The following is a 55,578-nucleotide window of genomic DNA, read 5'->3' as shown; positions in this document are numbered from 1 at the left end:
CGCATGTCAGAGGCGCTGGAAGCGTTCGATGCCGCCTCGGCGGAACAGGGTCTGGCGATCTTTGGCGACTATCACAAGGCGCTGGCCCTTGCCGCCGTCGGTGATTTCGAAAGCGCCGATGCGATCTTTTCAAGCGAAACCGGGCAAGCCCTGCGCACGACCCGGCGCGGCGTTCTGGCCAACATTGGCGTTCTTAGCCAGCTAGAGCGTAACCAAGACGCGATCGACCTGATCGCAGAGGTGTTCGGCCCCGACCTTGACCCCGGCATGAGCGACCTGCGCACCCGCCTTGAAGCGGGCGAGGCTCTTCCATTCGATACGATCCGTAATGCGTCGGACGGCGCGGCAGAGGTGTTTTACACCGTTGCTGACGCCCTGAACGGCGAAGCGAACGACACCTACACGCTGCTTTATTCCCGCGTCGCGCAATACCTGCGCCCTGACCATGTCGATGCGATGTTGCTGACGGCAGAGCTGCTTGAAGTGCAGGAACGTTATGAGCTTGCGACGGCGGCTTACCTTCAGGTTCCCGCCGATGCGCCCGCGTTCTATGCCGCCGAATTGGGTCGCGCGAAGACGTTGGAAAAAGCTGGCAAGACCGAAGCCGCGATTGAGGTGATGACACAGCTTACCAAATCGCATGCCGACCTGCCCATCGTTCACGTTTCGCTTGGTGATATGTTCAGCCGGATGGAACGTTACGGCGATGCGACCAAGGCTTATGACCGCGCGATTGCGCTTTTCTCTGGCCCCGACCGGATGCAGTGGATCGTATATTACGCCCGCGGCATGGCGCATGAACGTGAAAAACAGTGGGATTTGGCCGAGGCAGACTTGCGCAAAGCGTTGGAGTTGGAGCCAGACCAGCCCCGCGTGCTGAACTATCTTGGCTATTCCTATGTTGAATTGCAGACCAATCTGGATGAAGCGCTAGATATGATTGAACGCGCGGTTGCAGGTCGACCCAACGATGGGTTTATCACCGATAGCCTTGGCTGGGTGCTGTACCGGTTGGGCCGCTATGACGAAGCGGTGCCGCATATGGAACGCGCTGCTGAACTTGAACCCGTGGACCCGGTCATCAACGACCATTTGGGCGATGTGTTCTGGGCGGTCGGCCGCAAGATCGAAGCAAAATTCCAATGGCGCCGCGCGCTGTCATTTGACCCCGAAGAGGTTGACGCAGAACGTATTCGCCGGAAATTGGAAGTCGGCCTTGATAAGGTTCTGATGGAAGAGGGCAAAGAGCCCATTTCGGTCGCCAATGGCGATTGAGGTCTTCGCTCCGGCCAAGGTCAATCTCTGCCTGCACGTAACCGGACAACGCGACGATGGCTATCACCTGTTGGATAGCTTGGTGGCGTTCGCCCCGGTTGGCGACAGTCTGAAGATTACAGACGGCAAATCCCTTTCCCTGACCGTTGATGGCCCCGAGGCCGCAGGCGTTCCAGTGGATGAAAGCAACCTTGTAATGAAAGCCGCCGCGCTGATGGGCGAAGGGCAGGGGGCGGCGATGACGCTGACCAAGAACCTGCCAGCCGCGTCCGGCATTGGCGGCGGGTCGTCCGATGCAGCGGCTGCGCTGCGCGGACTTTTGCGGCATTGGGACCGTGAAGATCTAGCAGACATGCCGCAAAGCAGATTTGCAGAAATTGCCGACAAAGCCCTTGGCCTTGGTGCCGATCTGCCAATGTGCCTGATGTGCCGCCCGGCGCGTGTGCGTGGGATTGGAGAGCGGATTGATTTTACCAATCTTGGCCCGATCCCAACAGTTCTGGTGAACCCACGAATCGAGGTCAGCACGCCAAAGATATTCGCAGCGTTAGCATCCCGCGAAAACGCACCGCTGCCCGATGAACTGCCCGCCTTCAGCGATGTGAACGCATTTGCCGAATGGCTGGCGCAGCAACGGAACGACCTTCAAGCGCCGGCGCTAAAAGTGGAACCGGCAATTGGCCGCGTGCTGGACACATTTGAAAGGGCCGATGGGTGCCTTTTGTCCCGTATGTCGGGTTCGGGCGCGACGTGTTTCGGGGTATTCCCTGACGAAGAAGCAGCTTTGGCCGCTGAACACCACATTCGCACAGCCCACCCCGATTGGTGGGTCCAAGCGGGCTCACTTGGCGATCAAAGCGAACGGGCGCGGCCGCAGGTTAGTTAACCCGCGCGACCACGTAATCGGCAATGTCGTGCAGCATCGTGCGGATCGGATCATCAGGCAAAACGCTTAGCGCGGCTTTGGCCTTGTCGGCCCATGCAATCGCCTCGGTCCGGGTGTCTTCCAGCGCGTTGTGTTTGGCCAACAGCGCCAGCGCGGTTTCAAGGTCACCGTCCTGTTGCTTGCCCTTTTCGATGGTGCGGGACCAGAAGGCGCGCTCTTCCTCATCGGCTTTGGCAACTGCTTTGATCACCGGCAGCGTCAGTTTGCGTTCGCGGAAATCATCCCCGATGTTTTTCCCGGTGGCGTCAGAGCCCCAGTAATCCAACAGGTCATCAACGATCTGAAAGCTGATACCCAACGCGTCGCCATAGGTGAACAGCGCCTGCACATGTGCCGTATCGGCATCGGCAATCACTGCGCCAGCTTCGGTGGCGGCGGAAAACAGGGCGGCGGTTTTACCGCGCACGACCTGAAGGTAAATGTCTTCGTCCGTCGAGAGGTTCTGCGCTGCGGTCAGCTGCAACACTTCGCCTTCGGCAATGGTTGCGGCGGCATTGGACAAGATTTCTAGAACGCGCAGATTGCCGGGTTCAACCATCAACTGAAACGCGCGGGCAAACAGATAGTCGCCGACCAGAACAGACGATTTGTTATCCCACAGCAGGTTTGCCGTGGGGCGGCCACGGCGTTGGCCGCTTTCGTCAACAACGTCGTCGTGCAGCAGGGTGGCGGTGTGGATGAATTCAACCGTCGCGGCCAGATGCACGTGATATGGCCCCTGATAGCCACACAGCCGCGCCGCAGCCAACGTCAACATCGGGCGCAGACGTTTGCCGCCAGCCTCGATCAAATGCGCGGTCACTTCGGGGATGCGGGGCGCGTGTTTTGACGCCATGCGCGCACGGATCAATTCATTGACCGCCGCAAGCTCGGGTGCCAAATGTGCGCTTAGGCGCTGGTGGGGTTTGCTCTCGGCAGCGTCCAAACTCATCACGCTCTCGTCAGTTCTCTCGACAAACGGTTCTGCCTGTCATTAAGTCCATGATTATGAAAGAGCTGCTTCGCACCAATGACCCAACACTAGTGGCATTTGCCACCGCTCTCCTTCAGGGGGAGGAAATACCCTGCTTTCAAATGGATGTCCATATGAGCGTCCTTGAAGGATCCATTGGCATTTTGCCGCGCCGGGTGATGGTCCGGGATAAAGATTTGCACATGGCGCGCGCCATATTGCGGGACAATGACATTCCCCTGCCGGAGAATGAATAAGTGGGCTTTAAGGACGATTTGCTAAGCCAAGACAGCTTTTTGGGCGGTCAGTTGGCGGTTCATCAGCCGAAGGCGGGCTATCGCGCAGGGGTGGACCCGGTGTTCTTGGCTGCATCCGTGCGCGCCCACCCCGGAGAGACAGTGCTGGAACTTGGCTGCGGTGCCGGTGTTGCCAGCCTTTGTTTGGGATCGCGCGTCGCCGGTTTGACCCTGACAGGGATCGAGTTGCAGCACGAATATGCGGCCCTTGCACGGCGTAACAGCGTGGAAAACGGTGTGCCGTTTGAGGTGGTTGAGGGCGACATCGCCGCCCTTCCTGCCGAACTTCGCCAGCGCAGCTTTGATCATGTGATCGCCAACCCCCCGTATTTCCTAAGAGAGAACGGCGTGTCTGCGACGGATGAAGGGCGCGAAACCGCGCTGGGTGAACGCACGCCTTTGTCGGTGTGGGTCGACGTTGCGATGCGTAGGTTGGTTCAGCGTGGCCAGCTCACCATGATCCAGCGGGCCGAGCGTCTGCCAGAGTTGATGTCAGCCCTAGATGCCCGCGCTGGTAACATAGAGGTGTTGCCTCTTGCCCCGCGCGAAGGGCGCAAGGCCCGGCTGGTGCTGCTGCGTGCGATAAAAAGCGGGCGTGGGCCATTTGCCCTTTTGCCGCCGCTTACATTGCACGAAGGGGCGTTTCACGATGGGGATCGGGAAAGTTACACGCCCGAGGTGAAGGCAGTGTTGCGTGATGGCGCGGCCTTGCGTTGGCCCGAGGCGTGATAATTTGGCTAAAACTTGCGCAGAAGCATATCTATTAGAAACTTCGTTACCCAACCCGTGACACGACTCAATTTCTGTGCTGGACTGTAACAACTATATGTCAACCAGTTCAGAGGAGGTCAAATATGACCATGAGTTCGCATTTGCAGGAGCTTCGCAGGAAACACCAATCCCTCTCAGAACGCGTCGAACGAGAACAACGCCATCCCGGGACAGATGCCCTCCAGATCGCCGATCTCAAAAAGAAAAAGCTTCGATTGAAAGAAGAAATCGAACGCCTTGGACAGCCTTAAGTGGCCTTGGCGCTGGCGTAGGCCGCCAGCGCTGCACCGGCACTGATTAGCAACGCAGCCAGAACCAGCGTGGTTGATGGCTGCGCCATCCCCGCCACCACCAATGCAAGTGTTGAAAGCAGAGGCGCGGCATAGCTGGCGACGCCCAAAAGCTGAATATCGCCGCGCTTGACCCCAATATCCCAAACATAAAACGCCAAACCGACCGGCCCAAGCCCAAGGGCGATGCACGACAGCCAACCAAGCGTCGTTGCAGGCCAAACGGTTTCTTCCAGCGCAAGGTGCAGGGGCAAGGATAACGCGGCAGTTGCAATACAAAACACCGCCACGGTTTCGGTCGGCACCGCGCCAAGTCGGCGTGAGAGCACAGAATAGCTGGCCCAGGTCAGCGCACAAAGAAGGGCCAGGCCATAGCCCGGCAGGGCGCTTCCTTGAAAACCGGTCGCGCCGTTCAGCACAATCAGGGCCGCCCCGGCAAAACCAATCAGGCCACCAATGATGTGCCCCGCAAACAGTTTTTCACCGGGAAGCAGCCCGGAAAATAGAACAATCAACAGCGGCCACAGATAGGCGATCAACCCTGCCTCGGCGGCGGGGGCAAGGCGCAGGGCCGAAAAGTAAAGCGCGTGGTACCCAAACAAGCCCAGCGTGCCAAAGGCGTAGACCTTCCAACTGACACCGCGCAAACGCGCTGCGCCACCGGTTTTCCATGTCCAGATCAGGCCAATAAGCCCGCCAATCGCAAAGCACATCGCATTCAGTTGAAGCGGCGGAACAGGTGCCGAACCCACAGTGAACAGCGCAAGAAGCGCCCACAAAAGGACGGCGATAAACCCGATGGAGGTTGCGCGGGATCGGGTCATGCTGGGAAAGTGGACCGCACGAATTGGCGCTGAGCGTTCAGGTCTTGCATCGTTTCCGCGTCTTTCTTTGCCGAATGTTCAACCGTGGAAGGCGCCCGGGGGTGCTAATCGAGGGCCCGCTTGGGAAAACGTATTGCACCACTTCTGCGGTGTCGCAAGGCGCAGCGTTTTTCCGGATGTGATTACTTGGGTGCCGAACTTGGTGTTGGACAGCCCGCGTTAACGCGATTTGCGGATCAAAGCGTTTAGCGCGTTGTAATCCACCTTTGACTGGTGGCGTCTGTCCATCGGCAGTTTGGCGACCTTTAGCACAGTATCAACGCCCATTGCGGCTGCGTTCGATTTGCATTGGTCTAGATCCGCGTCTGCGCCTTCGATCACCAGTGTGGTTTGTGCATCGCCCGCCCATAACGCGGCCTTGTCGACGCCGGGCCAGTTGCGTGCGGCAACTTCCACGCTGAAGGGGAACAGTTTGCCACCGTTGGTTGGGGCGCTGGCGGAGTGGCGGCCCAATAGCCACAGCTGACCAGCGTCATCCAGATAACCGGCATCGCCGGTGCGGTGCCAGATGACATCCCCGTCGCGTACCTTGGTGTCGCTGTTCATGGCCGGGTCAAGGTAGCCATCGTTCACATGCGCGCCGGCGACCTGAATTTCATCGTCAACGATGCGCAGTCTGGCAGCTTCCACCGGGGCGCCGGCCAGCAGACCGCCGCCTTGCGCCATGCGTGACAGCAAAGCGTCATCTATGTCGGCCCAATCAAGTTCGGCGATGGGTTCGGCCTCGGTCGAGCCGTAAACCGAAACCACGCGCAGGCCGGGCCGCTGCTTTTTCAATGCGGCAACGACATCCGGGAAAACCGGACCGCCGCCTGTGAAAACGGTATGCAAGCCGGGCGGGATGTCGGCCTGGGCCAGCGTTTCGCACAGCGCGGGCGGTAACAGAGCGCGGGTGGCGCGGGTTTCCTTGATCCAGTGGGCAAGGCGCGGGGCTGAAAGCTGATCGGGGCGCGTCAGCCGCCAATTGGGCAAAGCGGACGTTCGACCGGCGGCTAAGTTAAGCAGGGTAAAAACCGGAAAGGCGACAAGATCGACCTCGTCCCGGTGGGATGCCAACAGCGGAGAGACCGCACCACGTTGCGCCATTAAGAAACCGTGGCTGCGCAGGATCGCCTTTGGTGCCCCGGTGGACCCAGATGTGAACGATATCAGCGCGGGATCATCAGATGACAGATCTGCGGGAACGGAAGCGCCTTTATCGCCTTTTCGGGGCGTACAAAGGCGCGCGCGCCAAAGGCTTGGCAACAACAGCTTTAACCAGCGATAACCGCCGCTTGCGAAAAACGCCGAAGGCCGGGTGGTGCGCAGCGCGTGCCGGAACCCTTTCAACCCCATCGCGGGTTCGGGAAACACGACGACAGCGCCCAACCGCCACGCGCCTGCAAGCGCCACGAATAGGTCGATGCCAACCGGCATCGCGACGATAACCCTGTCGCCGCGTCTGATCCCTTTGGCGGTGCAGGTGGCGGCGAACGCGGCAGAGCGGGACTCTAGCTCGGCAAAAGTGACGGACCCGGTGGGCGTGATCAGCGCAACGCGGTCGCCGTATTGCTGCGCGGTTTTGCGAAAGATTGACGTCAGATCATGCATTCAAGACGCGCCCCAGCAATGCGTAACGGCGGAACACTTGCGCCCCGTGCTTGCGACTGCGATCCGCAGATTGATTGCTATCGTGTATCAGCGCGTGGATCACATGTTCATACCCCATCGTCTGGGCGTTTTGGTGAAACACATGGCTAAGGTGATGCCCAACGCCCGCCCGAAGGCTGGCATATGTTTTCAAGATCACGCTGCTGGGCGTTAGCCCTTCTTGATAGTTTGGGATACCAAACAAAAAACCCAACAAAGCGCCGCTTTGCGTGTCACGTGCCATCAGTATCAGTTCTGGCTTCAGCATCGGAACGAAGGGCATGTACATCGCCAGAAACGATTCAAGGCTGATCGGCGCGTAGAACAGGTTGTTGGCAAAAGCCTTGGTTGAAAGGCTGTGCACGTCGGCAAAACAGGCTTCGGGGTTGGTTCCATCCCATTGGCGAATTTCGATTGCGTCGTCGTGGGGCGGTGGCGTTCCGATGGCCCCGGCAACCGCCCCGCGGGCCGAGAAGTAAGAAGAGATTTCTTCGAAACCCGCCTTCTGGAATGCATCGAGGTCGTGGGGCGCGGATTTGGGCTCCATCAGGAATGGCGGGCTGTCGTCTGTTTCTGTGATCAGCCGATAGCTGTGCCAAGTGTCGCCATCCATCGGGCCAATCATCGCCTGATAGCCTTCGGCCCTAAGAAGATCGGCGGCGTCGTTCAAAAGGCTGCTGCCCGCTTGCGCATCGTCACAACGGAACGCACCAATCGCGGCTGTCTTGCGGCCTTCCCAAGGGGGCGCGTTCCTGAAAAGCGTGGCCTGGGCGCCGTCGTTGCGCAGCGTTTGGTTGGTCACAATATCCCCTCCCGAAGCAGCAAGATGAAATAAAGCAACACAGTTGGAAACACCCCAAGAAGTGCCGCCTTTGAATTGCGCCGCTGTTGAAACCATCGTGGAATAGCCGAAGGGACAAGCGCGGAAATCGCCAATATGGCGATTGCGAAAGCGTTGATTGGCGGGTGCCAATATGTTGATGCGGGGTTGGTATTTGTAACGGCGACCCAAACGGCGAACAGGGCGGCTGCGCAAACCGCTGCGCCGGTCAATCGCAGCCAAGCGGCCCGTCGTTCAAGACCCAGCGCTGCGTGGCTGGCCGCCATGGCGGCGATTGCAAGCGCATAGTAATTTATCGCATTCACGCCCGTGGCGATCCCTGCGGCCAAAAAGCCAAAGCTGACCAAGGCCAAGGCCCCCACAATTTCAAGCGCGGCAAGGTTGCGCGCCGCCCCGGCGGCCCGGCGATCAGCCGCCTGCGCCAACAATAGAAGCGTCGGCAAAACCGCGTTTTGTAGGGCCGTGACGGAAAGCAGCATGAAAAACGCGATGGCGTATACGCGGGCCACGTGGCTGCTTAGCCCGACGCGCCGTGTCAGCGCCGCAAGGATCGCAATTGCGACGAACAACAGCCCCAGCCGAGTCACCGCATCCCACACGGGCATATCCAGCGTTGTGGATAGGAAAATCAGCACCCCCATCGGAAGGAATAGGTTGTCGAACCCGTGCCAGCTGTCGGCCTCTACCACCGTTGTGAAAACCGCGATTGCGGCGGCCAAAAGGATGACGTTTTCACGCGGAATGTCGGTAAGCATCAGAAAGCACAGGATGCAAACCAACAATGTGACCAGAAAGAAGACCGCGCTTCCCTCAAGGCTTTTGTGGCCATCTTCGGTGCGAAAGAAGTGCTTGCCATAGGTGCTGCCTGCGATGGCGGCGGCGGCATCGGCAAGGGTCAGAACGGCAAGCGGTAACACGTATAGAACCGCGTTGCCGTTTGAGAAAAGGAACACCAGCCCCACAGACACGACCAAAAGGAAATCGCCATACGATTTGCGATTAACCCCATGCAGGGTTTTACCCAAGCCCGACAAGACTGGAAGCCGCATGGCGATCATCGCGCCAAGCGTTAGCCCAAGCAGCAGATAGACGGGCCACGCATCGGCAAACACCCAAGGAAGGCAAATCGCCAGCCCGCCTGCGGATATGTGAACGATCTTGCGCTGAATTTCCGCAGGCCAGCCGTGGTTTTCGGCAAAGCGCCGCAGCCCAGCCATCGCGCCCAACAGCGCTGCGATAAGCGCGAAGACAAGACTTAGCTGAAGCGTGTCGCTCAACGCACCTGCTCCACCACGAAGTCGGAATAGAAGAAGGCTTTGTCTTGGGCCTTTAAGACATCCTCCACCTTGGTAAGGGTCGTCACCCGGTCAGCGAATTGGGCCGGGCAGCGGCGCGGGGCCATCATGTTCCAGTACACCAACCGCGCGCCGGGTTTCGCCATTTCAAGGATATTGCCGTATGCCTGCGCGGTTATGTCGGGCGACATGTATTCGAAAATGTCTGACAGGTTGAACCCGGCCACTTGGTCGACGCCCAACGTTTCCAGCGGGCCAAGATGGGGGGTGATGCGGTCAAGCCGTTCACGGATGGTGTGAAATGCCTCTGCGCGCCACGGAAGGGGCAGGGCATCGCCGTGGCTGCCGGTCATGATCCAGTGAAGATATGGGTTTTGCGACGGATCGGTATCCACGCCAGCATGGTGTAAGCGGCGAAAGACATGATCGGCGACGCTGCCGTCGACATGGTCAAAAAACGCGGCGTCCCGCCCCATGCGGCCCATCACGAACCGCGAAAAGAAGACCCGCACAAGGCAGCGCCACCGCCATGTGTTGAACCGCGTTTCAAAGAACTCTGTTCGCGCGGCCTTTGGGCGGGGAACGAAGATCTGTCGGATGGTTTCGCGCGAATGGACCAATGGCAGCAAATAGCGGGCGAAGATCCGGAAATAACGTTCGAACTTGCCCGCGCCCCCTGCGCCATGGGCGACCACGTCTTTTTCCTGTGTGGTCCAGAAGTCCTTTGTCTGTTCTGGGCTGCCGTCCAGTGCCCGGTGCAACAATTCCGCACGGCGGGTGCTGGGGCGTGCGCCCATCAGCTCTAGAAACGCGGAATGGTCTAGGTTGCGATAGGCACCGATGCGCAAACGCAAGCATTCCAACTGTACCGGGGAAAGGTCGGCGGCATAAACGCGGGCAGGGTTTAAAAGCAGTAAAGCAAGGGCATTATCGCCCGCAGAACATACTGAGACTAGAGTCTCACCATCGACATCGCCCATAGCTTGGGTCAAAACATCAGCGTCTTCCCAAAGCTGGGCGTACCGGATTTGATCAAACCGGGCGCGTTCGGTGATGTGGGTATCAGTCATTGATTTTCCTGACCTCGCCGGTTGCGCCATCCACGTCGATCACCTCGCCCGAGGTGATCCACTGCGTTGCATCGCCGATGCCAACCACGCATGGGATACCCATTTCCCGCGCGACAATCGCGGAATGAGACAGAAGCGACCCCCGTTCAACCACGATGGCCGAGGCATTGGCGAAGACCGCGATCCAACCGGGGTCGGTGTTGCGGGCCACAAGGATTTCATCCGCGTGAAGGCTTTCGGTGCGGGGGTCGTGAATGACGCGCGCGCGGCCGGTGATGCGCCCAGCGGAACAGCCGGTGCCGGTGCGTCGGTCGCCTGCCTGCGGCGCAACCGACGGGGGCGGGGCGCTGTGTGCGCCGGCATTTATCGCGGCGCCGCGCAGGGTGATCCGTTCAGGCGGGTCGGGGCGGGTTTCGGCGGTCTCCATCTCTGCTTTGCGCAGGGCGGCGATGGCTGCAATGTTTCGCGACATGCCCGCGCCTTCGACCGCGCCCAGAACCTCTGGCACGGTCAGGAAGAAGATGTCGCGCGGGGCATCAAGGTCGCCACGCGCGTGCAGTTCGCGGCCCATGGCAAGAAAGACACGCCGGGCGTGGCCGAAAATGCGGGTGCGTTCGAAACGCAGGTTTTCGCGATCCCGTACACGGGCGCGCGCCCAATTGCTGAACCGGCGCGCGATGGTGCGGCGCACGGGTTGAGTGGGCATTAGCGCGGTCCAGTCAGGTTCATCGCGCGTTTTCGGCGTGACGGGCGCACGGGCCGCACCCGCAGAGATTGCCGCTATCAGGGTTGAGGGATCATCGGTTAACGGAATGCTTTCCAGCTTTAGCTCTTGGGTGCAGCGGTCGCCAAAAGCGGCGATATAGTCGTCAAACTCGGCCGCGATTTCTGGATAGGCCTCTAGGGCGGCGCGGCCTTCGGCCAACGCGGTTGCGGCGTTCTGGTCGCGCACCAGTTTGGACATGCGCGCGATCCGCTGCGCCGGTTCGGCCGAGATGATATCGCCCTGACCAATCATGATGTCGTTGTGAAAGGTCAGCCCCTTTGGACCGGCCCACCGTTCCAGCATTTTACGGGATGCGCCAAAGCCGATCATGCACAGGAAATCGTTCACCAACGGCGCGTCCCACCGATCAAGAAGGGCGCTTTCGATCGTTCGGTACGCTTGGGCAAGTTCGGTAAGGTTGGCGCGGTTCAAATCAGGGCCATGGGTAAGAGACCCCTGAAGCCGTTCCAGAAAACGCCGTTTGGTGCGGGGCAGCAAAACGGCCTGTGTTGCAAGGCCAAGGGCCACCCGCGTCAGGCGCAACAATTCCACAGCCTTATGCCAGCCTGTTGCGGGTGCCGGGCCGATGCCTTGCGTCAATTCCTGCGGCAGCGGTTCACTGACCCCCATCATGGTTTCCATATAGCCGCGGTTCAGCGAAAAACCGGGCAACAAGGCAAGCGCGCGGTACCAATTGCCAAGGTTGTAATACACGCGTCCATCGACGCGGGCTAACAGGTTGGCAAAGATCGGGGCGTTTGCGGAAATCTGCGTGTCGGAAAGGCCCAACAGCCCCACAAAGCCGCGATACACTCGGTCATAGCAATAGCTGGCGAAGGAATAGGTTAGGGGGCTGACCAGCCCCGGATAGCTTTCCACGATGTTGGAGTTGTCGAACACCACAAGCGCATCGTCTGCGTTTGGCGCGGGGCGCAGTTGGGTCGTAATATCACGTGACTGCAACATGCGCAGCCGATCCCCATCATATGCCCATTCAATGTCTTGAGGGTGGCCGAACGCAGCTTCGGCATCGCGGGCAAGGGTGGCTATGTCTTGGGCTTCGGCCGGTGTCAGGACGGTCGGCTTTTGCGGTGCATTCAAGATGTGCCCGCCGTGGTCTACCGTCCAGCCTTCGCCGTCGACTTCGCCGCCGACCAGCTGTTCCCCAAGGCCCGTCGTTGCCGAGATAACGGTGTTGCCACGCAGACCACTGACTGGATCCGCAGAAAAGGCAATGCCCGCGATGCGCGCTGGAACCATGCGCTGCACCACGACCGAAGGCGGCTGATCACCTTCTAGCCCGCGCAGATCGCGGTATGTGGCGACTGTTGCGCCGTCACTTGATGCGCGAACGGCCAGCGCCTTTTCCAATACCTCTGCCGCTGCGACATTCAGGAAGGTGTCGAATTGGCCCGCATGACTGTTCAGGGCGCCATCTTCATCCCGCCCGGACGAGCGCACGGCATAAGGCCCCGCGCCAAGTTGGCTGAGTGCGGCGGTCAATTCAGGCTCTAGCTTGGGATGTTCAAACGCCGCGTCCGGAAGCACGAAGAATTCAGGCACATCAAAGCCCGCCGCAGCAAGGCGCGCCAGATTTGCCGCTTTGCCGCCAACAACTTCGCGGTCTGTGGCCTGATCACCGGGAATAATAACCGTCACAATCCAGCCCCGCTTAACAGTGGTATAAAGCCAGCGGCCGCGTAACAGGACAGCACCCAGATACCGGACATCGCATCAATCCGTTTTTGCCCTTTAGGGGTTGGTTGTCGACGAAACTGAAGCGCGCAGGCACAGCACATTGCCAGACCGAAAAGAGCGATAACCGACGTTGGAAAGAACGGCCCAGTGGCGCGCCCCACAGCGATCAGCAGTATCGCGGCCAAAGCCACGCAACCAAGCCACACCATCGACGCCGCTTTGGCCCCCCAAAGGCCAGAATATGTTTCGACCCCGTCACGTTCATTTTCAGGGGCCCATGTTTTGCGGCCGATTTCCAGCACACACCCGTTCACCAGCGAAAGTACAAGAAACATCCACAACGCCGGGGCAGGGCGTGCGGTGCCAGCCCATTCAACGCCCGTCAGCAACAGGTCAATCAGCGGCATGATGGCCATGTGGCTGACAAGATAGATCAACGGGCGCGCCTTAAGCCACTTCGCCACGCCGAATTCAGCTGTCATTAATGCCAGCCATCCCCAAACGCCAAGCAACAGCCACAGCAATGCGGGCGTCTTTGCCCACGCGACCAAAGCTGCCACCGGGATTAAGGTTAACGCGATGCCAAGTATCAGACGAAGCGACACCAACCCACGCGGGATAGGGCGTTCGGGGCGATAGCGGCAATCAAGGTCGTGGTCTTTCCATTCGTCAGCGGCGCGCATCTGGAAAAAGATCACCAGCCCTAGGACCAACCCGATCACATAGCTACCGATGCCGGGCAGTGGTCGTTCCCCCATAAAGGCCGACACGTTGATGCTGGCGGCCGAGAATACCGCAAGCAGAGGAATGGTCTGGATCAGGGGAAAGCGTTCGCCCTGATAGGTCCAGAGTCTGCGAAGAACACTCATCTTTTGCGCGCCAGTTTTTCGTGGGCGTCGGAAAAATGCCCCGCCGACATCGCAGCAACGATTGAAAGTTCGCCGCACAGGCATACGGCTGCGGCGACCTCGGCTAGGGCTGCGCCGTTGTCGGCCCCCTTTAGCCCCAACAGATCAAGACAGGCCGATTGGCTTGGCAGGCCGGTTCCGCCTCCGACTGATCCGACAAGGATGTTGGGCATTGTGACCGAACAAAACAAATCCTCGCCGCGCCGTTCCATCCGGGTAAAGCCAACCGCGCTTTCAGCCACACAGGCGGCGTCTTGTCCGGTGGCAATGTAAAGCGCGGCCAGTCCGTTGGCATAATGCGCCTGTGCGCCAAGTTGACCCGACAGAAGTGCGCCAAGGTTGGCCACGCGGCCATAATCCAACATGTCATCAACCGTGCTGCGCAGGGCCTGTTCCACCACCTTCGCCGGAAGCGTCACAGAGGCGCTGACCTTACGCCCGCGCCCCGTAATAAGCCCAAGGGCAGAGGCTTTTTTGTCGCCGGAAAAGTTGCCCTCTACATACCACTTCAGGATGGGCACGGTGCAGTGCTTGGCCACATGTTCGCAAAGCGCGCTGGTGGCGATGGTTACCATGTTCTGCCCGGCTGCATCGCCCGTGGTATAGCGGCACAACAAGAATACGATGTTGTTGTCGATGACCGGCTCTAGCGAAACCAGCTTGCCAAAACGTGTGGTTTCTTCGGCGGCTTGTTTAAGGTCTTCGATGTTGGCGACGACCCAATCGACAAATTGCCCGGCTGGCAAAATTCCATCCAAAACGAAGGCCGGTGTTCGCAACACGCCTTCGTACAACACTGCGGTGCTGACACCACCAGCCAACGATGCCGCCATCGCGCCGCGCCCGTAAGAGGCCACCAGCGCGGCTTCGGTCGTGGCCATGGGCACGATGAAATCGCCATCGGCATTCAGGCCGTTGATCCGAAGCGGGCCGATCACACCCACCGGGACTTTGACCGTGCCAATCAGATTTTCGATGTTGGCCGAATAGGTTTCGGCACTGTCCAGCGTTGCATCATCGGCAAGTGCGGACAGGTCGCCCGCATCTTTTTCGAAGCCGGCGATAAAACGCTCTATCGTTTTGCGGGTTGCGGTGCGGACGGGGCGCAGTTTTTGCAGGTCTTCCATCCGGGGCTGCATTTTGGGCGCGTCTGCGGGGGCATCAAACCGTTTGCGGACTTGGCGCAGCATTTCTTGGACGTGAAAGGGAATAATCAAGTTATGGGCAGCCTGTAAATTTAATCAAATGAGCCGATTATCTTCGGTTTGCGGGCATATAGCCACAAATCGGCGGACCATGCATAGGGTTTTCCCTAGGCAATAACGATGCGTGTATTCCATTCGCGACACTTGTTGGACAGGTCTGGCGACAGCTCTTTATCGGTAAAGAACGTATCGACGTCGCGCAGCGAGGCGATGCGGGCAGGGGCCGTGCGTTGGAATTTAGAATGATCGGAGACAAGGAAAGTTGTGCGTGATTGGCGAATGATCGTCTGGCTTACGCCGACCTCTTGAATGTCGAAATCCATCAGGTCGCCGTCTTCGTCCATCGCGGAACAGCCGATCACCGCGTAATCGAACTTGAACTGCTCAATGACATTGGCGGTCAGATTGCCGACCAAGCCGCCATCGGACCTGCGCAAGACGCCGCCCGCGACGATAATTTCGCAGTCGGGGTTCGCGACAAGGATATTTGCCACGTTCATGTTGTTGGTCACCACCATCAGATTACGATGCCGCAACAGTTCGTGCGCCACAGCTTCGGTGCTGGTGCCGATGTTGATAAAGATAGATGCGTTTTCAGGGATTTCCTGCGCACATCGTTTGGCGATGGCCACCTTTGCGTCTTCGTGCAGGCTGCGCCGATCTTCGTACCCGATGTTCACCACGCCCGACGCAAGGATCGCCCCACCATGGACCCGCTCCAGCTTGCCTGCTTCGGCAAGGTCGGAAAGATCGCGGCGGATGGTTTGAACCGTAACGTCAAATCGTTCGGCCAGCCCTTCGACCGTGACCTTGCCTTCTTGTCGGGCGATTTCCAGAATTTCTGGCAACCGAAAGCCTTGCGCCATACTTGCCTCCTCCAAAGCCCCGCGATTATGTTCGTTTTTTTGCGTTCGATCAACTGCTTGGGGTGTCGGCGGCAAGAGCGGCCAAAAAACTGGGCTTCGGGGCAACATTTTGGCGGTTTGAATGTTCGCTGCGAAAATATCCGCGCGATTCGAACGCGGTATTTCCGGGAAAGAAATCATTTCGCCCGCGCAGAAAGAGGCTTAGTAAGCTGAAAACATGGAAAGAATCCATAAACGAAAAAAAACGAAAACAAATGTTGACGAAAACGGGCGGGATGTGTTTCGTTAGTGTTCATTCACGAACGTAGGTGGGGAGGCCAGCGTGTCGTCGGGGGCAACGTCAGATAAACCTGTGGATCTGTTTGTTATTGGTGGAGGCATCAATGGCTGCGGTATCGCACGTGACGCTGCTGGGCGCGGTTTGACCGTGACACTGGCCGAAATGAACGACCTTGCATCAGCAACCTCTTCGGCTTCGACCAAGCTGTTTCACGGCGGCCTGCGCTACCTTGAATATTTTGAGGTGCGGCTGGTGCGCGAGGCGCTGATTGAACGCGAAACTCTACTGCGCGCAATGCCACATATCAGTTGGCCGATGCGGTTCGTGCTGCCCTATCACAAAGACGCCCGGTTCGAGGGTGAAACCCCAACCTCGCGCGTTCTGAAATACGTCATGCCATGGATGAAGGGGCGTCGCCCCGCATGGCTGATCCGGCTGGGGCTGTTTCTTTACGACCATCTTGGTGGCCGCAAAATCCTGCCAGCGACGACAACTGTTGATCTGACGACGGATCCGGTTGGCGCACCGTTGAATGACCGGTTTGAGAAGGCGTTTGAGTATTCCGACTGCTGGATCGAAGATTCCCGGCTGGTGGTGCTGAATGCCCGCGATGCCGAAGCGCGCGGCGCGGAGATTTTGGTTCGCACAAAGGTGGCCGCAGCCGAGCGTGTCGGCAATGTCTGGAAGATAACCCTGGAGGGGCCGGATGGCCCGCGCGAGGTGTTCGCGAGGATGCTGGTGAATGCTGGCGGGCCATGGGTCGAAGATGTGATCCGCAACACAGCGCGTATCAACAGCACGGCAGGGGTGCGTTTGGTTCGGGGCAGTCATATCGTGACGAAGAAACTGTTCGATCACGACAAATGCTATTTCTTCCAAGGCGAAGACGGGCGCATCATCTTTGCGATCCCGTATGAGAATGATTTTACACTGATCGGCACCACCGACGCGGACCACGATGACCCGTCGATCAAACCCATCTGCACCGATGAAGAGGCAGATTACCTGTGCGCTTTCGCTTCGAAATACTTCGAAAAGCCGGTCACACGCGCAGATGTGGTATGGTCCTATTCTGGGGTTCGCCCGCTTTATGACGATGGCGCGTCCTCGGCCACTGCGGCCACGCGGGATTATGTTCTGAAAGTGGATCAGGCAGGCGGCGCGCCGATGCTGAACGTGTTCGGCGGCAAGATCACGACCTATCGCAAGCTTGCGGAAAGCGCGTTGGAAAAGATCGCGCCATTCTTTGATGGCACACCGGGTGACTGGACGGCGGGCGTACCGTTGCCGGGCGGTGATTTCCCGGTGGATGGCGTGGCTGATTTGGTGGCTACGCTTCAGGCACGCTTTCCTTTCGTTGATACGCCTTGGGCGCAGCGTTTGGTGAAAGCCTACGGAACAGAGGCTGCGGCCATTTTGGGTGATGCGCGCGAAGCATCCGATTTGGGCCGCGATTTCGGGGCCACCCTGACCGAACAAGAGGTCACGTGGCTGATGGAAAACGAATACGCACGGCGTGCGGAAGATGTCGTCTGGCGGCGCTCAAAGCTGGGCCTGCGGATGACGGCGGAACAGATCGCTGCGTTGGATGACTGGATGAATACCCCCGACAACGGCGCACGCCGCATGACGGCAGCCGGGTAGGGGAAAGGGAGGAAACGATGACACTGGTACTTGAAGGGGTGTCAAAGGTTGTGGCGGGGCAAACGCATATCGCGCCCACCGACCTGACCCTGCAAAAGGGCACGATGAATGTCCTGCTGGGGCCCACCACGGCGGGTAAGACATCGCTGATGCGCCTGATGGCGGGGCTGGACGTGCCGAACACGGGCCGCATCCTTTGGGATGGGCAGGACGTGACCGGCATGCGCGTGCAGGACCGCAAGGTAGCGATGGTGTATCAGCAGTTCATCAACTATCCCTCTATGTCGGTTTTCGACAATATCGCATCGCCCCTGCGGCTGATGGGCAAGTCAGCGACCGAGATTGAGGCCGCGGTAAAGAAAACCGCCGACCTGATGCAGCTTTCCCCCTTGCTTGATCGTAAGCCGCTGGAACTTTCCGGTGGTCAGCAACAGCGCTGCGCCCTTGCGCGGGCCTTGGTCAAAGATGCCGGTCTGGTGCTGTTGGACGAACCGTTGGCGAACCTAGACTATAAACTGCGCGAAGAGCTGCGGGCCGAAATTCCCAAGATCTTTGAAGAGGCGGGCTCTATCTTCGTATATGCGACCACCGAACCGGAAGAGGCGCTTTTGCTGGGCGGCAACACCGCCACCCTGTGGGAAGGGCGCGTAACGCAGTTCGGGCCAACGCCTTCGGTTTATCGTCAGCCGGTTGATGCGACCACGGCGCGGGTGTTCAGTGATCCGCCGATGAACTTCCTCCAAATCTCTAAGGCGGGGCCGCGTTTGATGTTTGGCGACGGGCAGACAGCGGTTGCCAGTGGCCAAATGGCCGAGCTTGCCGATGGCCGCTATATGGCCGGGTTCCGCCCCAACCATCTGGAGCTTGAGCGCCACGTGGCGGGCGCGATGGAATTTGAAACCAAGCTGGCGGTAACGGAAATTACCGGGTCAGAAACATTCGTGCATCTGGATCACCACGGCGAACGCTGGGTTGGTGTGGTGCATGGCGTGCGCGAATTGGAACCGGGGGCGGCGCTGACCGTCTATCTCGATCCGGCGCATGTTTACATCTTTGGCGAAGACGGCGCGCTGGTGGCACCTGCCGCCTATGCGGCTGCGGCGTAAGGGGGCGGAAAGATGGCAAAAATCACGCTTGATAATCTGGCGCATTCCTATTCCCCGAACCCGAAGGGAGAGGGTGACTTCGCGCTGAAGGAACTGAACCACGATTGGGAAGATGGTCAGGCATATGCCCTTCTGGGCGCGTCGGGCTGTGGCAAGTCCACGCTGTTGAACATCATTTCGGGCCTGTTGCACCCGTCGCAGGGGCGCATTCTGTTTAACGATGTCGATGTTACCAACGCCCCAACGGCGGAACGCAACATCGCACAGGTTTTCCAGTTTCCGGTCGTTTACGACACGATGACGGTTCACGATAACCTGGCCTTCCCGCTGCGCAATCGCGGGGCCAGCGCGGCCTATGTGGCCGAGCGGGTTCAAAAGATCGCCCACATGATCGGGATGGAGGACGTGCTGAACCGCAAGGCGCGCGGCCTGACCGCCGATGCCAAGCAAAAGATTAGCCTTGGCCGTGGCATGGTGCGCGAAGACGTGAACGCGCTGTTGTTCGATGAACCCCTGACGGTGATCGACCCACATATGAAGTGGGAGCTGCGCACGCAGCTAAAGTCGCTTCACCACGAATTTGGTCATACCATGATCTATGTGACCCACGACCAGACAGAGGCTTTGACCTTTGCTGACAAAGTGGTTGTGATGCACGACGGCCGCGTGGTTCAGATCGGCACACCCGAAGAGCTGTTTGAGACGCCCGCGCACACCTTTGTGGGTTATTTCATCGGCTCGCCCGGTATGAACGTGTTGAACGCCAAGGTGGAAGGCAGCCGTGCTTATGTGGACGGTACCGAAATCGCGCTGGGCGCGAATTATGCCCCGCTGACCGGCAAGGTGCAGATCGGCATCCGCCCCGAATTTGCACGGCTTTCCGGCAATGGCGAAGGCCTGCCTGTGAACGTGCGCCGGGTCGAAGACGTGGGCCGCCACAAGATCGTGCGCGCCGACTTCTTCGGGAACGAGATCAACATAATCGCGCCCGAAGGCGCATCCATTTCGCCAGATATGAACCGCGTCACTTTTGATGCGAAGCGGGTGAATGTTTACGCCAATGACTGGCGCGTCGAGGGGGAGGCAGCCTGATGGAAAAGACCGTAAACCATAAGGCGTGGTTCCTTGTTCTGCCGGTGCTGATCCTTGTCGCGTTTTCTGCGGTGATCCCGCTGATGACGGTGGTGAATTATTCGGTTCAGGATACGTTCGGGAACAACCAGTTCTTCTGGGCGGGCCTTGAGTGGTTCGAGGAACTGCTTGCCTCTGAACGGCTGCACAACGCGCTGGGCCGCCAGATCATGTTCTCGGCGATCATTCTGGCGATCGAGGTGCCACTAGGCATTTTCGTGGCACTGAATATGCCGAAGAAAGGGTTCTGGGCGTCGCTTTGCCTTGTGTTGATGGCGCTGCCGCTGCTGATCCCGTGGAACGTGGTTGGCACCATCTGGCAGATCTTTGGCCGGGTCGATATCGGCCTGCTGGGGTACACCTTGGATAAGCTGGGGATTTCGTACAACTACACCCAAGATGCGTTTGCCGCGTGGGCGACCGTGGTTGTCATGGATGTTTGGCACTGGACGTCGCTGGTGGCGCTGCTGGCCTATGCCGGGCTGCAGTCGATCCCCGATGCGTACTATCAGGCCGCGAAGATTGACCAAGCAAGCCGTTGGAAAGTGTTCCGCTATATCGAACTGCCGAAAATGGCTGGCGTGCTGCTGATCGCCATTCTGCTGCGGTTCATGGACAGCTTCATGATCTATACCGAACCGTTCGTTGTCACCGGCGGTGGCCCCGGCAACGCGACGACCTTCCTGTCGATCGACTTGGTGAAGATGGCGCTTGGCCAGTTTGACCTTGGTCCTGCGGCTGCGTTCTCTCTGATGTACTTCTTGGTGATCTTGTTGATTTCGTGGGTGTTCTACACCGTGATGACCAACCTCGACAAAAGGGATGGCGTGTGATGGCTGACGTATCCGTAAACAACTCTGCCCGCAGTTTCGCCCTGCCCAAGGTCAAGGGAAGCGCGATTGTGATGGGGCTGTACCTGCTGTTCCTGCTGTTGCCGATCTATTGGCTGGTGAACATGAGCCTGAAGACGAATGAGGAAATCCTCAGCACGTTTTCACTGTGGCCGCAGAACCTGACCTTCGCCAACTATGCGACGATCCTGACGGATCCAAGCTGGTACATGGGGTATGTGAATTCGCTGATCTATGTGGTGCTGAACACGGTGATTTCTATCGCTGTGGCACTGCCCGCGGCCTATGCGTTCAGCCGGTACACGTTCCTTGGCGATAAACACCTGTTCTTCTGGTTGCTGACCAACCGCATGGCGCCGCCAGCCGTTTTCGCGCTGCCGTTCTTTCAGCTTTATTCATCGGTCGGGCTGTTTGACACGCATATCGCCGTGGCTTTGGCGCATTGTCTGTTCAACGTGCCGCTGGCCGTGTGGATTTTGGAAGGCTTCATGCGCGGCGTTCCCAAAGAGATTGACGAAACCGCCTATATCGATGGCTACGGCTTTGGCCGGTTCTTCGTGAAAATCTTCATGCCGCTGATCGCTTCGGGCATCGGTGTGGCCGCGTTCTTCTGCTTTATGTTCAGCTGGGTTGAGCTGTTGCTTAGCCGCACCCTGACATCGGTAAACGCCAAGCCGATCGCCGCCACGATGACCCGCACGGTTTCAGCTTCGGGGCTGGATTGGGGCGTGTTGGCCGCCGCTGGCGTGCTGACCATCGTGCCCGGTGCTTTGGTGATCTATTTCGTCCGCAACTACATCGCCAAGGGCTTTGCCCTGGGCCGCGTATAAAGGGAGGCTTTCATGGACTGGATGGCCTGGACCACACCGACCGCAATCTTCTTTGGCGTGATCGCGTGTTTGATTGTCACCTTCACGGTGTTGGCAATCAAATTTCCGGAAACCCCGCGCGTGGGTGTTTTGCAAATCGAAACCACACGGGGTGATCGGCTTTTCATCACCTTGCTCGGCTCGGCCTTTATCAACTTGGCTTGGCTTGGTCTTGTCAGTGCGCCGCAATGGGGCGCGCTGATCGTCTGCCTGATTTACGCCGCAGCAGTATTTCGCTGGGTCTAATCCGGCACCCCGGCGCGCAAAAGGGGGATAAGCCCCCGCGCCACAATTCTACGGTTCTAACTGGGAGGAAAACCATGAACCTTAAACTGAAATCCACAACAGCGCTTGGGATGGCGCTTGCGATCGTTGCATCGCCGGTATTTGCCGGGATGGACGAGGCAAAAGCCTTCCTAGATAGCGAAATTGGGGACCTGTCGTCGCTTAGCCGCGCCGATCAGGAAGCTGAGATGCAGTGGTTCGTCGATGCCGCGCAGCCGTTTGCGGGCATGGAGATCAAGGTCGTTTCCGAAACGATCACCACGCATGAATACGAAGCCAAAGTTTTGGCCCCTGCGTTCACCGCGATCACCGGTATCAAGATCACGCACGATCTGATCGGCGAAGGTGACGTTGTTGAAAAGCTGCAGACACAGATGCAGTCGGGTGAAAACATCTATGACGGCTACATCAACGACTCTGACCTGATCGGCACCCACTGGCGCTATCAGCAGGCGCGTAACCTGACCGACTGGATGGCCGGCGAAGGTGCGGATGTAACCAACCCCGGTCTGGACGTTGCCGATTTCATCGGTACAGAGTTCACAACCGGCCCCGATGGCAAGCTTTATCAGCTGCCAGACCAGCAGTTCGCGAACCTTTACTGGTTCCGTTACGATTGGTTCACCGATCCAGCATTCAAGGCCGAGTTCAAAGAGAAGTACGGCTATGACCTTGGTGTTCCGGTCAACTGGTCCGCATACGAAGACATTGCCGAATTCTTTACCGGCAAAGAAATCGACGGCCAGACGGTCTATGGCAACATGGACTACGGTAAAAAAGACCCCTCGCTTGGTTGGCGTTTCACCGATGCGTGGATGTCCATGGCTGGCATGGGTGACGTGGGCGAACCAAACGGTCTGCCCGTTGATGAATGGGGTATTCGCGTCAACGAAAACTCCCAACCTGTTGGGTCGTGCGTAACGCGCGGTGGGGCCACGAACTCCCCTGCGGCTGTTTATGCGATTGAGAAGTACACCAAGTGGCTGAACGAATATTCGCCGCCCTCCGCACCCGGTATGGTGTTTGGCGAGGCTGGCCCGGTTCCGGCACAAGGTGCAATCGCACAGCAGATGTTCTGGTACACAGCTTTCACCGCCGACATGGTGAAAGAAGGCCTGCCAGTGATGAACGAGGACGGCACGCCGAAATGGCGTATGGCCCCGTCGCCACATGGCGCTTACTGGGAAGAAGGCATGAAAGTCGGTTATCAGGACGCTGGTTCCTGGACGCTGATGAAATCCACCCCAGTGGATAACGCCAAAGCGGCGTGGCTTTATGCGCAGTTCGTCACCTCCAAAACTGTGGACGTGAAGAAGGCGCATGTGGGTCTGACTTTCATTCGTGAATCCACCGTGAACCACGAAAGCTTCTCCGAACGCGCACCTAAACTGGGTGGTCTGGTCGAATTCTATCGTTCGCCAGCACGTGTTCAGTGGTCGCCAACCGGCACCAACGTTCCTGACTATCCAAAGCTGGCTCAGCTGTGGTGGCAGAACATCGGTGACGCATCCTCGGGCGCGAAAACCGCTCAGGAAGCTCTCGACAGCCTGTGCGCGCAGCAAGAGCGTGTGCTGGAACGTCTAGAGCGCGCCGGCGTTCAGGGTGACCTTGGTCCGAAGATGAACGAAGAGGTTAGCGCCGAAGAATGGCTGAGCAAGCCGGGTGCACCTAAGGCAAAGCTGGATAACGAAGATCCGGCACCAGTGACCGTCGATTATGACGAACTGATTGCTTCTTGGAACTAAGTTTCCTCCGGTCGGGGCTTAACGGCCCCGGCCATTTTCGTTTGTGACTTTTCCAACATTTGGGTTTTATGAACACCCGGCTATGCATTTCGTGTGGCCAGACGAACGGGGATGACAGGGGCACATGACGCATATCTTAGCCATCGATCAGGGAACGACCTCTAGCCGCGCAATTCTGTTTGATGACCAGATGGCGATCAAAGCGACCGCGCAGGAAGAATTCCCCCAGCATTTCCCACAATCCGGCTGGGTCGAACATGACCCGTCCGACCTGTGGTCAACCACCGCTGGCACCTGCCGCGAAGTGATTGAACGCGCCGGGTTGGGTGCCGCCGACATCGCGGCGATTGGCATCACCAATCAGCGCGAAACCACGCTGGTGTGGGACCGCGCCACGGGCACGCCGATCTATAACGCGATTGTGTGGCAAGATCGGCGCACCGCCGATATGTGCCACGCGCTGAAGGATGCCGGTCACGAACCGATGGTGACCGAAAAAACCGGCCTGCTGTTGGATCCCTATTTTTCGGGCACCAAGCTGAAGTGGCTTTTGGACAATGTCGAAGGGGCGCGCACCCGTGCGGAAAACGGTGAGCTTTTGTTCGGCACGGTCGATAGCTTCCTGATCTGGAAGTTGACGGGCGGCAAATCCCACGTCACGGATGCCACCAACGCCGCCCGCACGTTGCTTTACAACATCCGCGATGGCCACTGGGACGCAGAGATTTGCGCCGTGCTGGACATCCCCATGACGATGCTGCCGGAGGTAAAGGATTGCGCCGCCGATTTTGGCGTCACACGCGCCGACCTGTTTGGGCGTGAAATCCCGATTTTGGGCGTTGCGGGTGACCAACAGGCCGCCACTGTGGGGCAGGCGTGTTTCGAACCCGGCATGATGAAATCAACCTATGGCACCGGGTGCTTTGCCCTGCTGAACACGGGGGATGAGCTGGTGCGGTCAAAAAGCCGTCTGTTGGGTACGATCGCGTACCAGCTGGACGGTAAGCCCACCTATGCTTTGGAAGGGTCGATCTTTATCGCCGGTGCCGTGGTTCAATGGCTGCGCGACGGGTTAAAGATTATCCGCGAGGCAGCAGAGACACAGCCACTGGCCGAAGCCGCGGACGAGACCCAAAACGTGATCCTTGTGCCTGCGTTCACCGGCCTTGGCGCACCCTATTGGAATGCCGAATGTCGTGGCGCGGTTTACGGGTTGTCGCGAAACTCTGGCCCCGCAGAACTGGCCCGCGCGGCGCTTGAAAGCGTCGGGTTCCAAACCCGCGATCTGTTAGAGGCGATGCGCGCTGACTGGCAAGACAGCCACGACACGGGCGTTCTGCGCGTCGATGGTGGGATGAGCGCGAGCGATTGGGCGATGCAGTTCCTTTCCGACATCATCGGCGCGCCGGTGGACCGTCCTGAGGTGTTGGAAACAACCGCCCTTGGCGCAGCGTGGTTGGCAGGGATGCGGGCAGGGCTTTATCCGGATCAGGCCGGGTTTGCGGAAACCTGGGCGCTTGAACGCCGCTTTGAACCGCAGATGGCGCAAGAAAAGCGCATGCAACGTTATGATGCTTGGAAGCGGGCGGTCGCCGCAACGCTAAGCGTTTAACAGCGGCCCGGTCGGGGCGGGGGGAGTTGCCCCCCGCGGCCGTTTTTAGAAATCGATGCGAACGCCGGGCAGGTTCAGCGCGCTCATCAGATCGCGAAGTTCCTGACGCGCGGCAACGTTGGACAGGTTCAGGCCCTTCACACCAACGTCTTTCAGATCAAGCAGAGTAAGCCCGTTCGGGAAAAGCTCCCGGAAGATAACCCGTTCGCTAAAGCCCGGTGCCACACGGAAACCGATCCGCTGAGACAGTTTTTCCAGCGCGGCGCCCATCTTCTTTTTGTTGTGCATCTGCTGCGCCCCAAGGCGGTTCCGCAGCACGATCCAGTCGATCGCGGGCAGGCCAGCCTGTGCGCGCAGCTGTCGCGCGCTCCACACCATTTCGGAATAGATGGAGGGGCCAAGAATGGTGCCCTCTTTCGGGTCAACGCGGGCCAACAGGTCGAAGTCGACAAAGCTGTCGTTCAACGGCGTGATCAGCGTGTCAGCCAGCGAATGCGCAACTTGTGACAGGCGCGTATGCGACCCGGGGCAGTCGATCAGGATAAAGTCGGCGTCCTGTTCCAGCCCAGCGACCGCGGCAGACAGGCGGCGGTCATAGATGTTTTCACCGGGATCAAGCTGGTCTTGGCTGATCTCGGGCAGTTCGCGGTATTCCGGCGTCGGAAGGTTCAGCCCTTCGCGCGCACAAAATGCGCGTCTGTTATCCATATAGCGGCCAAAACTGCGTTGCCGCAGGTCCAGATCAAGGCCACCGACCTTATGCCCCATCCGTGCCAAAGCGGTGGCGACGTGCATCGACATTGTCGATTTGCCAGCCCCGCCTTTTTCGTTGCCCACGACGATGATATGCGCCACGCCGTTTCCCTTTCCCAAGAATAAATAAGCGCGCCCGTTAAGGCACGCATACACTATTTTGTGTATGGCACATTGGAAAGGAGAACAACGCCCAAGTGCCACTGTTCCTAGTGGACGGGGCGGAAGGGCCACAGTTTCCAGTGTTTTGTGGCGCTGTGCCATATTGATGATGCGGGCTAGGCGATGGCCACGGGGTGGCGGAACCTACAATCTTCGCTTTCTTCTGAAGTTGCAGGTTCGTGGGGGCGAACGCTTGGTCGGTGCGATGGGTTTGGGCACGGTGGAAAGATGGTTCGATCTGCGCCTTAGCCCCTCGGCACGAAGGGGACTGTTCTGCCATGGGGCCAAGCGGCCCCCGAACGAAAAACGCCGCACCCAAGGGCGCGGCGTTTTCCTGTTTCGAAAAGACTAAGCTTAGAAGCCCAGACCTTCGTATTTCTTTTTGAACTTCGACACGCGGCCACCGGTGTCCATCAGGCGCGAAGAGCCGCCGGTCCAAGCCGGGTGCGCGGATGGGTCGATGTCCAGTGCAAGGGTGTCACCCTCTGCGCCGTAGGTCGACTTCATCTCGATGATGGTGCCGTCTGTCAATTTCACGTTGATAACGTGGTAATCGGGGTGAATATCGTTTTTCATCGCTCGGTTCCTTACGCTTCAGCGCCGGATTTGGGCTTGTAGTTGGAAACTTCTGCGATACGTGCGGATTTACCACGACGTGCGCGCAGATAGTAAAGCTTGGCGCGACGAACGCGGCCACGGCGAATTACTTCGATGCTGTCGATGTTGGTCGAGAACAGGGGGAACACACGCTCCACACCTTCGCCGAACGAGATTTTGCGCACGGTGAACGAACCAGCAATGCCCGAACCGTTCTTACGGCTGATGCAAACGCCTTCGTAGTTCTGAACACGAGTACGGGTGCCTTCGGTCACTTTGTAACCGACGCGGATGGTGTCACCGGCTTTGAAGTCCGGGATCTTCTTGTCAAGCTGAGCAACCTGCTCTGCTTCAAGCTGTGCGATAAGGTCCATCGCCATTTCTCCTATATGCTCACGGTTTTTCCCGCGAAGTTTGATGCGTCCTCAGAGCTCTTGGTCTTCATCCGGGTCCCTACCGTGTTTTTCACAGTAAGCCCGCCAGAGATCAGGGCGACGTTCCTTTGTAAGCCTTTCGGCCATGGCCTTCCGCCAGGAGGCGATGTTCGCGTGATGCCCGGATTGAAGAATTTCCGGTATCGCGCGGCCTTCCCAAACAGCGGGCCGAGTGTACTGTGGATGTTCAAGCAGACCGTCAGAGAATGATTCTTCTTCGGTCGAGGCCTGATTCCCAAGCACGCGCGGTATAAGTCGGACTGTCGCGTCAATCAAGGCCTGTGCCGCGATCTCGCCCCCAGTCAGGACAAAATCGCCCAAAGACACCTCTTGAACGCCAAATTCTTCCAAAACACGTTCGTCCACGCCTTCGAAACGGCCACAGAGCAGGGTCATTCCATCGGCTTCGGCAAACTGATGCGCCATGGCTTGGTTGAACGGTTTCCCACGGGGGGACAGGTACACCACGGGCCACTTGGCCCTATCCTTCGGCGTGCCGATGTTGGCTTGTTTCAACGCGGCCCCAACAACGTCAGGGCGCAGCACCATGCCGGCGCCACCGCCAGCAGGCGTGTCATCGACGTTCTTGTGCTTGCCGTCGCCAAAGGGGCGCAGGTCGATGGTTTCAAGCGCCCACAGCCCTTGGTCTAACGCCCGCCCGGTCAGCGATTGCCCCAGCACGCCGGGAAAGGCCTGCGGGAACAGGGTTACGATCTTCGCCGTCCACGCGCCTTTCAGGCGGGGGCGTTCATCCATCAGGTCACGCGGCTGCAACGAAGCAGAGATCGACAGGCGGCCGTGGGATTTGGGCTTTTCACTCATCTGGGATCAACCCTTCGGGCGGGTCTGCAATGATGCGCCCGGCGGTCAGGTCAACGGTCGGCACGGCGTCATTCGTGAAGGGCAGCAGGACGGTCGCCTTCAGATTGGGGCCGTGGATTTCCAAAAGGTCAGACGCGCCGTGGTTATGAACCGCGCGCACGTGGCCAAGGCTTTTGCCGCCGGTGTCCAACACCTCAAGCCCGATCAGGTCGGTGTGATAAAACTCATCATCTGGCAGGTCGGGCAGGGCGTCGCGATTGGCAAACAGGCGGGTGCCTTTCATCGCGTCGGCCTCTTCCTTGGTGGTCAGGCCAGACAGTTTGGCAGCAAAGCCACCCTTCACCGCGCGGGTGATTTGCAGGGTATAGGTCTTTGTACCGTCTTCGGAATAAAGCGGGGCGTAATCGCCAATCGCTTCGGGATCAGCGCAAAAGCTTTTCAGGCGAACTTCGCCGCGTACCCCAAATGAACCAGAAATCGCGCCAACGCAGATACGTTCTTCCGTCATGGCGTGCCCCCTTTGCAGACCCTGTCAACGATACGCCCGCCCTGAAGATCACAGGCCTTGGCGTGTTGATCCGCTTGAAACCACATCCCGAAGCCAAAGGCCACAGCCGGGATCAACAGCTTTCGCAACAGCCATATCATGGGCAACCTCTCGGTAAGAACTTAAATCAGAACACGGTCTTAAAACACAGAAGCCGCCGGTAAGGGCGGCTTCTGATAAGTGCATAAAGCGTCAAAGCGCCGCTTATTCAGCGGACTCTTCTGCAGGTGCTTCTTCAGCAGGTGCAGCAGCAGCTTCGGCAGCTTCAGCAGCCTTGGCCGCTTTTTCTTCAGCGCGCTCTTTGGCTTTTGTGCCTGGCTCTGCTTTGTTCATGTTCTTGCGCTCTTTCTTTTCCAGAACGCCAGCAGCTTCCAGCATGCGTGCGATACGGTCGGTTGGCTGTGCGCCTTCACCCAACCAGTACTGAACACGCTCCATGTCCATTTTCACGCGCTCTTCGCTGTCTTTTGGCAGCAGTGGGTTATATGTGCCCAGCTTTTCAACATAGCGACCATCACGTGGCATACGGCTGTCAGCCGCAACGATGCGATAGAAAGGGCGTTTTTTGGAACCGCCACGGGCGAGACGAATTTTGATAGCCATTGGGTTTCTCCTTGGTAAGGCAATCAGCGGCAGAGCCGCCTATTTTTGGTGTTGTTTGTGATGTTGGATGACTTCCTGAATGATGAAATTCAGGAATTTCTTGGCGAATTCGGGGTCAAGGTTGGCGCGTTTTGCCAGATCCTCTAGGCGTGCGATCTGCGCGTCTTCCCGGCTTGGGTCGGACGGGGGCAGGTCATGCTCTGCTTTCAGTTTGCCCACCGCTTGGGTGTGCTTGAACCGCTCGCCCAATGTATAGACGAGGATCGCATCAAGGCGGTCGATGCTTTCACGATGCTCTTTCAGGATGTCCGCAGCGCGGGTCACGGCGTCAGTCAATCGGGCCTCCCTTGGTGGTAAAAAGCGGGTCAATGTAGGAACGGATTTCAAGCGCGATACCGTCCGACAACTGGCTGGCGCGCAATGCGTCGGGCGAGGGGTGGCGATAAACGACATCGTGGCTGTCGATCGAAACCGCCTGTTTGTCTTTCACCGCGCCCAGCCGTTCGGCCAGCTTGATCGAACTAAGGTTCTTGGGGTCCAGATACGTTACCGCACCTTCCCAGCCCTGTTCGCTATAAAAATAATCACGCGCGCGGGCCGTGGCCTCCAACGCGATGCCACGCCCTTCGACGCCGGGCCAGATCATCCACGCGATCTCACGCTCGGGCCAACCTTTTGGGAACCAGCCGCCGGCCATGCCAAGCGTTTCGTTCGTCTTACGGTCGTGGATCATCCACATGCCATAACCGTGAATCTGCCAATGGCCGATTTCCGCGGCATAAAGCATCCAGCTTTCATAGGGGTTCAACGGCCCACCGACAAAGCGAGAGCGGTAGGATGTGAACGTCGCCTCGAAATTCGGGTAATCCTCGGGCTCGGGGCCGCGCAGGATCAGGCGTTCGGTTTCCAGTGTTGGGATATTCACGGTCACGCGCGCACCTCTTTGGCAGAGGGGTGGCGGTACAGGTGATCGGTGCCCATTGCAGGGTTTTCATACGCACGTTCAAACGTGGCGCCCATCCGTTCAGCCAAGGCCACAGAACGCGCGTTGCCCGGAATGATGTTGCTGGTCACCGTGGTCCAGCCAAGGGTGGTATAGGCATGTTCACGCACGCGCAGGGCGGCCTCGTATGCGATGCCTTTGCCTTCGAACGCTTCATAGATCGCCCAGGCGATTTCGGGTTCGGGCCACCCTTCGGGGTTCCACAATCCGCAAACGCCGCAGGGCTGACCGCTGGCCGTGTCAACGACGGTCCACAGGCCATAGCCGTGCAAGGCCCAGTGCCCGATGTTGGTGGCAAAGCTGCGCCATGCCTTGTCGCGGCTAAGCGGGCCGCCAAAGCCACCGGAACGCGCATCTTCATAGAAGGACGCGAAAGGTTCGAAATCTGCGGCCTCTGGCCCACGCAGGGTCAGGCGCTCAGTTTCCAGCACAGGGAAGTTCAGTGACAGGGTCAATGTAATGCCCCCGGTGCTGGGTGGCGATAAACCAACGTTTCGGCAGGCGTTTCACCCTCGGGCAAGTCCGCCGCGTCGTCGCGCGTTGCGCCCAGCCGTTCGGCCAGCGCGATGGAGCGTTCGTTTTCTGGGTCGATATAGCTGACCAGCGTGTTTAGCCCGCGCGGACCAAACGCCCAATCCCGCACTGCGTCGGCAGCCTCAAAAGCAAAGCCTTTGCCTTCGTGTGCGGGGTAAACCATCCAGCCCAGTTCCACTTCGGGGAAGTTGGCGGGTTTGTTCACGCCCACTTGCCCGATGCATTCGCCGTTCTCGCGCAGATCAACCGCCCAGCTGCCAAAGCCCAGCAACGACCAGCTGCCCACCTCGGATGCCAGCCAGCGCCACATGTCGCTGCGCGATACCGGCCCGCCCATATACCGCGACCAGTCAGTTGCAAACATTGCGGCCATCGGTTCGAAATCATCGATCCGGTGGTGGCGCAGCTGCAAGCGCGTGGTGGTTATGGTGGGCGCGGTCGTCATTATTTCTTTTTGCCAAACCCGCTAAGGCCGGGCGGCAGGGCACCGCCGCCAAGACCGGGAAGGCCGCCGGGCATCTTGCCGCCCATCTGTTTGGCCGCGGCTTCCAGTGCTTTGGGGTCCATCTGCGATGGGTCCATACCAGCGGGCATTCCGCCTTTGCCAAGCATGCCTTTCATGGCTTGCTTCAGCATTCCGCCTTTGCCCATCTTACCCATCTTTTTCATCATGTCGGCCATCTGACGGTGCATTTTCAGCAGCTTGTTCAGATCCGAAACTTCAAGGCCTGCGCCCTTGGCAATACGCTTTTTACGTGACGCTTGGAGGAGCGCAGGGTTCGCACGCTCTTTCTTGGTCATCGACTGGATCAGCGCGATCTGGCGTTTCAGGATGGAATCGTCAAACCCGGCCTTTTCCACCTGCTTGGCCATTTTGCCCATGCCCGGCATCATGCCCATAACGCCTTCCATGCCACCCATCTTAAGCATCTGTTCCAGCTGCATCCGCAGGTCGTTCATGTTGAACTGACCCTTTTGGAACCGCTTCATCATGCGTTCGGCCTGTTCGGCCTCGATGGTTTCTTGGGCTTTTTCAACAAGCGAAACGATATCGCCCATGCCAAGGATGCGGCCCGCGATCCGTTCTGGGTGGAATTCCTCCACCGCGTCCATCTTTTCACCAAGACCGACAAAGCGGATCGGCTTGCCGGTGACTGCGCGCATCGAAAGCGCCGCACCGCCGCGCCCGTCGCCGTCCATACGGGTCAGAACGACGCCGCTGATGCCGACCTTGCCGTCGAATTCCGAAGCAACGTTCACCGCGTCCTGACCGGTTAGGCCATCAACGACCAACAGGGTTTCGCGTGGGTTGGCAACGTCGCGAACTGCCTGAACCTCGTCCATCAGCACTTCGTCGATGTGCAGACGGCCGGCGGTATCCAGCATGTAAACGTCGTAGCCGCCCATCGTTGCCTGTTGCTTGGCGCGTTTGGCGATATCCACGGGCTTTTGGCCGGGAACGATTGGCAGGGTATCGACGCCGATCTGGGCACCAAGAATCGCCAACTGCTCCATCGCGGCAGGGCGGTTAACGTCAAGCGAGGCCATCAGCACCCGCTTACCGTTCTTTTCCTTCAGGCGTTTGGCCAGCTTGGCGGTGGTTGTCGTTTTACCGGAACCTTGCAGACCAACCATCAGGATCGGGGCGGGAGGGCTGTCAATTTTCAGCGCGCCGGGGTCTTCATCGCCCGTCAGGACATGGACCAGCTCATCGTGAACGATCTTGATGACCTGCTGGCCGGGGGTGACCGATTTGGTAACGGCTTGCCCTGTCGCTTTTTCCTGAATGGCTTTGACGAAATCGCGCGCAACTGGCAGCGAAACGTCAGCCTCCAGCAGGGCGACGCGGACTTCGCGCAGGGCCGTTTTAACGTCGTCTTCCGACAGCGCGCCCTGTTTGGTCAGGCGATCAAAGACGCCAGAGAGGCGTTCGGATAGATTTTCAAACATGCCCTGGCCCTCCTAAGACCGTAAAACCGTGCCCGCCATACGTAGTGGCGAACGTCCCAAACGCCAACGGCACCAGTGGGCGCAACGCGCTGACTGGTGGCGATCCTGAAATGGTCAGGACCGGAAGGTTTGGCACACTTCCGGAAAACTTACGTGGGCGTTTAGGCGCGGATGGGCGCAGAGTCAAGCACAGCAAGGCCCGGCACCCGTTTCAGCGGGCACCGGGCAAGCAGTGGTTAGGCAGTTAGTTTCAGCCCTTCAATCGCGTCGTTCGCGGCTTTCATCGATGCTTCGGCATCAATTGCCATATGGTCCGAGGCGACGAATTGAACATCGGTGATGCCGATGAAGCCCAGCATGTGCTTGATGTACGGAGAGGCAAAGTCGATTTCCGAACCAAAACGCGTCCCGTTGGAAGCATAGGCAACGATCGCGCGCTTGCCGGTCATTGTGCCAACGGGGCCGTCTTCAGAGTAATTAAAGGTGACACCGGCGCGGCAGATCTGATCGATCCACGCTTTAAGCTGTGCAGGCACGGCAAAGTTATAAACGGGCAGGGCAATGACCAGAACGTCGGCGGCCTTAATTTCGGCGATCAAAGTGTCCGACAGTTCAGCCGTGGCGCTTTGTTCTGTTGAACGGTCTGCTTCGGGCGTGAAAACGGAACCAAGCCACGCGCCGTTGATCATCGGCGGGGTGATTTCACTTAGATCGCGTGCAACGACCGTGGCGGATGCGTCGGCCTTGGTCAGGCGTTCAATGATTTCGTCGGTCAGTTTGCGTGAAACAGATTCGCCACCTTTGATGGACGAGTCGATGCGAAGGATTGATTGGCTCATTGGGTTGCTCCTGCGGTGCAATGATTTCTCTTCCAAAATGGCGATTGCATCCATGAACACAATCATCCAAACTCAACACGGTCTGTGAGGTGACGCACATATGAATGTTGACAATTGGGATGAGATTCGGACGGCGTTTCACGTTGCCCGGCTGGGCACAGTCAGCGGCGCCGCCGAGGTTCTTGGCGTGCACCATGCGACAGTGATCCGGCATATCGATGCATTGGAAGGGCGGCTGGGCGTCAAGCTGTTTCAGCGCCACGCCCGCGGTTATACGCCAACAGATGCGGGGCTGGATTTGCTTCAGGTGGCACAGGCCACCGCCGACCAGTTCGAAGAGCTTGCCGGGCGTCTGCACGGCCATGGCGCGGCCATGACCGGTGAATTGGTGCTAACTTGCGTTGACACGATCGCGCCCTTGTTGATGCCGGTTCTTGCGTCGTTCAAGGCCGAACATGACGAATTGACCATGCGGCTGATAACCGACGCGCGCTTGTTCCGTCTGGAATACGGCGAGGCGCATGTTGCCATTCGCGCAGGGAATAAACCCGAAGACCCCGACAACATCGTTCAGCCGTTGTCCAGATCCCAAGCGGGGCTTTACGCGCACAAAAACTACGTCGCGGCGAATGGAATGCTGGAGGGTGATGATTATGCCAACCACACGTTTGTCGGGCCGACTGACGAAAATCACCGGGCGTCTTTCTATCGTTGGATGAAGGAAAACGTTCCGGCCGAGCGGATCGGCCTGCGGACGTCTGATCTGCGCGATGGGTTTGAGGCCGTCCGGGTCGGCGCTGGAATTGGTTTTATGCCATGTTGGATGGCGGCGGAGTCTTCGGAACTGGTTGAGATTCGCCCACCACAGGCAGATTGGGAGATACCGCTTTGGCTGGTGACGCATGTGGATCTGCACCGAACAGCAAAAGTACAAAGCTTTACCGCAGCATTGAAAGAGGCAGCCAAATCGTGGCCTTGAACGGGCTAAGTGCCGCGCAAAAAGGTCACTTGGCGATGCTGTCCTTCTCGTTCCTTGTCGGGGGGTCGTTTAGCTTTGGCAGCCTGATCGCCAATAAGATTGACCCAGTTGCGCTGACGGCTGTGCGCTTTTCCATTGCGACCGTGATCATTGGTATCGCGGCGCTCATGGGGTCGGGCATGAAGCGTTCCTATTATCGTGCGCCGTGGCGATACATCGTGCTGGGCGGTTTGTTCGCTTCGTATTTCGTTCTGATGTTCGAAGGGTTGAAAACCGCATCGCCCGTTTCGACCGCAGCAGTTTTCACCCTTACGCCTGTGCTGTCTGCTATCTTTGGCTGGTTGTTGATGCGGCAAGCCACGACGCAACGGATGGTGGTGGCCTTGGTCTTTGGAGGCGTGGGCGCGCTGTGGGTGATCTTCCGGGCTGACCTATCGGCGTTCTTGGCGTTTGAGATTGGCCGGGGCGAAAAAGTGTTCTTCGTCGGTTGCGTCGCGCATGCGATTTTCACACCGTTGGTTGCGCGGTTCAATCGGGGCGAACCTGCGCTTGCCTTTAACTTTGGGGTCATGTCGGCGATGGTGTTGCTGTTGTTGGTCTTTGGGGGTTCAGCAGTGTTGAGCGCGGATTGGGGCAGCCTTTTGCTGACCGACTGGCTTATCATCGCCTATCTCATCATCTTTGCCAGCACGGTGACCTTTCTATTGCTGCGGTTTGCATCCCTTCGGCTGCCTTCGGCCAAGGTGATGGCATACACCTACCTGACCCCAAGTTGGGTGATCGGGTGGGAGGTTCTGCTGGGCAACGGTGCGCCGCAGCCTATGATCTTTGTGGGTGTTGGGGTGACGATGGTGGCGCTGTGGATGCTGCTGAAGAACGAGCACGCAGCCTAATCTGCGGTCGGGCCATCAAGTTCACCTTCAAGGAAGCGTTCGAAGGCATCAAGGTTCACGGCCTCGAACTGTCCAAAGCTTTGCATCCAGATCGACGCATCGCGCAGCGCGTCCGGTTCCAGCTTGCACCATTTCACGCGCCCGCGCTTTTCCTGACTGATGAGTCCTGCACGCGTCAGGATGGTCAGATGCTTTGAAACGGCCGCCAGTGACATCTCAAACGGCTCGGCCACATCCGTGACAGCCATGTCATCTTCTAACAGCATTGCCAGTATTGACCGCCGTGTGGGGTCGGCCAGCGCCGCAAAGACTGTATCAAGTTGTGCGTCCATACCGATGCTATGGCGTCAATGCCGTTCGATCGTCAACCAATTGGTTGAATATACAGATGCGGCTTGTTAGCGCCCCAAAGCGTGGGTTGGCGTTTTGCCGAACGCGTCCGGAATAAATTTTACCGTTTAAATACAGTATGTTACATGTTTGGCGATGTGTCGTTATCCAGCTTGACTCATTGCTACCCCCTAACTAGGTTCGCGGCGACTGTCCTAGGGGGCCTTCGAACATGGTAGATCCGGCTGATAAAGAGCGGCTAACGCAGCTTGAAGAACGGATCGCTGCGGCTAAGAAGCTGCAGGAGCCGGGGAAGGACCATCAGGACGAACATTATTCTCAGGCGCAACACGCCTGGCGGATGGTGATAGAGCTTGTTGCCGGTCTGGGGATCGGCTTTGGCATCGGATACGGGTTGGATGCGCTGTTTGGCACGAAACCCATCATGCTGGTGCTGTTCATATTGCTGGGGTTTGCAGCTGGGGTGAAGACGATGATGCGCTCCGCTGCCGAAATGCAAAAGACGATGACGGCCGAGGCCGACAAAGACGAGAGGGACTGAAACGTGGCTACCGAAGCACATGGCGAAGAGACGGGTCTGGTGTTCCACCCGATGGATCAGTTCAACGTAAAGCCGCTTTTTGGCGACGGCGCGGTGCACTGGTACACTCCGACAAACGTAACGCTGTGGATGGCTGTTACCGTTCTGGTGATCTTCCTGCTGCTGGTTGTTGGTACACGTGGCCGTGCGGTCATCCCAACACGCGTTCAGTCGATTGCCGAACTGGCCTATGGGTTCGTTCACAAGATGGTTGAAGACGTCACCGGCAAAGATGGCGTTAAATACTTCCCATATATCATGACACTGTTCATGTTCATCGTGTTCGCCAACTTCCTTGGCCTGATCCCGATGGCATTCACCACGACATCCCACATTGCGGTAACCGCAGTTCTGGCGATGGCGGTGTTCCTGACAGTTACCGTTCTTGGCTTTGTGCTGAACGGTACGAAATTCCTTGGCTTGTTCTGGGTATCCTCGGCGCCGCTGCCGCTGCGTCCAGTTCTGGCGCTGATCGAAATCATCTCGTACTTCGTTCGCCCGGTAAGCCATTCCATCCGTCTTGCTGGTAACATGATGGCCGGCCACGCGGTGATCAAAGTGTTTGCTGGCTTTGCTGCAATCGCTGCGATTTCCCCGCTTTCGATCGCCGCCATCACAGCAATGTACGGCCTAGAAGTGCTGGTGTCCTTCATCCAGGCTTATGTCTTCACGATCCTGACCTGCGTGTACCTGCGCGATGCCCTGCATCCGAGCCACTAAGGTCTGAGAAACTAATTCTAGCCAATTCCAACGTAAGGAGAACGACTATGGAAGGCGATATCGTACAAATGGGTGCATACATCGGTGCCGGTCTTGCCTGTATGGGTATGGGTGGTGCTGCTGTAGGTGTGGGCAACGTTGCTGGCAACTACCTGTCCGGCGCGCTGCGTAACCCATCGGCTGCTGCTGGTCAGACAGCGACCCTGTTCATCGGTATCGCGTTTGCGGAAGCACTGGGGATCTTCTCGTTCCTCGTCGCGCTTCTGCTGATGTTTGCAGTCTAATCCAACGAACCGATCCTTACGCTTGGGTGGGCTAACAGCCCACCCATTGTAAACAGAGGTTCCTGGAGGACGACATGGCAACAGACGCGAACGAAGCGGCCCACGGGGCTGCAAAAGGCGCGATGGAAGCTGCGCATGGGGCGGAATCCGCCGGCATGCCACAGCTGGACTTCGCGACTTTCCCGAACCAGATTTTCTGGCTCGTCGTCACGATTGTGGTGATTTACCTGATCCTGTCGCGCGTCGCGCTGCCACGGATCGGTTCTGTTCTGGCTGACCGTCAGAGCACGATCACCAACGATATTGCTGCCGCCGAAGAGCTGAAGCTCAAGGCGCAGGAAGCCGAAGACGCCTATAATCAGGCTCTGGCTGACGCACGTGTCGAAGCACAGAAGATTATCGCTGAAGCCAAGGCCGAAATTCAGGCCGATCTGGACGATGCGACTGCGAAAGCAGACGCCGAAATCGCTGCGAAAGCTGCGGAATCGGAAAAATCGATCGCTGCAATTCGCGATGGCGCGATGCAAAGCGTGACGGAAGTGGCCAATGACACTGCCAAAGAAATCGTTAGCGCGCTGGGCCACAAGGCCGACGCAAAAGCGATTGCCGCGGCAGTTACCGAACGGCTGAAAGGGTAAACCAGATGAAAAAACTGACGGTTCTTTTCACCCTTGCTGCCAGCCCTGCGCTGGCTGCGTCCGGCCCGTTCTTTTCGCTGCGCAACACGGACTTCGTGGTTCTGCTGGCGTTCTTGCTGTTCATTGCGGTGCTTATCTACTTCAAAGTTCCAGCGATGCTGGGCGGTTTGCTTGATAAGCGGGCTGACGGCATTCGTGCCGAACTGAACGAAGCCAAAGCACTGCGCGAAGAAGCACAAACCATCCTTGCCTCTTACGAGCGCAAGCAGAAGGAAGTGCAAGAACAGTCCGAACGGATCATCGCACACGCCCGCGAAGAGGCAGAGATTGCCGCTGCGCAAGCGAAAGAAGATCTTTCCGCGTCGATCACGCGCCGCCTTCAGGCTGCGGTTGATCAAATCGGTTCCGCCGAAGCTGCGGCTATTCGCGAAGTACGTGATACCGCTGTTACTGTGGCTGTGGCCGCTGCGGGCGACGTTGTTGCCAAGCAGATGACTGCAGACTCGGGCGACAGCCTTATCGACGATGCGATTGCACAGGTTGAAGCTAAGCTGCACTAAGCGGTTCGACCCACAAGATTTAAGAACCCGGCCATCGCGCCGGGTTTTTTGTTTTTGTGGGCGGCCCGTTAGACCCTTCCATAAGTCTTGTGGCGGGCTGCGGGTACAGTCTATGGTTCGCGCCACCTAAGGCAGAGTGTTACGATGATAACTGAAATCGAAGACTATTTTTCGAAGGGCTGCGGGCGCTGCAAACGCTTTGATACCGCAGATTGTTCGACGCGGCATTGGGCCGAAGGCCTGAGAGCGCTGCGCGCCTTATGCATCAATGCCGGGCTGGTTGAGACGGTTAAATGGGGGCATCCCTGCTATATGCACGCGGGGCGAAACATCGCGATCATCGGGGCGTTCCGGGGTGATTTTCGGCTTAGCTTTTTCAATGCAGCTTTGATGAAAGACTCGTCGGGGTTGCTTGAGAAACAGGGGCCGAACACCCAGCATCCCAACATGCTGCGCTTTGACGCCAACGCACAGGTGGCCGAGCGCGCGCCGACCATTCGTGCCTATTTGGAAGAAGCGATGGCCTATGCCGACGCAGGTCTGAAACCCAAGAAGCAAAAGGCCGTCGTTAAATTGCCTGACGCGTTGGTGGACGCCTTGGATGCTGATCCCATATTGGCCGAGGCATTTCACAAGCTGACACCGGGGCGGCAGAAAAGCTATGTGCTCAATCTGAATGCGGCGAAAAAGCACGAGACACGCGTGGCGCGCATTGCGAAATTTCGCGACAAGATCATCGAAGGTAAGGGCGCGACTGAACGGTAGGTTTGTGAGCCAACGCTGCCTTTACGGCGCAGCGTTTAGTTCCTGAGCTTTTCATGCTCCAACCGCTGTTGGGCGATTGCCTCGTTCCGATCTGCGGCTTGTTGGTTCTTCAAGGCTTCTTCGACGTAGTTCAAATGCGCCTCGACTGCTGCACGGGCGGCGGTGGCGTCGCGGGCCTGCAGGGCGTCGTTGATGGCACGGTGTTGGTCAAGCAATGCGCCGCGCGTGGTGCGTTGGCGGAACATGACTTGGCGGTTATAAAACACGCCTTCACGCAGCAGGTCGAACATAGAGCGCATCATGTGCAGCATGATCACGTTGTGGGACGCTTCGATGATCGACATGTGGAATTCCGCATCCAGCCGGGCTTCGTCTGCTGGGTTGCGTTTTGGGTGGGCGGCTTCCATCTTTTCGAAGATCGTGTTGATGACCTTCAGATCGGTGTCGGACGCTTGACGCGCGGCGCGTTCGGCGGCCAAAGCCTCCATGTCGCGGCGGAAATCGATATAGTCGAACACGGCTTCGTCATGGGATGCGAACAGGCGGATCAGCGCGTCGGAGAACGCAGAGCCCAGCACCTCGGCCACGAAAATGCCGGCGCCAGCGCGGCTGGTCAAAAGCCCGCGTTCTTGTAGCGCAGAGATTGCTTCGCGCAGCGAGGGACGGGAAACGCCCAGCTTTTCGGAAAGCTCTCGTTCTGATGGCAGCCGTTCACCGGGGCGCAGGATGCCACGCAGGATCAACAGCTCAATCTGACGCACGACTGAGTTGGAGAGCTTTTCGGGCTGAATTTCGTGAAAGGGCATGGGGCCTCCGGCAATCGGTCAGAACATATGACCACCCAGCCGGTGCGGCAACCATAAAGGCCGGGCGTGGTGCCCGGCCTTTGGTTTGATGCTTAGGCGTTCGGGCGAATGATGATTTCGACCCGGCGGTTCAGCGCGCGGCCTTCCGCGTTCAGGTTGGACGCGACAGGGGAATCTTCGCCCCGGCCATAAGAGCGTAGGCGGCTGGCGGAAACACCTGCATTCTGAAGAACCGACGTAACAGCCGTTGCACGGCGTGCCGACAGAGCTTGGTTATAGCCCGCGTCGCCGGTGTTATCGGTGTGGCCGATCACTTCGATGGTGGTGTTGGGGTATTCGTTCAGGCTGTTTGCCAACACGCGCAGGTCGCTTTGCAACGACGCGCTAACGGTTGAGCTGTCGACCGCGAACAGGATGTCCTGTGGCATGGTCACGACAAGCGCGTCGCCTGTGTTCACAACGTTGATCGCGCTGTTGTCGAAATCGTTGCGCAGGTCGGCGGCTTGTTTGTCCAACTGGTTTCCGATCACGCCGCCAACGCCCGCGCCGATGATGCCGCCGACAATTGCGCCTTTGTTGCGGGAATCTGAATCGTCACCAACCAATGCGCCGGTGACGGCACCTAGGGCGGCGCCAATGGCAACGCCCTCTTTCGTGCGCTGATCGGGGTCACTGGTTTGGATGCCGGTGTCTGTACAGGCTGACAGGGCCAGTGCGCCAGCGGCTGCAAGGGTCAGGGGAAGTTTTGCTCGAATCATTTTTGCCTCATCTTCAAGTTCCAGGTTCGGAACATTGGCGACAATATAGATACTGGCGGCGCTGGGACTAAGGGGAATGCACGAAGAATTGACTCAGAAGGCGGCAATCCGCCCATGATTATGAGGCTTTGGCCTCTTCCCGGGCGGACTCCCACGCCAGCATCGCGCGTTTCACGGGTAGCCCCCAGTGGTACCCGCCAAGCCCGCCAGATTTGCGCAAAGCCCGGTGGCAGGGGATCAAAAAGCTGATCGGATTGCGCCCAACCGCCGTTCCTACGGCGCGCACCGCTTTGGGGTGGCCGATGGATTGCGCGATTTCAGAATAGGTTGTCACGTGGCCGGATGGGATGGTCAGCAGGGCCTCCCATACCTTGATCTGAAAGGGCGCGCCGATCAGGTGCAGGTCAGCCTGACCCGATTGGTTGAACGCAGCTTTTACGGGGGCTTCCAGCTGCTCGGGGGCTTCTGTGAAGGTGGCATTGGGCCACCGGCTGGTCATGTCGGCAAAGCTGGCGTCGCGGCCGGTTTCGTCGCAGAACGCAAGGCCGCACAGGCCTTTGTCGGTGCCCATGGCCAAAGCTTCTCCAAAGGGGCTGGGGAACCATCCATAGGCAATTTCCAACCCTTCGCCTTTGCGGGCAAAGGCACCGGGGCTCATCGCTTCCCAGCGCAGAAACAGATCGTGCAGTCGCCCGCCACCGGACAGCCCGGCGCTGGCTGCGGTTTCCAAGGTCGTGAACCTCTCATGCAGCAGGGCCTTGGCGTGCCCAAGCGCAAGATACTGCTGAAACCGTTTTGGCGAAACGCCCGCCCAGCGGCTGAACAAGCGTTGGAAATGGGCCGGGCTCATCTGCATTTCATCCGACAGCTGTTCAAGCGAAAGCAGTTCGCCATCGGCGGCGTCAATCCGTTCTATCGCCCGGCGCATGACCTGATAGTGATAGTCGTTTTCCTGTGGGTCTGCGTTCATCTTCGCCTCCGTCGTTGAGGGTAAGATAGGGGGCAGCCCCCGTTCCTGCGACCCGAAACATGCGCCAAACGCCAAAGGCTTGCCGTGGCGCGGCGCAACGGGCATACCCCGGTTTATGGCAAAGCAGCTTGATTATCATACGATCCACAAGATCTTTACCCGGTTTCAGGAACACGATCCCGAACCGAAGGGCGAACTTGATCACGTTAACGCCTATACCCTTGTTGTGGCTGTGGCGCTTTCGGCGCAGGCGACCGATGTGGGGGTAAACAAGGCTACGCGCGAATTGTTCAAGATCGCCGATACCCCGCAAAAGATGCTGGATCTGGGCGAAGAGCGCCTGATCGACCATATCAAGACGATTGGCCTGTATCGCAACAAGGCCAAGAACGTCATAAAGCTTAGCCGCATTCTGGTGGACGAATACGATGGTATCGTTCCCTCGTCGCGGGCGGCGTTGCAGTCGCTGCCCGGTGTCGGGCGCAAGACGGCGAATGTGGTGTTGAATATGTGGTTCCACTATCCCGCCCAAGCGGTTGATACCCACATTTTCCGCATCGGCAACCGCACCGGCATTTGCGCTGGTAAGAACGTGGATGCGGTGGAACGCGCCATCGAAGACAACATCCCAGCCGAGTTTCAGCAGCACGCCCACCACTGGCTAATTCTGCACGGCCGGTATACCTGCAAGGCGCGCAAGCCGGTTTGCGCCAACTGTATCATCCGTGACCTTTGCCCGTTCGAGGAGAAGACCCTTTGACCAAGACGTATCAGGTTGTCGGCATCGGCAATGCCATTGTCGATGTGCTGACCCAAAGTGACGATAGTTTCCTTGAACTGATGGGAATCCAAAAAGGCATCATGCAGCTTGTGGAGCGCAAGCGTGGCGAGATGCTGTATGGCGCGATGCGTGAACGCACGCAGGCGCCCGGCGGTTCGGTTGCGAACACATTGGCGGGGCTGGGCAACCTTGGCCTTTCCACCGGGTTTATCGGGCGGGTGCATGACGACGCGCTTGGCCAGTTCTACGCCTCAGAAATGGCGCGGGACGGAACGGATTTCGTGAACCCGCCGGTCGAAGGGGGCGAACTGCCAACCTCGCGCTCTATGATTTTTGTGTCGCCAGATGGCGAGCGTTCGATGAACACCTACCTTGGTATTTCCGCCGAACTTGGCCCCGAAGATGTGGCCGATGACGTGGCAGGGCAGGCCGAAATCCTGTTCCTTGAAGGGTATCTTTACGACAAGCCCAAAGGGAAAGAGGCATTTGACCGCGCCGCCAAGGTTTGCCGCGCGAACGGCGGCAAGGCGGGCATCAGCCTGTCTGACCCCTTCTGTGTGGATCGTCACCGCGACGGGTTCCGCAAGCTGGTGAAAGAACTGGATTACGTGATCGGCAACGAACACGAATGGGAATCTCTGTACCAAACCGATCTTAGCGCCGCGTTGGAACAGGCTGCCCAAGACAGTGGTCTTGTGGTCTGCACCCGTTCAGGCAGCGAAGTCGTGCTGGTGCGCGGCGATGAAGAGGCCGTTGTGCCGGTAAACCGTGTGGTTCCCGTGGATGCGACCGGCGCGGGCGATCAGTTTGCCGCGGGTTTCCTTTATGGGTTTGCGACGGGCCAAACGCTGGAAACGTGCGGCCGTATGGGCAACGTGGCTGCCGCCGAAGTGATCAGCCATTTCGGCGCGCGCCCTGAGACAGACCTGAAGGCGCTGTTCGTCAAGGCGGGCCTTATCTGATTACGCAGGTGTCCGGCGGCGCATGATCCCTTCGGCCAAGGAAGGGGACAGCCGCCAGACCCGGCGCAGCAGCTTGGTCTTTTCTATCCAAATCTCGTCCTTTCCGGCCTCTAGCCCCGCGATAACTTCGGCGGCGGCTTTTGCAGGGGGCAGTTTCATGGCCGGGTCGCCGTGGGACAGGGTGGTATCCACCAATGCCATCACCGCCTCGGTCACCTGAATATCGGCCTTCGCGTCTTGGCATTGATACCGCAGTGCCTTGGTGAAATGGCGCAGCGCCGCCTTTGTGGCGCAATAGGTTGCAGCGTTGGTGATTGGCGCAATCGCCAGGCCAGAGGTGACATTCACAATGGCCGCGTTTGGTTGACCCATCAAAGTTGGCAACAGCATCGCGCAAAGCTGTATTGGGGCGGTCAGGTTCACCGCAACCTCGGTCGTGATGTCGGTTTCGTGGCGTGGGTCCACGTCTGTCAGATAGGTGTGCTTCATCACAGCTGCGTTGTTTATCAGAACGCTGCAATCGGGGTGCTGATCAGCGACCCAGCGGGCGATGGCACGTGGCATATCGGGGCTTGCCAGATCGGCGGTCAGGGTGAACACTTTGTCGGGATAGGCGGCCTCTAATGCGGTTAATGCCGCTTCGCTGCGCGCAACGGCCAGAACCTTTGCATTTCGCGCAAGCAAAAGGTGCAGCATTTCACGCCCAATGCCGCGGGTTGCGCCGGTCAAAAGTACGGTGCGATTGCTAAGATCAAATGCCATTTCAAACCCTGTGTATTTGCGTTTCAAATCGTTGGGGTTAGAATGTGAGCGATTGTTCACATTTGAAACTCGTGTTCCATGACCGATGCATCACAAGGGATTTTGCCAAGAAAAACACCGCGTCAGGGGCGGTCTCTTGCGACGTATGAGGCGATATTGGAGGCCGCCGCTCGCATTTTGGAGGCGGGTGGCATGGCAGCGTTCAACACAAACCTAATTGCTGAACGGGCAGGGGTCAGCATCGGTTCGCTTTATCAATACTTCCCCGCGAAAGAGGCGATATTGGCCGAACTGATCCGCAACATGCGGGGCCAGTTGTTGGAAGACCTGCGCACAGCCGCGATTGACGTTGAAGGCATGGCCTTGGAAGACGCCACCGAAGTGATGATCCGCGCATCGATCCTGCATCACGCGCGCAGGCCCGAATTGGCGCGCGTCCTAGAAATCGCCGAAACGGTGTTGCCGTTAGAAAAAGAGGCGCAGGCCCTAAAGCGCGAAATCAACGCCACCGTGGTTGAGGTGCTAAGCCGTTATTACGTGTCCAACCCCGAAGAAGCGGCACAGGACCTTTCCGCCATGACGCGCGCAATGGTCGAAGTGGCCGCAAATGCCGGTGAAACGGATTTCGATGCTGTGTTGGCGCGCGTTTGCCGCGCGGCGTTTGGGTACCTTGGGATCGCGCCCCATGCGCCGTGAATGACCTGCAGGGGTATCGCCGGTTCTTGAAGCCGCGCCTTTGATCCAATCGAAGGCGCGGATTCGACCGGTGTTCAGTCAGTCGCCCAGTTTGGCGTGCACTTCGTCCAGATCAATTTCCCCGGTGGGCATTTTGTTTGCCGGATTGTGGAAATCGTATTTGAACAAATTGAAATCGCGTTTGTAGATTTCATAGACCAGATGCATCGACAGATCGTCGAAATAGTCTTCGACCGGATGCGCGCGTTTCGGGCCGTGCCCTTCGGATTCGTTGAACCGAGGGATCGTGGCCAGATCAACGGAATGGCGCGTGTCGGTTGCATCAAGCACCTCTTGCATGCCCTCGTTGAACTTTTCGGTGAAGAAGATTTTGTCGTACCGCCCGCCGTTCACGATAAAGGTAGAGACGTGCCCGCTCATCGCGGACCAGTGGATGTCAGGTTCCATCGGGCGGCGCCAGCGAATGGTATCGCGCGCAAATAGCAGGAAGCGGCGGAAGGATTGGATTTGGTCAAAGTCACCCTCTACCTGAATGCCGTATTTCTGGGTCAAAAGCGGAACCATATTACCGCGATAACGTTTGCCGTTCCGCTGAATGCCGCAAATCTTGTCAAAGAATGACGACAGGATGCGGGTATAAGGGTTCCGCACGCAGGTAAACGAATAGGATTTATGGTTTTTTACGTTGTCTTCGATACGCTGATGGCTGTCTTCCATCGCCCACTTGTGCATGCGTTCGGTCGCATCGTGGATGTCACCATCGAAGAATTCGCCGTGATCCGAATAGTACATGATCTGACCGATGGTCGAACACGCGCATTTGGGAACCACGCGATAGACCATGCTTTCGCTTTCCGTCATCCAGGTTCCAGGAAAACCCATACTCTTACGCCTCCAATGCCGGTCATTACCTACGCCCGGCTTTATCTGTGAACAAAAAAGCAAAGAAATACTGTTTATTCAACGGGTCTTCGCTGTATCTACTGTTTGGAACGCTTCAAAGGACGAAATCCGGACGATTGAATGGCCAAGATAGCCTATATTCTTCTATGCCACAAAGACCCGGAAGCTATCATTCAGCATGCCGAGCGGTTGACGGCGGTTGGCGATTTCATGTCGATTCATTTCGACGCGCGCGCCAAACCCGAACATTATGATCGCATCCGTACCGCATTGAAGGATAACCGCAACGTCGTTTTCGCCAAGAAACGGCACAAATGCGGTTGGGGTGAATGGTCTTTGGTTGCGGCGACGCTAAGCGCGATCAAGGCTGCCGAAGCGGCTTTTCCACGCGCCACGCATTTTTACATGCTGTCGGGCGATTGTATGCCGGTGAAGTCAGCAAAATACGTGCACGCGTTTCTGGACGCCGAAGATGTCGATTACATCGAAAGCTTCGACTTTATGACGTCCGACTGGATCAAAACCGGGATGAAAGAAGACCGGCTGATTTATCGCCATCTGTTCAACGAACGCACGCAGAAGAAATTGTACTATGGTTCTTACAATCTGCAGAAATCGCTGGGGCTGACGCGTAAGATCCCTGCGGACCTTCAGATTATGATCGGCAGCCAATGGTGGTGCCTTCGCCGTCGCACGATCGAGGCTGTGTTGGATTTCTGTCGCAAGCGGCGCGATGTGTTGCGGTTTTTCAGCACGACGTGGATTCCGGATGAAACCTTCTTTCAGACGATCGTGCGCCACGTGGTGCCCCAGAACGAGATCCAGTCGCGCACGCTGACGTTTCTGATGTTTTCCGACTATGGGATGCCGGTGACGTTTTATAACGATCACTACGATTTGCTTCTTAGTCAGGATTATCTGTTCGCGCGAAAAATCTCGGGCGAGGCGGAAGAGTTGAAGCGCCGGTTGGGCGCTCTTTATGCCAGCGTCGAAAGCGACTTTTCCATTTCTGGAGAGGGCGTGGGCCTTTACAAGTTTCTGGCTGGCCGCGGCCGCGTTGGCCGCCGGTTTGCGTCGCGGTTTTGGGAAAGCGAAGCCAGCCTTGGGCGTGATCGCGAATTGATGATCATTGCATGCAAGAAATGGCACGTTGCGAAGCGGTTGTTAGAACAAGCTGGCAAGGTGACCAACGTGCCGGGGTTCGAATATGTATTCGACGAAGAAAGCACCACCTTGCCTGATCTGGGCGGCATTCAGTCAAACCTTGAAAAACGCACGCGCCATCGCCGCGCGTTGATGCGGATGCTGTTTGATTACAGTGAAACAGACCGGCTGATGATTTGTCTTGATCCATCGCAGATCGAGCTGATGGAAGACTTCTATTCAGATCGTTGCACGACCAAGCTTTTGGAAATTCAGACCGAGTTTTCTGATGATTATCTGATCGGGCACGCCAAACGCGTTGGCCTTGCGGGCGAGACGACGCCTCAGGAAACCATTGACCGGCTTTTGCCAACGATCCGCTATGACGTTGTGTTTGAAAGTGACCGTATCCGCGACGCGGATTTCCCGAATTCCTATCGGATTAAGGAAAGCGATAGCGTTGAAGAAAACGCGGCTGCGTTGGCAGAGTTTCTAAGCATTCCGCATGACAAGGCGCGTGAAATCGCGTCCACCGATTACCTTTACGTCGACTGAGGAGCCCCATGGCCTATTCCTATGACCCGCAGAATATTTTCGCCAAGATCCTTCGCGGCGAAATCCCTAACAACACGGTTATGGAAACCGAACACACGCTGGCGTTCAAAGACATCGCGCCCCAAGCGCCCGACCACGTTCTGGTGATCCCGAAGGGGCCATACGTTTGCTATGACCACTTCGCGTTAGAAGCCTCGGACGCCGAAATCGTGGATTACACCCGCACCATCGGCGAAATCTGCAAAATGCTGGGCGTTCAGCCGGGCGAGGGCGGCAATGGATATCGCCTGATTTCCAACGCGGGTGACGATGGCGTTCAGGAAGTGCCACATTTGCATGTGCATATTCTTGGCGGTCGCGTGCTGGGCCGGATGCTGCAAAAGCGGACCTAAAAGAAGGCGCAAGAAGCGGGTCGAACGGGCCGGTTAGGCCGCGTTCTTGGATGACGTCAGGGCAACGAATACGTCCTCTAGGTCCGGTTCTTCGGTGGCCACGTCGCGGATGCGGATGCCTGCGTTACGCACGGCCTCTAGCACCGCGCCGGTGGAGATTTCGTTCCGGCGATAGGTGAATGCATATGCTCCATCGCGGCGTCGCTCCATCGTGACCCCGTCTGGCAGGGCGGGGTGTTCGGGCGCATCACCGTCGGCGTGGATCACAAGCGTTTTGGCATCCATCCGCCCGATCAGTGCGGCGGTGGTGTCTTGAACGATGACTTCGCCGTGGTTGATGATGGCGATTTCGTCGCACATCTCTTCGGCCTCTTCCAAGTAATGGGTCGTCAGGATGATGGTCATGCCCGTTTCTTCGTTCAGGCGGCGCACGTTTTGCCACAGCATTTGGCGCAATTCGATATCAACGCCCGCTGTCGGTTCATCCAGCACAAGGATTTGCGGCGTATGGACAAGGGCCTTGCCCAACAGCAACCGCCGCCGCATCCCGCCGGAAAGAGAGCGCGCATAAGCCTCGGCTTTATCTTCAAGCCCGATCATGCGCAGAATTTCATCCGTGCGGCGCTGGGCTTTGGGCACGCCGTAAAGCCCGGCCTGAACCTCTAACGCGCCGCGTGGGGTGAAGAACGGGTCAAGGTTCAGCTCTTGTGGCATTACCCCGATCGACGCGCGCGACTGGCGCGGGTTGATGTCCTGATCGAAGCCCCAGATTTTCACGTTACCTTCGGTCTTCAGAACCAGACCGGCCAGAATGTTGATCAGCGTGGATTTGCCCGCGCCGTTCGGCCCCAACAGCCCGAAAATCGACCCGGCGGGGATGTTTAAATCGATTCCCTTAAGCGCAACTTTCGGCGGTTGACCGGCGCTGGCGGCATAGGTCTTTTTCAGACCTGCGATTTCAATGGCATTTCCGCTCATGTTGCCCTCCGTTCCGGCCTTGCCCGTGCGTGGGCTTTCGCTATCATGCCCGCTGACTTAAGGCGATACCGCCGCCCCGGCAAGAAACGGAGCCACGCAGATGACCATCGAAGCCCCAGAAACCGAAATTGTCAGCACTTGGCGTGTGGCCTGTGACGGTGGCGAAGGCGCACTGGGCCACCCACGCGTCTGGCTTCAGATCCCAAGCGACGAAGGATTCGTCGAATGCGGATATTGCGACAAGAAATACATCCACGAAAGCTTTGCTGACAAAGTGAAGTAACCCATAACGCTGGCCCTTCGCCGCCCAATGGGGCCGCGAACCGGCGCGCGCCGGGCAATGGGCCGTTTCCGAGAGGTAAGGCCATGTCCTTCGGCAAAGGTTGCCATCTGCATCTGATCGACGGTTCGGCGTTTATCTTCCGTGCCTTTCACGCGTTGCCCCCGCTGACGCGTAAATCCGATGGGTTGCCCATCGGGGCGGTTGCGGGTTTCTGCAACATGATCTTCAAAATGGTCGAAGATAACAAAGGCCCCGATGCGCCGACGCATGTGGCCGTTGTTTTCGACAAAGGCAGCCACACGTTCCGCAACGACATGTACGATCAGTACAAAGCGAACCGTGATGAAATGCCCGAAGAACTGCGCCCGCAGATGCCCCTGACCCGCGAAGCGACGCGCGCCTTCAATATCGCCTGCGTCGAAAAAGAGGGGTTCGAGGCGGACGATATCATCGCAACCCTTTCCGTTCAGGCACGAGAGGCCGGTGGCCGCGTTACGATCATCAGTTCGGACAAAGACTTGATGCAGCTTGTCGGCGGCGGCGTGGAAATGTTCGACGCGATGAAGAACAAGCGCATCGATTCCGACGGTGTGCGCGAAAAGTTTGGCGTCGGTCCCGAACGCGTGGTCGATGTTCAGGCACTGGCCGGGGATAGCGTGGATAACGTGCCCGGTGCGCCCGGTATCGGGATTAAGACTGCGGCGTTGCTGATCAACGAATACGGTGATCTGGAAAGCCTTCTGGACCGCGCCGAAGAGATCAAGCAGCCCAAGCGCCGCCAGACGCTGATCGATCACCGCGCTCAGATCGAACTTTCCAAGCGGTTGGTTCAGTTGGACGATGCGATGTTGCTGGATTTCACGCTTGCTGACCTGGAAGTCAAAGAGCCAGAGGCAGAGGCTCTTTTGACCTTCCTGAACGAAATGGAATTCCGCACGCTGACCAAGCGTGTTGCCGACAATTTGGGTGTCGAAGCGCCCGCAATTGCCGATACCAACCCAGCAGGCGCGAACCCGAACGAAGCCGCAGATGCGCCCGTGAACCTGCCGTTTGTTCCCGAAGATTACGAATGCGTGCGCGATGCGGATGCGTTGAAGACCTGGATCGCCAAGGCGCATGCCTGTGGTTGGGTCGCGGTGGATACTGAAACCACCAGCCTGAATGAAATGCGGGCCGAACTTGTCGGTATCTCTCTTTCGGTGGAGCCGGGGCAGGCCTGCTACATCCCCTTGGGGCACAAAGACGGTGTGGACGATCTGTTCGGCTCGGCCGCCCATGCGGATGGGCAAATGCCGATGGACGATGCGCTGGCGCTGTTGAAGCCTCTGCTGGAAGATCCGGCGGTAATCAAAATCGGCCAGAACATGAAATACGATGCGAAGATTTTCGCGCGCAACGGTGTTTCCGTGGCCCCGATTGATGACACAATGCTGATGTCCTACGCCCTGAACGCGGGGCTGCATGGTCATGGTATGGATACGCTAAGCGAACGGTATCTGGAGCATACTCCGATCCCGATTAAATCCCTGCTGGGGACGGGCAAATCGGCCATCACTTTTGATCGCGTACCGGTCGACGATGCGGTGAAATACGCGGCCGAGGATGCCGATATCACCCTGCGTCTATGGAAGCTGTTCAAGCCGCAGCTTCACCAGAAACGCGTGACCACCGTTTATGAAACGCTGGAACGCCCGTTGGTGCCTGTTCTGGCAAAGATGGAAATGACGGGCATCAAGGTCGACCGTGACACGCTTTCGCGCATGTCCAACGCCTTTGCACAGAAAATGGCGGGGCTAGAGGCCGAAATACACGAACTGGCCGGGCAAAGTTTCAATGTCGGCAGCCCGAAACAGCTGGGCGAAATTCTGTTCGATAAAATGGAGCTTCCCGGCGGGAAAAAGGGCAAAACCGGTGCCTATGCGACCGGCGCGGATGTGTTGGAAGATTTGGCATCCGAAGGGCACAACCTGCCCGCGCGGGTGTTGGATTGGCGGCAACTGTCAAAGCTGAAGTCGACCTATACCGATGCGCTTCAGGACCATATCAACCCGGACACTGGGCGGGTGCATACGTCGTACATCCAGTCGGGCGCGAACACGGGGCGGTTGGCGTCGACCGATCCGAACTTGCAGAACATTCCGGTGCGCAGCGAAGAAGGGCGACGTATTCGCGAAGCCTTTGTTGCGGACGAGGGTAAGGTCATTCTGTCGCTGGACTATAGCCAGATTGAGCTTCGGATTCTGGCGCATGTCGCGGGCATCGAAAGCCTTAAGCAAGCGTTCCGCGAAGGGCAGGATATTCACGCACTGACGGCTTCGGAAATGTTCGACGTGCCACTGGATCAGATGACGCCGGATATCCGCCGTCAGGCCAAGGCGATCAACTTTGGTGTGATCTATGGCATTTCGGGCTTTGGTCTGGCGCGCAACCTGCGCATTCCGCGCAAAGAGGCGCAGGGGTTCATCGACCGTTATTTCGAACGCTTCCCCGGCATCAAGGAATACATGGACGACACCGTCGCCTTCGCCAAAGAGCACGGGTATGTACAGACGCTGTTTGGCCGAAAGATCAACACGCCAGAGATTGGGGCAAAGGGGCCGCAGGCTGGTTTCGCCAAGCGCGCGGCGATCAACGCGCCGATCCAAGGGACAGCGGCGGATGTGATCCGGCGCGCAATGATCCGTATGCCCGAAGCGATTGAGGGGCTGCCCGCCAAGATGCTGTTGCAGGTGCACGATGAACTGTTGTTCGAAGTGGATGCCGACGGCGTGGACAAAACCATCGATGCGGTGCGTGAGATTATGGAAAACGCCTCCATGCCGGCGGTGAAACTGGACGTTCCGTTGACGGTCGATGCAGGGCAAGGGGCCAATTGGGCCGAGGCGCATTGATTTGAATTGCTAAGGTGAGGCCCGTTTCGGGCCGCTCCTTTCACCTCGCGCCCTTGGGGCGCTCAGGCGCTCAGGCGGGTGGGCGTGGATGGGGTGCGTCATGTCTTCGCTTGTTTTGTTGGGGCGAAAGGGGGTTAGGTGATGGCACAGTTGCTAAGGTGCCAGCCATGCCGCATGACCACCATCACATAGATCCCGATACCGGTGACCGCCGCGTTGCTGTTGCTGTGGCGGTGAACCTTCTTTTGACCTTTGCGCAGATCGTGGGTGGGGTGATTTCGGGCTCGCTGGCCTTGATTGCGGATGCGATCCACAATTTTTCAGATGCGATTTCGTTAATCATTGCGCTGGTTGCGCGCCGTGTGGCGCGGCGTCCGCAGGATGAGGTGATGACCTTCGGCTATGGCCGGGCGGAGGTTGTGGCGGCCTTGGTCAATTACACCACTTTGTTTGTGATCGCTTTCTACCTGATTGCCGAGGCCGTGATGCGCATGCTGGACCCGCCCGGTGTGGATGGATGGATTGTGGTGATTATCGCGGGTATCGCATTGGCCGTGGATGCGGTGACCGCAGCGCTGACCTATGCGATGTCGAAGGACAGTTTGAACATCCGCGCGGCGTTTTTGCACAACGTGGCAGATGCGCTGGGATCGGTGGCGGTGATTTTCGCTGGGACGCTGATTTTGCTCTACGACTGGCGGCTGATCGACCCGTTGGTGACGCTTGGCATTGCGCTGTACATTCTGTGGCATGCTGGGCGCGAGGTGTTACCGGTGATACGGATTTTGATGCTTGGCAGCCCAGACGCGCCACAGCTTTCGGATGTTCGCGAACAGGTTAACGCGCAGGCGGGGGTGGAAGACGCGCATCATATGCACCTGTGGCAGATTGATGAGCATCGCACCGCGTTTGAGGCGCATTTGGTTGTGAAAGACGGCGCTGACTTTGCGGATGTGACAGAGCGCGTAAAGGCGATGCTAGCGCAGCGGTTCAACATCTTTCACGCGACGCTAGAGCTGGAGACATCCGCGTCGGGCTGTGCAGACATCGCGCCGGATCATGCTGACGCGACCTAATTCACGATCAGCCCGCGCGCGCCTACTTTTGCTGAATCTTGAAACGCGCCTGTCATCGGGCCAGAGACGGCAACCGTGCAAGGCTTTGCTGGCTTTGCCCGGTATGGCAGGCCCATCGCGACCCGCGCGCCGAGGGCGGCGAAGTTTACGCCTGCTTGCAGTGACGCGCTTACTGTGGCCCAGAAACGGGGATTGCATTCGATCAGGTTCAGTGTGCCATCGCGTTCGTCGACCCGCATGTCGAAATGGGCGACCCCGGAAAAATCGGACTTAGCGACAAGTTTCGCGGCCAATTGGACGGCGGCGGGGTGGTCAAGAAACTCCAACTCTGCCTCGCCGTTCCATTTCTGAACAGTCCAGGCGATGACCTTGCCGCGGTTGGCCAAAACGCTGACGTCGATGTCTTCGCCCGGAATGAATTCCTGCATCAGCATTGGGTATTGGGAGGGCGGCCATGCGCTGAGCCGGTCGTAAAGCGTGCCCGCATCCGCAACAGACTGGACCCCGATACCCCCACCAATCGCAAGCGGTTTGATCATGACCGGGTATTGCGTTTGCACGTTTGCGGCCTGATCCATTGTTTCAATCAGCCAAGTGTTGGGCGTGGGGATGTTTGCCGCGCGGCACAAATTAAAGAACCGCCATTTGTTGTGCATCAGGTCCAGCGTGTCGGCACGGCTGATCGGAAAAATCCGGCATTGGGGCAGCGCGCCGCGCATGACTGCAAACGCGTTCAGGGCGGCCATATCGACCGGGATAAGGACATCAGCACGGCAGGTCAGCGCATAGTTTTGGATGTTATCGGCCAAGACCTGCGTGGGATTCAGAAAGTCGTTCAAACCTATCCCAACAAAGTCTTGGCAATTGGTCACCTGGGCAAGATCGCCCGCGCGCCGGGTAGAGACGATCGAATATTGAGCGCCGATGGCGTCCAGACACTCGGCGACTGCGGCAAGGATGTGTGACTGCGTTCCGAAAAGAATTACACGCATTTGCGTGCCTTCGTTGAAAAGACGGGTCGAAAACCCGGTTCTTGGGCAAAGCACATGATTGAAAACCCTCATGAAGGCGAGATGGTTTGGCCCAAAAACAGCGGCCGGTTCTAAAAAACTTTCCCAAACGCTTTCACAGGTTAACTTTTATGGCAAATGTATTTGTCACCTACGGGCGTAGTTGCGGCGCGGGGCGGTTTTTGAGCCTTGGATATAAACAAGGGCGCACAGTGATCCGGCGTTTTGCGTGCGGATTGCACGTTATGTCAGTTCAGAGGAGGGGATGATCGGGAAAAATGCCCCGCCCGAACGCACGCCGAACCAGCTTTCGCCGTTGTGCTGTTCGTGTTGGCCGATATCGACAAGGCGATAGAAACTCTTGCGATCGATCAGCGCGTCGAGGTTGGCGCGGATGTTGATATATGGCGACGGCTCCCCGGTTTCTGGGTCGCGGGTGACACGGATAGGGTGATCGGGGCCGGCTTCGGCGGCGTCCTCGACATTGGTGAAAAAGGTTATGAGCTGATCGTCGCCTTCACCCGAAACCTCAAAGTCGATTGCGACGAAGGGCGCGTCGTCAACAGTGATCCCAACCTTTTCGACGGGGGTGACCAGAAAGTAGTCATCGCCGTCTTTGCGAAGAATCGATGCGAAGAGTTTGACCAATCCTGCACGCCCAATTGGGGTGCCCAGATAGAACCACGTGCCATCCCGTGCGATGCGCATGTCCAGATCGCCACAAAAGTCAGGATTCCACAAATGAACGGGCGGTGGGCCTTTTTTACCTGCTTTTCGTGCGGCATCGGCAATGTTTTCGACGGTTGGTTTCACGATCATTTGTCCCATGATGCTTTTTGCCATTTGTGCCGGGGGCCATAGTTCCCTTTAATGGGACCATACAGCACCGCAAGGAGAGATGTCATGAGCGATGACGCACAACTGGTGGCAGAAATCGAAACGCTGGGTTCCAGACTGGCGTTGGCCAAGGAAAGCATCTCGAAACGATTTATCGGGCAACCGCGGGTTGTCGAACTGACGCTTAGCGCGCTGTTGTGCGGTGGGCACGGTTTGCTGATCGGCCTTCCGGGGCTGGGCAAGACCCGCCTTGTTGATACGCTGTCCACGGTCATGGGGCTGGATGGGGCGCGTATTCAGTTCACGCCGGATTTGATGCCCGCCGATATTCTGGGGTCCGAGGTGCTCGAGACTGCCGAAGATGGCTCTAGGGCATTCCGCTTTATCAAGGGGCCGATCTTTTGCCAGCTGTTGATGGCGGATGAAATCAACCGGGCCTCGCCGCGTACCCAATCGGCGCTGTTGCAGGCGATGCAGGAAAAATCCGTCACGATTGCGGGGCAGGAACACGCGCTGGGCCAGCCGTTCCACGTGTTGGCAACGCAA

62 protein-coding genes (2 of these 62 only partly in view) are annotated in these 55,578 nt (G+C 58.1%); 30 read left to right on the top strand and 32 right to left on the bottom strand.

The features are described 5' to 3' along the window. Together COL8621_RS14160 and COL8621_RS14155 are read left to right on the top strand one after the other, a co-directional pair. On the top strand, positions 1-1,275 hold the 3' portion of the coding sequence (locus COL8621_RS14160; protein ID WP_093968604.1) for a tetratricopeptide repeat protein. The gene continues 366 nt to the left of window position 1, outside the view; the window shows 1,275 of its 1,641 coding nt (coding positions 367-1,641); its start codon lies off the left edge, out of view; it ends in the stop codon at positions 1,273-1,275. Continuing rightward, a complete protein-coding gene (locus COL8621_RS14155; protein WP_093967962.1) occupies positions 1,265-2,161 on the top strand; it encodes a 4-(cytidine 5'-diphospho)-2-C-methyl-D-erythritol kinase in 897 nt (298 codons plus the stop codon). The genes COL8621_RS14160 and COL8621_RS14155 overlap by 11 nt, the downstream gene beginning before the upstream one ends. Here the strand turns inward: COL8621_RS14155 and COL8621_RS14150 are convergent. Then, complete coding sequence (locus COL8621_RS14150; protein WP_093967961.1) at positions 2,154-3,152, bottom strand: polyprenyl synthetase family protein; 999 nt, start codon at positions 3,150-3,152, stop codon at positions 2,154-2,156. The genes COL8621_RS14155 and COL8621_RS14150 overlap by 8 nt on opposite strands. A 56-nt stretch (positions 3,153-3,208) precedes the next feature. Between COL8621_RS14150 and COL8621_RS14145 the strand changes: the two genes are divergently transcribed. From COL8621_RS14145 to COL8621_RS14135, 3 genes are all read left to right on the top strand, one after another. Then, positions 3,209-3,430: a putative signal transducing protein gene (locus COL8621_RS14145; RefSeq protein WP_093968603.1), complete on the top strand. Its 222-nt coding sequence runs from the start codon at positions 3,209-3,211 to the stop codon at positions 3,428-3,430. Then, on the top strand, positions 3,431-4,198 hold the full coding sequence (locus COL8621_RS14140) for a tRNA1(Val) (adenine(37)-N6)-methyltransferase (RefSeq protein WP_093967960.1): 768 nt from the start codon (positions 3,431-3,433) through the stop codon (positions 4,196-4,198). 125 nt (positions 4,199-4,323) lie between these two features. Then, a complete protein-coding gene (locus tag COL8621_RS14135; RefSeq protein WP_093967959.1) occupies positions 4,324-4,491 on the top strand; it encodes a YdcH family protein in 168 nt (55 codons plus the stop codon). Here the strand turns inward: COL8621_RS14135 and yddG are convergent. From yddG to COL8621_RS14090, 9 genes are all read right to left on the bottom strand, one after another. Next, complete coding sequence (gene yddG, locus COL8621_RS14130) at positions 4,488-5,354, bottom strand: aromatic amino acid exporter YddG (RefSeq protein ID WP_093967958.1); 867 nt, start codon at positions 5,352-5,354, stop codon at positions 4,488-4,490. The genes COL8621_RS14135 and yddG overlap by 4 nt on opposite strands. A 219-nt stretch (positions 5,355-5,573) precedes the next feature. Next, positions 5,574-7,004, bottom strand: coding sequence for an AMP-binding protein (locus COL8621_RS14125; RefSeq protein ID WP_093967957.1), 1,431 nt, complete (start codon positions 7,002-7,004; stop codon positions 5,574-5,576). After that, positions 6,997-7,845 carry a hypothetical protein gene (locus COL8621_RS14120; RefSeq protein WP_093967956.1) on the bottom strand — a complete coding sequence of 283 codons (849 nt, stop codon included), beginning with the start codon at positions 7,843-7,845 and terminating at the stop codon, positions 6,997-6,999. The genes COL8621_RS14125 and COL8621_RS14120 overlap by 8 nt, the downstream gene beginning before the upstream one ends. After that, positions 7,842-9,161, bottom strand: a complete 1,320-nt coding sequence (locus tag COL8621_RS14115; protein WP_093967955.1) for a hypothetical protein — start codon at positions 9,159-9,161, stop codon at positions 7,842-7,844. Before COL8621_RS14115 ends, COL8621_RS14120 begins: the two co-directional genes overlap by 4 nt. Then, positions 9,158-10,249: a DUF3419 family protein gene (locus tag COL8621_RS14110; protein WP_093967954.1), complete on the bottom strand. Its 1,092-nt coding sequence runs from the start codon at positions 10,247-10,249 to the stop codon at positions 9,158-9,160. The genes COL8621_RS14115 and COL8621_RS14110 overlap by 4 nt, the downstream gene beginning before the upstream one ends. Further along, positions 10,242-12,674 (bottom strand): PEP/pyruvate-binding domain-containing protein, encoded by a 2,433-nt coding sequence (locus COL8621_RS14105; protein WP_093967953.1) that lies wholly within the window; start codon positions 12,672-12,674, stop codon positions 10,242-10,244. Before COL8621_RS14105 ends, COL8621_RS14110 begins: the two co-directional genes overlap by 8 nt. Continuing rightward, on the bottom strand, positions 12,671-13,582 hold the full coding sequence (locus tag COL8621_RS14100; protein WP_093967952.1) for a UbiA family prenyltransferase: 912 nt from the start codon (positions 13,580-13,582) through the stop codon (positions 12,671-12,673). Before COL8621_RS14100 ends, COL8621_RS14105 begins: the two co-directional genes overlap by 4 nt. Continuing rightward, on the bottom strand, positions 13,579-14,838 hold the full coding sequence (locus COL8621_RS14095) for a hydroxymethylglutaryl-CoA reductase (RefSeq protein ID WP_093967951.1): 1,260 nt from the start codon (positions 14,836-14,838) through the stop codon (positions 13,579-13,581). Before COL8621_RS14095 ends, COL8621_RS14100 begins: the two co-directional genes overlap by 4 nt. Positions 14,839-14,933: 95 nt before the next feature. Continuing rightward, positions 14,934-15,692 carry a DeoR/GlpR family DNA-binding transcription regulator gene (locus COL8621_RS14090; RefSeq protein WP_093967950.1) on the bottom strand — a complete coding sequence of 253 codons (759 nt, stop codon included), beginning with the start codon at positions 15,690-15,692 and terminating at the stop codon, positions 14,934-14,936. 322 nt (positions 15,693-16,014) lie between these two features. On the opposite strand from COL8621_RS14090, the gene glpD reads away from it, so the two are divergent. From glpD to glpK, 8 genes are all read left to right on the top strand, one after another. Further along, positions 16,015-17,616, top strand: a complete 1,602-nt coding sequence (gene glpD, locus COL8621_RS14080; RefSeq protein ID WP_093967948.1) for a glycerol-3-phosphate dehydrogenase — start codon at positions 16,015-16,017, stop codon at positions 17,614-17,616. 17 nt (positions 17,617-17,633) lie between these two features. Then, positions 17,634-18,722, top strand: coding sequence for an ABC transporter ATP-binding protein (locus tag COL8621_RS14075; protein WP_093967947.1), 1,089 nt, complete (start codon positions 17,634-17,636; stop codon positions 18,720-18,722). A gap of 12 nt (positions 18,723-18,734) precedes the next feature. Continuing rightward, on the top strand, positions 18,735-19,814 hold the full coding sequence (locus tag COL8621_RS14070) for an ABC transporter ATP-binding protein (RefSeq protein WP_093967946.1): 1,080 nt from the start codon (positions 18,735-18,737) through the stop codon (positions 19,812-19,814). Then, positions 19,814-20,686 (top strand): carbohydrate ABC transporter permease, encoded by an 873-nt coding sequence (locus COL8621_RS14065; protein WP_093967945.1) that lies wholly within the window; start codon positions 19,814-19,816, stop codon positions 20,684-20,686. The genes COL8621_RS14070 and COL8621_RS14065 overlap by 1 nt, the downstream gene beginning before the upstream one ends. Beyond that, positions 20,686-21,534 (top strand): carbohydrate ABC transporter permease, encoded by an 849-nt coding sequence (locus COL8621_RS14060; protein ID WP_093967944.1) that lies wholly within the window; start codon positions 20,686-20,688, stop codon positions 21,532-21,534. Before COL8621_RS14065 ends, COL8621_RS14060 begins: the two co-directional genes overlap by 1 nt. Before the next feature lie 12 nt (positions 21,535-21,546). Continuing rightward, positions 21,547-21,819, top strand: coding sequence for a DUF2160 domain-containing protein (locus COL8621_RS14055; protein WP_093967943.1), 273 nt, complete (start codon positions 21,547-21,549; stop codon positions 21,817-21,819). 74 nt (positions 21,820-21,893) lie between these two features. Continuing rightward, the gene (locus COL8621_RS14050) at positions 21,894-23,603 is read left to right on the top strand and encodes an ABC transporter substrate-binding protein (RefSeq protein ID WP_093967942.1); all 1,710 of its coding nucleotides are present in this window, start codon (positions 21,894-21,896) and stop codon (positions 23,601-23,603) included. Between the two features lie 124 nt (positions 23,604-23,727). Next, a complete protein-coding gene (glpK, locus tag COL8621_RS14045; protein ID WP_093967941.1) occupies positions 23,728-25,215 on the top strand; it encodes a glycerol kinase GlpK in 1,488 nt (495 codons plus the stop codon). A gap of 45 nt (positions 25,216-25,260) precedes the next feature. On the opposite strand, the gene COL8621_RS14040 is transcribed toward glpK, so the two are convergent. The 13 genes from COL8621_RS14040 to COL8621_RS13980 form a co-directional block, all read right to left on the bottom strand. Then, the gene (locus COL8621_RS14040) at positions 25,261-26,070 is read right to left on the bottom strand and encodes a division plane positioning ATPase MipZ (protein ID WP_093968602.1); all 810 of its coding nucleotides are present in this window, start codon (positions 26,068-26,070) and stop codon (positions 25,261-25,263) included. Positions 26,071-26,484: 414 nt separating this feature from the next. Then, on the bottom strand, positions 26,485-26,706 hold the full coding sequence (rpmE, locus tag COL8621_RS14030) for a 50S ribosomal protein L31 (protein ID WP_093967939.1): 222 nt from the start codon (positions 26,704-26,706) through the stop codon (positions 26,485-26,487). A gap of 11 nt (positions 26,707-26,717) precedes the next feature. Continuing rightward, positions 26,718-27,101 (bottom strand): 50S ribosomal protein L19, encoded by a 384-nt coding sequence (gene rplS / locus COL8621_RS14025; RefSeq protein WP_093967938.1) that lies wholly within the window; start codon positions 27,099-27,101, stop codon positions 26,718-26,720. Between the two features lie 51 nt (positions 27,102-27,152). Next, on the bottom strand, positions 27,153-27,983 hold the full coding sequence (trmD, locus tag COL8621_RS14020) for a tRNA (guanosine(37)-N1)-methyltransferase TrmD (protein ID WP_093967937.1): 831 nt from the start codon (positions 27,981-27,983) through the stop codon (positions 27,153-27,155). Then, positions 27,976-28,491, bottom strand: a complete 516-nt coding sequence (gene rimM, locus COL8621_RS14015) for a ribosome maturation factor RimM (RefSeq protein ID WP_093967936.1) — start codon at positions 28,489-28,491, stop codon at positions 27,976-27,978. Before rimM ends, trmD begins: the two co-directional genes overlap by 8 nt. After that, positions 28,488-28,631 carry a hypothetical protein gene (locus COL8621_RS19205; protein WP_176438503.1) on the bottom strand — a complete coding sequence of 48 codons (144 nt, stop codon included), beginning with the start codon at positions 28,629-28,631 and terminating at the stop codon, positions 28,488-28,490. The genes rimM and COL8621_RS19205 overlap by 4 nt, the downstream gene beginning before the upstream one ends. A gap of 103 nt (positions 28,632-28,734) precedes the next feature. Then, on the bottom strand, positions 28,735-29,133 hold the full coding sequence (gene rpsP, locus COL8621_RS14010; protein ID WP_093967935.1) for a 30S ribosomal protein S16: 399 nt from the start codon (positions 29,131-29,133) through the stop codon (positions 28,735-28,737). 39 nt (positions 29,134-29,172) lie between these two features. Continuing rightward, positions 29,173-29,469, bottom strand: a complete 297-nt coding sequence (locus COL8621_RS14005; protein WP_093967934.1) for a chorismate mutase — start codon at positions 29,467-29,469, stop codon at positions 29,173-29,175. Continuing rightward, on the bottom strand, positions 29,462-30,064 hold the full coding sequence (locus tag COL8621_RS14000; protein WP_093967933.1) for a GNAT family N-acetyltransferase: 603 nt from the start codon (positions 30,062-30,064) through the stop codon (positions 29,462-29,464). Before COL8621_RS14000 ends, COL8621_RS14005 begins: the two co-directional genes overlap by 8 nt. Then, a complete protein-coding gene (locus tag COL8621_RS13995) occupies positions 30,061-30,591 on the bottom strand; it encodes a GNAT family N-acetyltransferase (RefSeq protein WP_235823876.1) in 531 nt (176 codons plus the stop codon). The genes COL8621_RS14000 and COL8621_RS13995 overlap by 4 nt, the downstream gene beginning before the upstream one ends. Further along, entirely contained in the window at positions 30,588-31,115 is a 528-nt protein-coding gene (locus COL8621_RS13990) for a GNAT family N-acetyltransferase (protein ID WP_093967932.1), read from the bottom strand. The genes COL8621_RS13995 and COL8621_RS13990 overlap by 4 nt, the downstream gene beginning before the upstream one ends. Beyond that, positions 31,115-32,620: a signal recognition particle protein gene (gene ffh / locus COL8621_RS13985; RefSeq protein ID WP_093967931.1), complete on the bottom strand. Its 1,506-nt coding sequence runs from the start codon at positions 32,618-32,620 to the stop codon at positions 31,115-31,117. The genes COL8621_RS13990 and ffh overlap by 1 nt, the downstream gene beginning before the upstream one ends. A 236-nt stretch (positions 32,621-32,856) precedes the next feature. Beyond that, positions 32,857-33,459 carry an FMN-dependent NADH-azoreductase gene (locus COL8621_RS13980; RefSeq protein ID WP_093968600.1) on the bottom strand — a complete coding sequence of 201 codons (603 nt, stop codon included), beginning with the start codon at positions 33,457-33,459 and terminating at the stop codon, positions 32,857-32,859. Between the two features lie 100 nt (positions 33,460-33,559). Between COL8621_RS13980 and COL8621_RS13975 the strand changes: the two genes are divergently transcribed. After that, the gene (locus COL8621_RS13975) at positions 33,560-34,438 is read left to right on the top strand and encodes a LysR family transcriptional regulator (protein WP_093967930.1); all 879 of its coding nucleotides are present in this window, start codon (positions 33,560-33,562) and stop codon (positions 34,436-34,438) included. A gap of 35 nt (positions 34,439-34,473) precedes the next feature. Beyond that, positions 34,474-35,331: a DMT family transporter gene (locus COL8621_RS13970; RefSeq protein WP_093968599.1), complete on the top strand. Its 858-nt coding sequence runs from the start codon at positions 34,474-34,476 to the stop codon at positions 35,329-35,331. Here COL8621_RS13970 and COL8621_RS13965 read toward each other — a convergent pair. Continuing rightward, entirely contained in the window at positions 35,328-35,663 is a 336-nt protein-coding gene (locus tag COL8621_RS13965; RefSeq protein ID WP_093967929.1) for an ArsR/SmtB family transcription factor, read from the bottom strand. The genes COL8621_RS13970 and COL8621_RS13965 overlap by 4 nt on opposite strands. Positions 35,664-35,893: 230 nt before the next feature. On the opposite strand from COL8621_RS13965, the gene COL8621_RS13960 reads away from it, so the two are divergent. The 6 genes from COL8621_RS13960 (at position 35,894) to COL8621_RS13935 (ending at position 39,229) form a co-directional block, all read left to right on the top strand. After that, a complete protein-coding gene (locus COL8621_RS13960; protein WP_093967928.1) occupies positions 35,894-36,223 on the top strand; it encodes an AtpZ/AtpI family protein in 330 nt (109 codons plus the stop codon). A gap of 3 nt (positions 36,224-36,226) precedes the next feature. Further along, positions 36,227-36,982, top strand: coding sequence for a F0F1 ATP synthase subunit A (locus tag COL8621_RS13955; protein ID WP_093967927.1), 756 nt, complete (start codon positions 36,227-36,229; stop codon positions 36,980-36,982). Positions 36,983-37,029: 47 nt separating this feature from the next. Then, positions 37,030-37,266: a F0F1 ATP synthase subunit C gene (locus COL8621_RS13950; protein WP_093967926.1), complete on the top strand. Its 237-nt coding sequence runs from the start codon at positions 37,030-37,032 to the stop codon at positions 37,264-37,266. A 74-nt stretch (positions 37,267-37,340) separates the two neighbouring features. Further along, positions 37,341-37,904, top strand: a complete 564-nt coding sequence (locus COL8621_RS13945) for a F0F1 ATP synthase subunit B' (protein ID WP_093967925.1) — start codon at positions 37,341-37,343, stop codon at positions 37,902-37,904. A gap of 5 nt (positions 37,905-37,909) precedes the next feature. Further along, entirely contained in the window at positions 37,910-38,464 is a 555-nt protein-coding gene (locus COL8621_RS13940; RefSeq protein ID WP_093967924.1) for a F0F1 ATP synthase subunit B, read from the top strand. Positions 38,465-38,608: 144 nt separating this feature from the next. Continuing rightward, positions 38,609-39,229, top strand: a complete 621-nt coding sequence (locus COL8621_RS13935) for a YdeI/OmpD-associated family protein (RefSeq protein ID WP_093967923.1) — start codon at positions 38,609-38,611, stop codon at positions 39,227-39,229. 35 nt (positions 39,230-39,264) lie between these two features. On the opposite strand, the gene COL8621_RS13930 is transcribed toward COL8621_RS13935, so the two are convergent. The 3 genes from COL8621_RS13930 to COL8621_RS13920 all read right to left on the bottom strand — a co-directional run bounded on the left by COL8621_RS13930 (position 39,265) and on the right by COL8621_RS13920 (position 41,763). Beyond that, entirely contained in the window at positions 39,265-40,035 is a 771-nt protein-coding gene (locus COL8621_RS13930; RefSeq protein WP_093967922.1) for a FadR/GntR family transcriptional regulator, read from the bottom strand. A gap of 92 nt (positions 40,036-40,127) precedes the next feature. Next, positions 40,128-40,793 carry a YiaD family glycine zipper/OmpA-like lipoprotein gene (locus tag COL8621_RS13925; protein WP_093967921.1) on the bottom strand — a complete coding sequence of 222 codons (666 nt, stop codon included), beginning with the start codon at positions 40,791-40,793 and terminating at the stop codon, positions 40,128-40,130. A 118-nt stretch (positions 40,794-40,911) separates the two neighbouring features. Then, positions 40,912-41,763, bottom strand: coding sequence for a methylated-DNA--[protein]-cysteine S-methyltransferase (locus COL8621_RS13920; protein WP_093968598.1), 852 nt, complete (start codon positions 41,761-41,763; stop codon positions 40,912-40,914). Between the two features lie 115 nt (positions 41,764-41,878). On the opposite strand from COL8621_RS13920, the gene nth reads away from it, so the two are divergent. Together nth and COL8621_RS13910 are read left to right on the top strand one after the other, a co-directional pair. Continuing rightward, the gene (gene nth / locus COL8621_RS13915; protein ID WP_093967920.1) at positions 41,879-42,523 is read left to right on the top strand and encodes an endonuclease III; all 645 of its coding nucleotides are present in this window, start codon (positions 41,879-41,881) and stop codon (positions 42,521-42,523) included. Continuing rightward, positions 42,520-43,506, top strand: coding sequence for an adenosine kinase (locus COL8621_RS13910; protein WP_093967919.1), 987 nt, complete (start codon positions 42,520-42,522; stop codon positions 43,504-43,506). Before nth ends, COL8621_RS13910 begins: the two co-directional genes overlap by 4 nt. On the opposite strand, the gene COL8621_RS13905 is transcribed toward COL8621_RS13910, so the two are convergent. Then, positions 43,507-44,268 carry an SDR family oxidoreductase gene (locus COL8621_RS13905; RefSeq protein ID WP_093967918.1) on the bottom strand — a complete coding sequence of 254 codons (762 nt, stop codon included), beginning with the start codon at positions 44,266-44,268 and terminating at the stop codon, positions 43,507-43,509. A gap of 78 nt (positions 44,269-44,346) precedes the next feature. Here COL8621_RS13905 and COL8621_RS13900 point away from each other — a divergent pair, with 78 nt between their 5' ends. Further along, positions 44,347-44,964, top strand: coding sequence for a TetR/AcrR family transcriptional regulator (locus COL8621_RS13900; protein WP_093967917.1), 618 nt, complete (start codon positions 44,347-44,349; stop codon positions 44,962-44,964). Positions 44,965-45,042: 78 nt separating this feature from the next. Here COL8621_RS13900 and COL8621_RS13895 read toward each other — a convergent pair whose 3' ends face one another. Next, a complete protein-coding gene (locus tag COL8621_RS13895) occupies positions 45,043-45,846 on the bottom strand; it encodes a sulfotransferase family protein (protein WP_093967916.1) in 804 nt (267 codons plus the stop codon). A 141-nt stretch (positions 45,847-45,987) separates the two neighbouring features. Between COL8621_RS13895 and COL8621_RS13890 the strand changes: the two genes are divergently transcribed. Both COL8621_RS13890 and COL8621_RS13885 read left to right on the top strand, forming a co-directional pair. Further along, on the top strand, positions 45,988-47,565 hold the full coding sequence (locus COL8621_RS13890) for a DUF5928 domain-containing protein (protein WP_093967915.1): 1,578 nt from the start codon (positions 45,988-45,990) through the stop codon (positions 47,563-47,565). Positions 47,566-47,573: 8 nt separating this feature from the next. Next, positions 47,574-47,957, top strand: a complete 384-nt coding sequence (locus COL8621_RS13885) for a histidine triad nucleotide-binding protein (RefSeq protein ID WP_093967914.1) — start codon at positions 47,574-47,576, stop codon at positions 47,955-47,957. A 33-nt stretch (positions 47,958-47,990) separates the two neighbouring features. Here the strand turns inward: COL8621_RS13885 and COL8621_RS13880 are convergent, their stop codons facing one another. Then, complete coding sequence (locus tag COL8621_RS13880; protein ID WP_093967913.1) at positions 47,991-48,935, bottom strand: ABC transporter ATP-binding protein; 945 nt, start codon at positions 48,933-48,935, stop codon at positions 47,991-47,993. 100 nt (positions 48,936-49,035) lie between these two features. On the opposite strand from COL8621_RS13880, the gene COL8621_RS13875 reads away from it, so the two are divergent. The 3 genes from COL8621_RS13875 to COL8621_RS13865 all read left to right on the top strand — a co-directional run bounded on the left by COL8621_RS13875 (position 49,036) and on the right by COL8621_RS13865 (position 53,185). Further along, positions 49,036-49,218, top strand: coding sequence for a zinc-finger domain-containing protein (locus COL8621_RS13875; protein WP_093967912.1), 183 nt, complete (start codon positions 49,036-49,038; stop codon positions 49,216-49,218). 83 nt (positions 49,219-49,301) lie between these two features. Continuing rightward, positions 49,302-52,109 (top strand): DNA polymerase I, encoded by a 2,808-nt coding sequence (polA, locus tag COL8621_RS13870; RefSeq protein WP_093967911.1) that lies wholly within the window; start codon positions 49,302-49,304, stop codon positions 52,107-52,109. Positions 52,110-52,276: 167 nt separating this feature from the next. Further along, complete coding sequence (locus tag COL8621_RS13865) at positions 52,277-53,185, top strand: cation diffusion facilitator family transporter (protein WP_093967910.1); 909 nt, start codon at positions 52,277-52,279, stop codon at positions 53,183-53,185. On the opposite strand, the gene COL8621_RS13860 is transcribed toward COL8621_RS13865, so the two are convergent. After that, positions 53,182-54,177, bottom strand: a complete 996-nt coding sequence (locus tag COL8621_RS13860; protein ID WP_176438502.1) for an ATP-grasp domain-containing protein — start codon at positions 54,175-54,177, stop codon at positions 53,182-53,184. The two genes, COL8621_RS13865 and COL8621_RS13860, sit on opposite strands and share 4 nt — an antisense overlap. A gap of 261 nt (positions 54,178-54,438) precedes the next feature. After that, the gene (locus tag COL8621_RS13855; RefSeq protein ID WP_235823926.1) at positions 54,439-55,014 is read right to left on the bottom strand and encodes a DUF1285 domain-containing protein; all 576 of its coding nucleotides are present in this window, start codon (positions 55,012-55,014) and stop codon (positions 54,439-54,441) included. Positions 55,015-55,098: 84 nt separating this feature from the next. Between COL8621_RS13855 and COL8621_RS13850 the strand changes: the two genes are divergently transcribed. After that, positions 55,099-55,578 carry the 5' end (the start) of an AAA family ATPase gene (locus COL8621_RS13850; protein WP_093967907.1) on the top strand. 528 nt of this gene lie beyond the right edge of the window, so the window shows 480 of its 1,008 coding nt (coding positions 1-480); the start codon lies at positions 55,099-55,101; its stop codon lies beyond the right edge, outside the window.

The sequence above is a fragment of the Actibacterium lipolyticum genome, from assembly GCF_900184935.1.
GTDB classification, from domain to species: Bacteria; Pseudomonadota; Alphaproteobacteria; order Rhodobacterales; family Rhodobacteraceae; genus Actibacterium_A; species Actibacterium_A lipolyticum.
Note: the sequence above shows the minus strand (reverse complement) of the source record. Positions and strands in the feature narration are given on the sequence as shown.

Coding starts and splice junctions, on each gene's coding strand:
- COL8621_RS14145 (WP_093968603.1), top strand. CDS start 3,209: ATGAAAGAGCTGCTTCGCACCAATGACCCAACACTAGTGGCATTTGCC.
- COL8621_RS13905 (WP_093967918.1), bottom strand. CDS start 44,268: ATGGCATTTGATCTTAGCAATCGCACCGTACTTTTGACCGGCGCAACC.
- COL8621_RS13945 (WP_093967925.1), top strand. CDS start 37,341: ATGGCAACAGACGCGAACGAAGCGGCCCACGGGGCTGCAAAAGGCGCG.
- glpK (WP_093967941.1), top strand. CDS start 23,728: ATGACGCATATCTTAGCCATCGATCAGGGAACGACCTCTAGCCGCGCA.
- COL8621_RS13965 (WP_093967929.1), bottom strand. CDS start 35,663: ATGGACGCACAACTTGATACAGTCTTTGCGGCGCTGGCCGACCCCACA.
- COL8621_RS14070 (WP_093967946.1), top strand. CDS start 18,735: ATGGCAAAAATCACGCTTGATAATCTGGCGCATTCCTATTCCCCGAAC.
- COL8621_RS14065 (WP_093967945.1), top strand. CDS start 19,814: ATGGAAAAGACCGTAAACCATAAGGCGTGGTTCCTTGTTCTGCCGGTG.
- nth (WP_093967920.1), top strand. CDS start 41,879: ATGGCAAAGCAGCTTGATTATCATACGATCCACAAGATCTTTACCCGG.
- COL8621_RS13900 (WP_093967917.1), top strand. CDS start 44,347: ATGACCGATGCATCACAAGGGATTTTGCCAAGAAAAACACCGCGTCAG.
- rpsP (WP_093967935.1), bottom strand. CDS start 29,133: ATGGCTATCAAAATTCGTCTCGCCCGTGGCGGTTCCAAAAAACGCCCT.
- COL8621_RS14150 (WP_093967961.1), bottom strand. CDS start 3,152: ATGAGTTTGGACGCTGCCGAGAGCAAACCCCACCAGCGCCTAAGCGCA.
- COL8621_RS13980 (WP_093968600.1), bottom strand. CDS start 33,459: ATGAGCCAATCAATCCTTCGCATCGACTCGTCCATCAAAGGTGGCGAA.
- COL8621_RS14075 (WP_093967947.1), top strand. CDS start 17,634: ATGACACTGGTACTTGAAGGGGTGTCAAAGGTTGTGGCGGGGCAAACG.
- COL8621_RS19205 (WP_176438503.1), bottom strand. CDS start 28,631: ATGATATGGCTGTTGCGAAAGCTGTTGATCCCGGCTGTGGCCTTTGGC.
- COL8621_RS14050 (WP_093967942.1), top strand. CDS start 21,894: ATGAACCTTAAACTGAAATCCACAACAGCGCTTGGGATGGCGCTTGCG.
- COL8621_RS13990 (WP_093967932.1), bottom strand. CDS start 31,115: ATGACGACCGCGCCCACCATAACCACCACGCGCTTGCAGCTGCGCCAC.
- rpmE (WP_093967939.1), bottom strand. CDS start 26,706: ATGAAAAACGATATTCACCCCGATTACCACGTTATCAACGTGAAATTG.
- COL8621_RS13865 (WP_093967910.1), top strand. CDS start 52,277: ATGCCGCATGACCACCATCACATAGATCCCGATACCGGTGACCGCCGC.
- ffh (WP_093967931.1), bottom strand. CDS start 32,620: ATGTTTGAAAATCTATCCGAACGCCTCTCTGGCGTCTTTGATCGCCTG.
- COL8621_RS13855 (WP_235823926.1), bottom strand. CDS start 55,014: ATGATCGTGAAACCAACCGTCGAAAACATTGCCGATGCCGCACGAAAA.
- rplS (WP_093967938.1), bottom strand. CDS start 27,101: ATGGACCTTATCGCACAGCTTGAAGCAGAGCAGGTTGCTCAGCTTGAC.
- COL8621_RS13875 (WP_093967912.1), top strand. CDS start 49,036: ATGACCATCGAAGCCCCAGAAACCGAAATTGTCAGCACTTGGCGTGTG.
- COL8621_RS14125 (WP_093967957.1), bottom strand. CDS start 7,004: ATGCATGATCTGACGTCAATCTTTCGCAAAACCGCGCAGCAATACGGC.
- COL8621_RS13890 (WP_093967915.1), top strand. CDS start 45,988: ATGGCCAAGATAGCCTATATTCTTCTATGCCACAAAGACCCGGAAGCT.
- COL8621_RS13970 (WP_093968599.1), top strand. CDS start 34,474: ATGCTGTCCTTCTCGTTCCTTGTCGGGGGGTCGTTTAGCTTTGGCAGC.
- COL8621_RS13940 (WP_093967924.1), top strand. CDS start 37,910: ATGAAAAAACTGACGGTTCTTTTCACCCTTGCTGCCAGCCCTGCGCTG.
- rimM (WP_093967936.1), bottom strand. CDS start 28,491: ATGACGGAAGAACGTATCTGCGTTGGCGCGATTTCTGGTTCATTTGGG.
- COL8621_RS13880 (WP_093967913.1), bottom strand. CDS start 48,935: ATGAGCGGAAATGCCATTGAAATCGCAGGTCTGAAAAAGACCTATGCC.
- COL8621_RS14110 (WP_093967954.1), bottom strand. CDS start 10,249: ATGACTGATACCCACATCACCGAACGCGCCCGGTTTGATCAAATCCGG.
- COL8621_RS14155 (WP_093967962.1), top strand. CDS start 1,265: ATGGCGATTGAGGTCTTCGCTCCGGCCAAGGTCAATCTCTGCCTGCAC.
- COL8621_RS14100 (WP_093967952.1), bottom strand. CDS start 13,582: ATGAGTGTTCTTCGCAGACTCTGGACCTATCAGGGCGAACGCTTTCCC.
- COL8621_RS13925 (WP_093967921.1), bottom strand. CDS start 40,793: ATGATTCGAGCAAAACTTCCCCTGACCCTTGCAGCCGCTGGCGCACTG.
- trmD (WP_093967937.1), bottom strand. CDS start 27,983: ATGAGTGAAAAGCCCAAATCCCACGGCCGCCTGTCGATCTCTGCTTCG.
- COL8621_RS14135 (WP_093967959.1), top strand. CDS start 4,324: ATGACCATGAGTTCGCATTTGCAGGAGCTTCGCAGGAAACACCAATCC.
- COL8621_RS13860 (WP_176438502.1), bottom strand. CDS start 54,177: ATGCGTGTAATTCTTTTCGGAACGCAGTCACACATCCTTGCCGCAGTC.
- COL8621_RS14055 (WP_093967943.1), top strand. CDS start 21,547: ATGGACTGGATGGCCTGGACCACACCGACCGCAATCTTCTTTGGCGTG.
- COL8621_RS13920 (WP_093968598.1), bottom strand. CDS start 41,763: ATGAACGCAGACCCACAGGAAAACGACTATCACTATCAGGTCATGCGC.
- COL8621_RS13935 (WP_093967923.1), top strand. CDS start 38,609: ATGATAACTGAAATCGAAGACTATTTTTCGAAGGGCTGCGGGCGCTGC.
- yddG (WP_093967958.1), bottom strand. CDS start 5,354: ATGACCCGATCCCGCGCAACCTCCATCGGGTTTATCGCCGTCCTTTTG.
- COL8621_RS13930 (WP_093967922.1), bottom strand. CDS start 40,035: ATGCCCTTTCACGAAATTCAGCCCGAAAAGCTCTCCAACTCAGTCGTG.
- polA (WP_093967911.1), top strand. CDS start 49,302: ATGTCCTTCGGCAAAGGTTGCCATCTGCATCTGATCGACGGTTCGGCG.
- COL8621_RS13960 (WP_093967928.1), top strand. CDS start 35,894: ATGGTAGATCCGGCTGATAAAGAGCGGCTAACGCAGCTTGAAGAACGG.
- COL8621_RS14060 (WP_093967944.1), top strand. CDS start 20,686: ATGGCTGACGTATCCGTAAACAACTCTGCCCGCAGTTTCGCCCTGCCC.
- COL8621_RS13895 (WP_093967916.1), bottom strand. CDS start 45,846: ATGGGTTTTCCTGGAACCTGGATGACGGAAAGCGAAAGCATGGTCTAT.
- COL8621_RS14090 (WP_093967950.1), bottom strand. CDS start 15,692: ATGGCGCAAGGCTTTCGGTTGCCAGAAATTCTGGAAATCGCCCGACAA.
- COL8621_RS13950 (WP_093967926.1), top strand. CDS start 37,030: ATGGAAGGCGATATCGTACAAATGGGTGCATACATCGGTGCCGGTCTT.
- COL8621_RS13975 (WP_093967930.1), top strand. CDS start 33,560: ATGAATGTTGACAATTGGGATGAGATTCGGACGGCGTTTCACGTTGCC.
- COL8621_RS13885 (WP_093967914.1), top strand. CDS start 47,574: ATGGCCTATTCCTATGACCCGCAGAATATTTTCGCCAAGATCCTTCGC.